This is a genomic window from Streptomyces sp. NRRL S-350 (assembly GCF_000719705.1).
Taxonomy (GTDB): Bacteria; Actinomycetota; Actinomycetes; order Streptomycetales; family Streptomycetaceae; genus Kitasatospora.
On sequence record NZ_JOHO01000035.1, the window covers coordinates 1 to 57671 of the forward strand.

General features: G+C 75.0%; 45 protein-coding genes and 1 pseudogene (1 of these 46 running past the window's edge). 29 read left to right on the forward strand and 17 right to left on the reverse strand.

Translation table 11 applies throughout. The features are described from left to right. Nucleotides 1-480 precede the first annotated feature (480 nt). From IF30_RS0126400 to IF30_RS0126410, 3 genes are all read right to left on the reverse strand, one after another. Nucleotides 481-1095 (reverse strand): TIGR03086 family metal-binding protein, encoded by a 615-nt coding sequence (locus tag IF30_RS0126400; protein ID WP_051711193.1) that lies wholly within the window; start codon nt 1093-1095, stop codon nt 481-483. Between the two features lie 208 nt (nt 1096-1303). Then, nucleotides 1304-3010, reverse strand: a complete 1707-nt coding sequence (locus IF30_RS0126405; protein ID WP_030243053.1) for a phytoene desaturase family protein — start codon at nt 3008-3010, stop codon at nt 1304-1306. 142 nt (nt 3011-3152) lie between these two features. Further along, the gene (locus IF30_RS0126410; RefSeq protein ID WP_063752778.1) at nt 3153-4487 is read right to left on the reverse strand and encodes an MFS transporter; all 1335 of its coding nucleotides are present in this window, start codon (nt 4485-4487) and stop codon (nt 3153-3155) included. 391 nt (nt 4488-4878) lie between these two features. Here IF30_RS0126410 and IF30_RS0126415 point away from each other — a divergent pair, with 391 nt between their 5' ends. Together IF30_RS0126415 and IF30_RS0126420 are read left to right on the forward strand one after the other, a co-directional pair. Continuing rightward, nucleotides 4879-7047: a DEAD/DEAH box helicase gene (locus IF30_RS0126415; protein ID WP_030243056.1), complete on the forward strand. Its 2169-nt coding sequence runs from the start codon at nt 4879-4881 to the stop codon at nt 7045-7047. 233 nt (nt 7048-7280) lie between these two features. Continuing rightward, entirely contained in the window at nt 7281-8306 is a 1026-nt protein-coding gene (locus IF30_RS0126420) for an NUDIX domain-containing protein (protein ID WP_030243058.1), read from the forward strand. Nucleotides 8307-8602: 296 nt separating this feature from the next. On the opposite strand, the gene IF30_RS0126425 is transcribed toward IF30_RS0126420, so the two are convergent. The 3 genes from IF30_RS0126425 to IF30_RS0126435 are packed head-to-tail and all read right to left on the reverse strand — an operon-like array spanning nt 8603 to nt 11426. Continuing rightward, nucleotides 8603-9355: an FAD:protein FMN transferase gene (locus tag IF30_RS0126425; protein ID WP_051711214.1), complete on the reverse strand. Its 753-nt coding sequence runs from the start codon at nt 9353-9355 to the stop codon at nt 8603-8605. Between the two features lie 30 nt (nt 9356-9385). After that, on the reverse strand, nt 9386-9940 hold the full coding sequence (locus tag IF30_RS0126430; protein WP_030243062.1) for an FMN-binding protein: 555 nt from the start codon (nt 9938-9940) through the stop codon (nt 9386-9388). A 37-nt stretch (nt 9941-9977) separates the two neighbouring features. Next, nucleotides 9978-11426, reverse strand: coding sequence for a ferric reductase-like transmembrane domain-containing protein (locus IF30_RS0126435; protein WP_078891708.1), 1449 nt, complete (start codon nt 11424-11426; stop codon nt 9978-9980). Nucleotides 11427-11654: 228 nt separating this feature from the next. On the opposite strand from IF30_RS0126435, the gene IF30_RS0126440 reads away from it, so the two are divergent. Together IF30_RS0126440 and IF30_RS0126445 are read left to right on the forward strand one after the other, a co-directional pair. Further along, nucleotides 11655-12371 (forward strand): response regulator transcription factor, encoded by a 717-nt coding sequence (locus IF30_RS0126440; protein WP_030243065.1) that lies wholly within the window; start codon nt 11655-11657, stop codon nt 12369-12371. Nucleotides 12372-12448: 77 nt separating this feature from the next. Next, entirely contained in the window at nt 12449-13903 is a 1455-nt protein-coding gene (locus tag IF30_RS0126445) for a sensor histidine kinase (RefSeq protein WP_030243068.1), read from the forward strand. A 26-nt stretch (nt 13904-13929) separates the two neighbouring features. Here the strand turns inward: IF30_RS0126445 and IF30_RS0126450 are convergent, their stop codons facing one another. Next, nucleotides 13930-15015 carry a GlxA family transcriptional regulator gene (locus tag IF30_RS0126450; RefSeq protein WP_078891709.1) on the reverse strand — a complete coding sequence of 362 codons (1086 nt, stop codon included), beginning with the start codon at nt 15013-15015 and terminating at the stop codon, nt 13930-13932. A gap of 143 nt (nt 15016-15158) precedes the next feature. Here IF30_RS0126450 and IF30_RS0126455 point away from each other — a divergent pair, with 143 nt between their 5' ends. From IF30_RS0126455 to IF30_RS0126480, 6 genes are all read left to right on the forward strand, one after another. Further along, nucleotides 15159-15749 (forward strand): cysteine hydrolase family protein, encoded by a 591-nt coding sequence (locus tag IF30_RS0126455; protein ID WP_030243072.1) that lies wholly within the window; start codon nt 15159-15161, stop codon nt 15747-15749. A gap of 261 nt (nt 15750-16010) precedes the next feature. Beyond that, a complete protein-coding gene (locus IF30_RS0126460) occupies nt 16011-17006 on the forward strand; it encodes an ArsR/SmtB family transcription factor (RefSeq protein WP_158835500.1) in 996 nt (331 codons plus the stop codon). A gap of 239 nt (nt 17007-17245) precedes the next feature. After that, entirely contained in the window at nt 17246-18976 is a 1731-nt protein-coding gene (locus IF30_RS0126465) for a histidine kinase (protein WP_030243076.1), read from the forward strand. Then, nucleotides 18973-19725 (forward strand): response regulator, encoded by a 753-nt coding sequence (locus IF30_RS0126470; RefSeq protein ID WP_030243078.1) that lies wholly within the window; start codon nt 18973-18975, stop codon nt 19723-19725. Before IF30_RS0126465 ends, IF30_RS0126470 begins: the two co-directional genes overlap by 4 nt. A gap of 188 nt (nt 19726-19913) precedes the next feature. Continuing rightward, nucleotides 19914-20759 (forward strand): ABC transporter ATP-binding protein, encoded by an 846-nt coding sequence (locus IF30_RS0126475; RefSeq protein WP_051711196.1) that lies wholly within the window; start codon nt 19914-19916, stop codon nt 20757-20759. 60 nt (nt 20760-20819) lie between these two features. Beyond that, nucleotides 20820-23393, forward strand: coding sequence for an ABC transporter permease (locus IF30_RS0126480; protein ID WP_030243081.1), 2574 nt, complete (start codon nt 20820-20822; stop codon nt 23391-23393). Between the two features lie 35 nt (nt 23394-23428). On the opposite strand, the gene IF30_RS0126485 is transcribed toward IF30_RS0126480, so the two are convergent. Further along, entirely contained in the window at nt 23429-24223 is a 795-nt protein-coding gene (locus IF30_RS0126485; protein WP_234322845.1) for an alpha/beta hydrolase, read from the reverse strand. Between the two features lie 215 nt (nt 24224-24438). Between IF30_RS0126485 and IF30_RS0126490 the strand changes: the two genes are divergently transcribed. Then, nucleotides 24439-25257, forward strand: a complete 819-nt coding sequence (locus tag IF30_RS0126490) for a mechanosensitive ion channel family protein (protein ID WP_063752782.1) — start codon at nt 24439-24441, stop codon at nt 25255-25257. Between the two features lie 56 nt (nt 25258-25313). On the opposite strand, the gene IF30_RS0126495 is transcribed toward IF30_RS0126490, so the two are convergent. Beyond that, nucleotides 25314-25667 (reverse strand): DUF6401 family natural product biosynthesis protein, encoded by a 354-nt coding sequence (locus tag IF30_RS0126495; RefSeq protein WP_051711198.1) that lies wholly within the window; start codon nt 25665-25667, stop codon nt 25314-25316. Between the two features lie 175 nt (nt 25668-25842). Here IF30_RS0126495 and IF30_RS0126500 point away from each other — a divergent pair, with 175 nt between their 5' ends. The 5 genes from IF30_RS0126500 to IF30_RS0126520 all read left to right on the forward strand — a co-directional run bounded on the left by IF30_RS0126500 (nt 25843) and on the right by IF30_RS0126520 (nt 30111). Further along, nucleotides 25843-26769 carry an LLM class F420-dependent oxidoreductase gene (locus tag IF30_RS0126500; protein WP_030243089.1) on the forward strand — a complete coding sequence of 309 codons (927 nt, stop codon included), beginning with the start codon at nt 25843-25845 and terminating at the stop codon, nt 26767-26769. Between the two features lie 80 nt (nt 26770-26849). Further along, a complete protein-coding gene (locus IF30_RS0126505; RefSeq protein ID WP_051711200.1) occupies nt 26850-27560 on the forward strand; it encodes an AAA family ATPase in 711 nt (236 codons plus the stop codon). A gap of 97 nt (nt 27561-27657) precedes the next feature. Beyond that, nucleotides 27658-28650: a zinc metalloprotease gene (locus tag IF30_RS0126510; RefSeq protein WP_078891710.1), complete on the forward strand. Its 993-nt coding sequence runs from the start codon at nt 27658-27660 to the stop codon at nt 28648-28650. A gap of 104 nt (nt 28651-28754) precedes the next feature. Beyond that, nucleotides 28755-29204, forward strand: a complete 450-nt coding sequence (locus tag IF30_RS0126515) for a universal stress protein (RefSeq protein WP_030243093.1) — start codon at nt 28755-28757, stop codon at nt 29202-29204. Nucleotides 29205-29262: 58 nt separating this feature from the next. After that, nucleotides 29263-30111, forward strand: a complete 849-nt coding sequence (locus IF30_RS0126520; RefSeq protein ID WP_051711203.1) for a DNA-formamidopyrimidine glycosylase family protein — start codon at nt 29263-29265, stop codon at nt 30109-30111. 10 nt (nt 30112-30121) lie between these two features. On the opposite strand, the gene IF30_RS0126525 is transcribed toward IF30_RS0126520, so the two are convergent. Next, a complete protein-coding gene (locus IF30_RS0126525) occupies nt 30122-30757 on the reverse strand; it encodes a uridine kinase (protein ID WP_030243096.1) in 636 nt (211 codons plus the stop codon). 450 nt (nt 30758-31207) lie between these two features. Next, entirely contained in the window at nt 31208-31540 is a 333-nt protein-coding gene (locus IF30_RS0126530) for a DUF4326 domain-containing protein (RefSeq protein ID WP_030243098.1), read from the reverse strand. A gap of 93 nt (nt 31541-31633) precedes the next feature. Between IF30_RS0126530 and IF30_RS0126535 the strand changes: the two genes are divergently transcribed. The 6 genes from IF30_RS0126535 to IF30_RS0126560 all read left to right on the forward strand — a co-directional run bounded on the left by IF30_RS0126535 (nt 31634) and on the right by IF30_RS0126560 (nt 40082). Continuing rightward, the gene (locus IF30_RS0126535; protein WP_078891711.1) at nt 31634-34162 is read left to right on the forward strand and encodes a SpoIIE family protein phosphatase; all 2529 of its coding nucleotides are present in this window, start codon (nt 31634-31636) and stop codon (nt 34160-34162) included. A gap of 117 nt (nt 34163-34279) precedes the next feature. Then, on the forward strand, nt 34280-35962 hold the full coding sequence (locus IF30_RS0126540; protein WP_234322846.1) for a sensor histidine kinase: 1683 nt from the start codon (nt 34280-34282) through the stop codon (nt 35960-35962). Between the two features lie 140 nt (nt 35963-36102). Continuing rightward, on the forward strand, nt 36103-36771 hold the full coding sequence (locus IF30_RS0126545; protein ID WP_030243102.1) for a response regulator transcription factor: 669 nt from the start codon (nt 36103-36105) through the stop codon (nt 36769-36771). Nucleotides 36772-37323: 552 nt separating this feature from the next. Then, nucleotides 37324-38073: a transglycosylase family protein gene (locus tag IF30_RS0126550; protein WP_030243105.1), complete on the forward strand. Its 750-nt coding sequence runs from the start codon at nt 37324-37326 to the stop codon at nt 38071-38073. A 452-nt stretch (nt 38074-38525) separates the two neighbouring features. Then, nucleotides 38526-39275 carry an SDR family NAD(P)-dependent oxidoreductase gene (locus tag IF30_RS0126555; RefSeq protein ID WP_107054527.1) on the forward strand — a complete coding sequence of 250 codons (750 nt, stop codon included), beginning with the start codon at nt 38526-38528 and terminating at the stop codon, nt 39273-39275. Nucleotides 39276-39476: 201 nt separating this feature from the next. Beyond that, a complete protein-coding gene (locus IF30_RS0126560) occupies nt 39477-40082 on the forward strand; it encodes a TIGR03086 family metal-binding protein (protein ID WP_030243108.1) in 606 nt (201 codons plus the stop codon). Between the two features lie 74 nt (nt 40083-40156). Here the strand turns inward: IF30_RS0126560 and IF30_RS0126565 are convergent, their stop codons facing one another. Then, nucleotides 40157-40618, reverse strand: coding sequence for a (2Fe-2S)-binding protein (locus tag IF30_RS0126565; RefSeq protein WP_030243109.1), 462 nt, complete (start codon nt 40616-40618; stop codon nt 40157-40159). 28 nt (nt 40619-40646) lie between these two features. After that, nucleotides 40647-42716 carry a xanthine dehydrogenase family protein molybdopterin-binding subunit gene (locus IF30_RS0126570; RefSeq protein WP_234322847.1) on the reverse strand — a complete coding sequence of 690 codons (2070 nt, stop codon included), beginning with the start codon at nt 42714-42716 and terminating at the stop codon, nt 40647-40649. Nucleotides 42717-43524: 808 nt separating this feature from the next. On the opposite strand from IF30_RS0126570, the gene IF30_RS0126575 reads away from it, so the two are divergent. Beyond that, entirely contained in the window at nt 43525-44727 is a 1203-nt protein-coding gene (locus tag IF30_RS0126575) for an MFS transporter (protein ID WP_324605654.1), read from the forward strand. Nucleotides 44728-44964: 237 nt separating this feature from the next. Beyond that, nucleotides 44965-45717 (forward strand): Mut7-C RNAse domain-containing protein, encoded by a 753-nt coding sequence (locus IF30_RS0126580; protein WP_030243116.1) that lies wholly within the window; start codon nt 44965-44967, stop codon nt 45715-45717. A 196-nt stretch (nt 45718-45913) separates the two neighbouring features. On the opposite strand, the gene IF30_RS0126585 is transcribed toward IF30_RS0126580, so the two are convergent. After that, nucleotides 45914-46990, reverse strand: coding sequence for a restriction endonuclease (locus IF30_RS0126585; RefSeq protein WP_051711206.1), 1077 nt, complete (start codon nt 46988-46990; stop codon nt 45914-45916). A gap of 77 nt (nt 46991-47067) precedes the next feature. Next, a complete protein-coding gene (locus IF30_RS42040; protein WP_051711208.1) occupies nt 47068-47937 on the reverse strand; it encodes a hypothetical protein in 870 nt (289 codons plus the stop codon). Between the two features lie 119 nt (nt 47938-48056). On the opposite strand from IF30_RS42040, the gene IF30_RS0126595 reads away from it, so the two are divergent. Beyond that, nucleotides 48057-48587: an inorganic diphosphatase gene (locus IF30_RS0126595; protein ID WP_037901266.1), complete on the forward strand. Its 531-nt coding sequence runs from the start codon at nt 48057-48059 to the stop codon at nt 48585-48587. 48 nt (nt 48588-48635) lie between these two features. Here the strand turns inward: IF30_RS0126595 and IF30_RS0126600 are convergent, their stop codons facing one another. Continuing rightward, a complete protein-coding gene (locus IF30_RS0126600) occupies nt 48636-49895 on the reverse strand; it encodes a hypothetical protein (protein WP_030243123.1) in 1260 nt (419 codons plus the stop codon). A 69-nt stretch (nt 49896-49964) separates the two neighbouring features. Between IF30_RS0126600 and IF30_RS0126605 the strand changes: the two genes are divergently transcribed. From IF30_RS0126605 to IF30_RS0126620, 4 genes and pseudogenes are all read left to right on the forward strand, one after another. Beyond that, complete coding sequence (locus IF30_RS0126605) at nt 49965-51158, forward strand: cytochrome P450 family protein (RefSeq protein WP_030243124.1); 1194 nt, start codon at nt 49965-49967, stop codon at nt 51156-51158. A 115-nt stretch (nt 51159-51273) separates the two neighbouring features. Further along, nucleotides 51274-51825: pseudogene (locus tag IF30_RS49650) on the forward strand (TerD family protein); the annotation flags it as partial. A 1184-nt stretch (nt 51826-53009) separates the two neighbouring features. Then, the gene (locus tag IF30_RS0126615; RefSeq protein WP_234322848.1) at nt 53010-55688 is read left to right on the forward strand and encodes an SdrD B-like domain-containing protein; all 2679 of its coding nucleotides are present in this window, start codon (nt 53010-53012) and stop codon (nt 55686-55688) included. A 208-nt stretch (nt 55689-55896) separates the two neighbouring features. After that, nucleotides 55897-56682, forward strand: a complete 786-nt coding sequence (locus tag IF30_RS0126620; protein ID WP_030243129.1) for a hypothetical protein — start codon at nt 55897-55899, stop codon at nt 56680-56682. 130 nt (nt 56683-56812) lie between these two features. Here the strand turns inward: IF30_RS0126620 and IF30_RS0126625 are convergent, their stop codons facing one another. Then, nucleotides 56813-57671 carry the end of an MDR family MFS transporter gene (locus IF30_RS0126625; protein WP_030243131.1) on the reverse strand. 1208 nt of this gene lie beyond the right edge of the window, so 859 of the gene's 2067 nt are visible here — the last part of the coding sequence; the start codon falls outside the window, past its right edge — the gene reads right to left on this strand; the stop codon is at nt 56813-56815.

Below are 57671 nucleotides of genomic sequence, written 5' to 3' on the forward strand. Positions count from 1 at the left end.
CGGAAGCTAAGCCTCATAGCGCCGATGGTACTGCAGGGGGGACCCTGTGGGAGAGTAGGACGCCGCCGAACAATTCTTCAGAAGAACCCCCATCCGGGACCCGGATGGGGGTTCTTCGCATTTCCGGGTCTCCCGTATTGGAGTTCTTCGGCATGGCGCCCGTTCCGGAGCTGGAGTGGGCTACTTCTCGGTGAAGACGAGGTCCTCGATCGGGTGCGTCATCGCACCGTGGAGCCGTTGGTGACTCGACCACGTTCTGCAGACGGGATTCGGATCCCCCGCACCCCGTTGCCGGCAGGAGCCGGAACGGGTGTGAGTGCCCGTCAGTCCGGCCCCGCTTCGAGACCCCGACCGTGCCCGGCTTCCGCCTCAGCCGCCTACCCGCCGGCCGCTGAGGCGGTCTCAGCGCCTGGGCGGTGCCCTGTGCCTGACGCGCCGGGATCCCGACCGGCCGCGTCGGAGCCGGTCAGCGCAAACCGGTCAGCGGGTGGCGTCGTAGGACCAGTTCGGGTCGCGTCCGGTGAGGGCCAGCAGCTCCTCCTGGGCGTCGGCTCCCGGCCGCGTACCGAGCGGCGGATCGAACAGGCCGGTACGGGCCAGATCGCGGTACCCCTGGAACTCGGCGAGCGCGTAACCGGCGGCGCCCGGCGGCATCCGACCGCGTTCGCCCAGCGCCCGGGCCAGGTCCCAGCCGTGCACGACGGTCTCCGCGGTCAACTCCCGGGCGTACCCGCCGACATCGCGCACCCCGTACGGCAGGTGCACCAGGCGGTCCGGGGCGCCCGGCTGGTGCAGGGCGCGCACGGCGGTGTCGGCCGCCATCACCCACACGCCGACGGGGTTGCGGCCCAGCACGTCGCCGTCGAAGCGGTGGCCGATCGACTCCGGGGTGTAGCCGGCCACGGCATGGCAGACCCAGAGGTGTTGCGCGGCGAGGTGGTTCACCAGCGTGCGGACGTCCCAGTCCCGGCACGGTGTCGGGGTCGCCCAGCCATCCTCGGGGACGGCCCGGACCAGCCGGGTCACCTCCGCTGCGGCGGCGATGTAGCGTTCACGGACCTCGATGTGGAACCCGGGTGGGTGTGGACATTCCATCGGAGGGCCTCCCTCCTACCCTGCTTACTCTCAGTAAATCGCCACCGGGAGTCACGTGCCAGACGGGCGGGACGCCGACTTCGGCCGGAGCCGGACGGCGATCGGAGGGTGGCGGTGGGTGGCCGTGGGCGGCCGGAACTCGCCCCCGGTGCTCGCGGTTTGCGGTGGGTGTCCGGCCGGTCGGCGTGGCTTCTCGGGAAGGCTGCGCTCAGGCCCCGGCGAGCTCCGCCAGGATGGCCTGCGCCGCGTTGTGCCCCGGAATGCCGCTGACGCCGCCACCGCGGACTGCCCCCGCGCCGCACAGCAGGACGTTCGGACGGGAGGTCGCCACGCCCCAGCGCGCGGCGGCGCTCTCCGCCTCCTCCTCGGCGAACGGGAAGGCGAGGTCGCGGTGGAAGATGTGGCCGCCCGGCAGGCCGATCTCCCGCTCCAGCTCCGGCGGCGTCCTGGCCTCGATACAGGGCCGGCCGTCGGCGTCCGTGGCCAGGCAGTCGGCGATCGGCTCGGCCAGCACCGCGTCCAGCTGCGCCAGGCTCGCGGCCAGCGCATGCTCCTTGACCTTTCGCTCCCGAGCCTCCCGCTCCCGGATTCCCTGCTCCCGGGCCTCGGCCTCCCGGAAGTGGGGCTCCCCGACGTGGAGGCCCCCGGCCCCGCGGCCGGCTCGCGGGTCGCCGAACAGCCGGGCCGGCAGGTGCAGGCCGAACAAGGTCAGCGTCTGCAACCCCTGCCGCACGGCCTCGGGGCCCAGGATCGACGGATCCGTCAGGGTGTGGCAGTAGATCTCCGACGGCGGCGCCGACGGCAGCCGTCCGGCCCGAGCCTCGGCGTACGCCGCCTCCAACTGCCGGTAGCCCTCGGCGATGTGGAAGGTGCCCGCGAAGGCCTCGCGCGGGTCCGCGGCGGCGTCCCGCAGGCGCGGCAGGCGGCGCAGCACCATGTTGACCTTCAGCTGGGCGCCCTCCGGCGCGGGCCCCGGGTCCTCGCCGAGCAGCCGGGCCAGGGTCGCCGGCGCGGCGTTGACCAGCACCCGGCGCGCCACGGCCGTCGCCTCACCGTCCCGGTGGCGGTACGAGACCTCGGCGTCGCCGCGGCCGCCGCCGTCGCCGGGGCCGCCGCGGTCGGTGGCGATGGCGGTGACCTCGCAGCCGGTCCGGATCTCTGCCCCGGCTGACAACGCCGCCTCGGCCAGTGCGTCCGTCACCGCGCCCATGCCGCCGACGGGGACGTCCCAGTCACCTGTGCCGTTGCCGATCACGTGGTACAGGAAACAGCGGTTCTGCCGGAGCGCGGGATCGTGGGCGTGGGTGAAGGTGCCGATCAGCGCGTCCGTGAGGACCACGCCGCGCACCAGGTCGTCCGCGAAGGTCCGTTCGATCGTCTCGCCGAGCGGCCGCTCGAACAGGGACGTCCAGGCGGCGTCGTCCGCGACCCGCCGCCGCAGCCCGGCGCGGCTGGGCAGCGGCTCGGTGAGCGTCGGGAACACCCGACGGGCGACCTGGCCGGTCATCCCGTAGAAGCTCTGCCAGGCCTGCCACTCGCGGTCGGTGCCGGTGAGCGCCCGGAACGACTCCCGGGTGCGGTCGGGGTCGCCGGCGTCCACCAGCAGACCGGTGGGCTTCCCGTCCCGGACGACGGGGGTGTACGAGGCGATCCGGCGGCGGCGGAGGTCCAACCGCAGCCCGAGGTCCCGCACCACCTTCCGCGGCAGCAGGCTGACCAGGTACGAGTAGCGCGACAGCCGGACGTCCACGCCCGGGAACACCGGGGTGGAGACCGCCGCCCCGCCCACCCTGGGCAGTCGTTCGAGGACCAGAACCCGCTGCCCGGCCCGCGCCAGGTAGGCCGCGGCCACCAGCCCGTTGTGCCCGCCTCCGACGATCACGACGTCGTACCGCGAGGACGCGTTCGTGTTCATCCGGCCACGCTACGACACTTCGCGCGGGTGCGGAACAGCCGTGCACGGGCCTCGCCGGTGCCCTCCCCGGGCACGTGTGGGGTAGCCGTCGGCAGCCACGAGAGGGGGCCGGCCTGGGCCGGAAGGGCGCGGCCGGTCGCCCTCAGCGGCGCGTCACGCCTGCGGGCCGGGGCTCGGCCCGGCCGCCGACCGCCGCTCCCGCCTCGGTCCCGGCGGTCGGCTGCTGCACGGCCTCGGTCCCGCCGTCCGGCTGCGGCATCGCCTCTGGCCCGGCCCGGTGGCCGTACGCGCCGACGGTGGCGGCGGCGAGGAGGGCGACCGCACCCCCGACCACCATGACGGCGGCGGGGGAGGAGTGGTCCACCACCAGGCCGCCCGCCAGGGAGCCGATCGAGATCGTCGCCTGGAACGACGAGGTGAACACGACCCCCGCCCCCTCCGGGGAGTGGGGTGCGGCCGTGTGGAACCAGGTCAGCGAACAGACCGGGACGGCGCCGTACGCCACTCCCCAGAGCATCAGCAGCACGCCCGCGCCCGGAGCGCCCCTCCCCAGCAGCGGCAGCAGCAGGGTCGCGGCGGCCAGCAGGACGGCGGCCCCGCCGAACACCGGACGCAGCGCCCGCGCCGCGCGCCCGCCGGCCAGGACGTTGCCGAGCAGCCCGGCGGCGCCGTAGGCGAGCAGGAGGCCGGTGATCAGCCCCGGTCCGGCATGGGCGGTGTCCGCCAGGAACGGTGTGACGTACGTGTAGCTGCCGAAGTGGGCGACGACGATCAGGAAGGTCGCCGCGAGGCCGGTACGGGTGCCCCGTCCGGTCAGCAGCCCGCGCAGCACGCCCAGACCGGTCACGGTCAGCGGGGGCAGCGGCGGCAGCGACACCAGGAGGGCCGCCAAGACCAGCGCGGTCAGCGCGGCCATCGCCAGGAACGCCGCCCGCCACCCCGCGAGGCCCCCGAGGAACACACCCGCGGGCACGCCCAGGACCGAACCGAGCGGAATCGCGGAGAAGAGCACGGTGTTGGCGCGGGCCTGCTGCCGCTCCTCGACGAGCCGCGGAGCGAGGCCCGAACCGATCGACCAGAACGCCCCGATCACCAGCCCCAGCGCCACCCGGGCCACCAGCACCGCCCAGTACACGGAAGCCGTCGCGTTGAGGAGGTCCGCCAGCGTCAGCACCAGCAGCAGGAGGCACAACATGGTCCGCCGGTCGGCCCGCCGGGTCGCGACGGTCACCACGGGCGCCGCCACCGCGGCCACGATGCCGGGCAGCGTCATCATCAGCCCGGCCGTACCCGGGGAGATCCGGAAGTCGGCGCCGATCGGGGTCAGCAGCCCGATCGGCAGGATCTCGGCGGTGACGAGGGAGAACACGCCCGTGGTCACCGCGACGACGGCGAACCAGCCCCGGGCTCGGGCCCTCGGTCCGGCCGAAGCGCCGTCGGCCGCGTGCGGGGTGGGCGGAAGAGCAGTGTCAGACATGCCGGAAGTCCTGTCCCTGAGCAGTGGATGTCACCGAAGTCCACCAAGCCGACAGGGGGTTGGGCTGGCGTGATTCCGCCTTCGACGTCCGGGCCGCGTCCCGGCCGGGCCTGCCCGCGGAGCGAGTCGAGTGGGAGTGCGGTGCTCGGAGGGGCCGGTTTCGTTGACCCCCGGACGGTTCGGTTCGGTGGGGCGGAGTCCACCGGAACCGCCGGTTCGCGCTGCGGTCCGGTCGTCAGGCGGTCCGGTCGTCGGTCGGTCCGGTCGTCGGTCGGTCCGGCGGAGAGGACCGGAGAGCTGCGGAACCGGGCCGATGGGGTGGGGAGGGGTGGAATCATGGAGCGAGCTGCCGAGCGATGCCGCGCGGCTTGGTCGAGACGGGAGTTGATCGGTGGGGGAGACTCGGCAGGCTGCCCGGAAGCCCAAGGCGGTCCTCGCCGACGCCGAGCGGCTCCAACTGGCCGCAGCCGCGGTCGCCGGTGACTACGGCGGCGCCGTCGACGAAGTGCGCCGCGCTTTCGTCGAGCTGAGGGGGCGGTTGGTCCGGGACGAGCTGGGATCCATTCCGATCGCGCGACTCAAGGACGTGACCGAAGGGCGGCTGAGGGTCGGCGCGCTGGAGGCCGCCGGACTCGCGACCGTGCGGCAGGTGGCGGAGGCCTCGCGCTACACGCTCCAACTGATCCCGGGCGTCGGCGCCCAGACGGCCGCCCAGGCCGTTGCCGCCGCCGGGCAGATCGAGAGGGCCGTCGAGCAGGCGGTGGCGGTGCGCCTGGACGTGGATCGGCAGGATCCGGTGAGTACGGCCCTGGTGGTCGCGCTGCAACGCCTGGTGGCCGCCGGGCCGGACGCAAGACGGGCCAGGGAAGCCGCGGAGCGCGTCACCGCAGAGGTCGCACCGCTGCTGGCCGCCGCGCGGCCGGCCCGCAGCGTGCTGCGCGGGTTGTTCGCCGGTCGGCAGCGCAGGTCGGAGGCGCACGCTGCGGTCGATCGGCTCGATGCGCTGCTGGCGGCATGCGAGGAGCAGGGGGCCCTCGGGCTCTTCGCCCAGGCCTCCGTCGACCTGCTGCGTCCGTCGGCCGGCGCCTTCGAGGCCTGGACGGACTTCGAACTCCGTTCGGCGGAGTTCTACGCCGTCCTCGGTGAGATCGCCGAAGCCGGCCCCGCCGAGCCGGCCGCCGCCGAGGGCTTCCTTCCCCCGGACCTGTCCGACCTGATCCGGGCCGAGCCGTTGGACGGCACCCACTGCCGGGTCTCCCTGCGCGGCTACCAGGCGTTCGGGGTGCGTTTCGCGCTGGCCAGGAAGCGGGTCATCCTCGGCGACGAGATGGGACTCGGCAAGACCGTGCAGGCGATCGCGGCGCTGGCCCACCTGCGGGCGGACGGCCGCACGCACTTCCTCGTCGTGTGCCCGGCGAGCGTCCTGATCAACTGGACCAGGGAGGTCGAATCCCGCAGCGCCCTGCGGGCCTACCGGTTCCACGGACCGGACCGGGAGGCGGCGCTCGCCGAGTGGGTCCGGGACGGCGGTGTCGTCGTGGCGACGTTCGACGGGCTGCGCCGGCTGGAAGTACCGGAGGAGGTCACGGTCGCCATGGTCGTGGTCGACGAGGCCCACTACGTCAAGAACCACGGCACGCAGCGCTCCCGGGCGGTGGCGTGGTGGACGGAGCAGGTGGAACGCGTGCTGTTCCTCACCGGAACGCCGATGGAGAACCGGGTCGAGGAGTTCCGGAACCTGGTGCAGTACCTGCAGCCCGACCTGGTGCCCCGGCTGGACGGCGGCATCGCCGCTGCCGGACCGGTGGCGTTCCGCAGGGCCGTGGCCCCGGCGTACCTGCGCCGCAACCAGAAGGACGTGCTCACCGAGCTTCCCGAGACCGTCCACGTGGACGAGTGGGAGGAGTTCACGCCCACTGATCTCGCCGCCTACCGTTCGGCCGTGGCCGCAGGGAACTTCATGGCGATGCGCCGCGCCGCCTACGCGGACCCGGCGGGGTCCGCGAAGTTGAGACGGCTGGTGGAAATCGTCCAGGAGGCGGCGGAGAACGGACTGAAGGTCGTCGTCTTCTCGTTCTTCCGCGATGTGCTGGCGGCCGTCCAAGGCGCCCTGGAACAACGGGCCTTCGGGCCGATCGACGGTGCCCTCGCATCCGTCCGGCGCCAGGACGTGGTCGACGGGTTCACCGCTTCGCCCGGCCATGCCGTCCTGCTGTGCCAGATCCAGGCGGGGGGCCTCGGGTTGAACATCCAGGCGGCTTCGGTGGTGATCCTCTGCGAGCCGCAGGTGAAGCCGACGACGGAGAGCCAGGCGATCGCCAGGTCCCACCGGATGGGCCAGGTGCGGCGGGTGCAGGTGCACCGCCTGCTGGCCACCGACAGCGTCGACCAGCGGATGCTCGACATCCTCCGGGTGAAGGGGCGGCTGTTCGACGACTACGCGCGTCGGAGTGAGGTGGCGGAGTCGACCCCGGAAGCCGTCGATGTCTCGGAGCAGTCGCTGGCGGCGTTGATCGTCGAGGAGGAACAGCTGCGGCTGGCACTGACCGGGCGCGAGTGAGGCCCGGCGGCCCGGGGCGCCTCGCCGGCCGCGCGGCGGCTGCGGCCGTACTGGCCGTCCGTACGGCGACTCCCGCTGTACGGACGAGGAATCCGGGCGCCCGCACGGCTGTCCGGTGCCTCGGGGCCGACTTTTCGATCACCCCGGCCCCGGGGCGCGCGAAGCCCCTTTCCCCGGGCGCGCCCGGGGCCCCACAATGGGGCGCGGGCGATCACGAAGGCGGGGGAACCGGGGTGGAGTGGCTGCTGGGGATCGGCGGGGCCCTGCTGATCGGGGTGCTGACCAATCTGGTGTACGACTTCGCCAAGTTCGGTGGCTCGCGCCTCGGTTCGCGGATACCGGCGTCCAGGGCCCGACGGGCGAGCCTGTCCCCGGCGGCGCGGGCGCACGACATCCGGGCGGACGGGCTCGCGCCGCTCCTCACCTGGTCGGCGGCCCGGCCGCTGACCCCGGCCTCGTTGGTGACCTCGTACGACGGGCGGATCAGCCGTCCGCACGTGCTGGACCGGGTCGGCTGGGCCGAGGAGGCGGCGCGCCAACGGGCCGCCGGGGCGGCAGGCCGGACGGCGTACGTCTCGCGGCTGACGGTCGACCACGGAGAGCACCCCGCGGCTCGGGTGTGCGAGGTGGGCATCGCCGAGAGCGACTACGCGGAGTGCATGGCCACCACCCGGCTCGGCCGGGAGGACCCGGAGGCGGGCCGGCTCCTGCGCGAGGCGCTGGACCAGGGCCTGACGGGTTTCGTGGCCGCCGCACCGCCCACGATGGTCAGCGCCTGCGTCGCGGTGCGGGACCGCGCCGGGCGGTTGCTGCTCCTGCGCCGCTCCCTGGCAGTCACGACGTTCCCGGGGCAGTGGACGGTCGGGATCAACGAGACGATGAAGTACCGGGACGAGCCGGGCGCCGCCGAGGACTTCTACGGGTTGGTCCACCGGGCGCTGGAGGAGGAGTTGGGGCTGCTGCCGGGCGACGTCGGACCGGCGGTGATCACCTGGTTCGGCTGGAGCGAACCGGCCTCCTGCTACACGCTGGTCGCCACCGTCCGGGCGCGGCTCGACGCGGCTGAGATCGACCGCCGCCGCGACGCCTGCCACAGCACCTTCGAGCACGACATGGCGGTGTGGGTGCCGTTCACCCGCCGCTCGGTGTCCGAGCTGATCGAGGGCGGCGTCTGCCCGGACGGCTCGCACGGCTGGTCGTACCTGGCCCCGCTGGTGGCGTGGGAGGCCTGGCGGGCGGCGCAGCAGGCGCGGCCGTAGTGGGAGCGGCGGTGGCGGTGGCCCGGGGGCGGTGTATGAGCTCGTCTCATGGGGCTGGTGCATGAGGTCGTCTCATGGGGGCGTCCATGAGTTTGTCGCATGACAGAGGCGCATGGGCTTTTCTCATGGGGCCGTCCATGAGCCCGTCTCATGACAGGGGTACATGAGCTTGTCTCATGGCAAGGGTGCATGAGGTCATCTCATGGGCTCGCACATGAGCGTGTCTCATGACGTCGGCGGATGAGGCGGCCTCACAGCGCCCCGGGGGGAGGTCGGTTCACGAGGCCGGGGCCCGGTCAGCGGATGGCGGCCTGCCAGTCCGCGGGTCCGCTCGCCGGGAGGTGGGCGGGCAGGCCAGGGGTCCAGCGTTTGGTGCCGTCCGGCAGGACGGCGAGTGCCTCGATGCCGGGTTGGCGGGCGGCCCAGGTGAGGGCGCGGTCCGGGCCCATGGCGAAGGCGGCGGTGGCCCAGGCGTCGGTGCGGGCGATGCCGGTGCCCGGGGCGCCGACGAGCGTGAGGGAGGCCAGGCCGGTGGCCGGGCGGCCGGTGTGCGGATCGAGGATGTGCGCGCCGCGTTCGGCGGTGCCCGAGGTGGCCACGGCGAGGCCGCTGCCGGCCAGGACGGCGGCGAGCAGGCCCGGTCGGCCGGGGTCGGCGATGCCGATCCGCCACGGTCCGCCGCTCGTCTGCACGTCCCCGCCGCCGCTGACGCAGTACTGCCGGGCGCCGGTGGAGTGCAGCAGGGCCGCCGCCTCCTCGACCGCCCACCCCTTGACCCAGCCGCTGGGGTCGAGCCGGCCGCCGGGCCGCTCGGTGAACCAGCCACCGGTCTCCTCGGCCACCCGGCGGCAGTCGGCGAGCACGGTGAGGACGTCCGGATCGCAGTCGTCCAGGGCCAGTTCCCCCCGGTCGAGGCGGCTGATGTCGCTCTCCGGCCGGTAGGGGGAGAACACCGCGTCGATGCGGTGCAGCCGCTCGGCGATCCGGTCGAGCACGGCGGTGGTGCCCGGGCGGGGGTCGCGGACGGCGATCGAGAAGACGGTGCCCATCACGGGTTCGGCGTGGCGCAGCACGGTGCCTCAGCCCTTGGCCCGGTCGAGGGCGCTCTGCAGCGAGCGGATGTAGCCGTCGCTGGTGTAGGTGGCGCCGGTGACCACGTCGATCCCGGCGTTCTGCGCGGAGATCGCCTCCTGGTTGAGGACGGGCAGGGCGGAGGTGTTGATCTCGCGGTCGCGCCGCTCGGCATTGGGGTACTTGACCACGTCGACGGCGGTGATCCGGCTGCCCGCGAGGGTGACCTGGACCTGTACCGGGCCGTAGCGCGTGTTGACGGTGTCGCCGCTGACCTTCCGGGTGGCACCGGCGGCGGCGGCCGACGACTGGCCGGCCGACCCGGGCGGAGCCGCCGACGCGGACGGCGCCGCGGAGCCGGCCGACCCGGGCGGGGCCGCCGACGCGGCGCCGGTGGGGGCGTTCGACGGCACCGAGACGTCGGAACCGGCGCCGGGGGCGGCTCCGGCACCCGCCCCGGAGCTGATCACCGGGGCCGGCCCGGCCGCGTCGTGCGGTTTGAGGGACAGCAGCAGCACCACCCCGGCGGCGGTGGCGGCGCTGGTGACAACGGCTCTGCGCATGGACGTGACACTCCTCGGGGGCAGGGGGATTTCCGTATCAGAGGGAAAAGCTCTCGTGGTGGATGCGGCCGGGCCGCACCCCGGCCGCCCGCAGCGCGCGGACGGCCTCGTCGGCGAGGGTCTGCGGGCCGCACAGGTAGACCTCGTGCTCGGCGAGGTGGGGGACGAGTCGGGCGAGGGCGGCTCCGAGGTCGCCGACCTGCTCCCGCGAGCCGAGCAGCTCGTGCACGACCGCGCCGCGCCGCCGGGCGACGTCGGCCAGCTCCGCCCGGAACAGCAGGTCCTCCGGCCGACGGGCGCGTTGGACCAGCGTCAGCTCGCCCGGCAGCGTCTCGAACAGCGCCCGCAGCGGGGTGATCCCGACACCGGCCCCGAGCAGCAGGACCCGGCGCTGCCGCAGTCGTCGCCCAGTGAACGCGCCGTACGGCCCCTCGGCCCGCACCTTGGTGCCGGGGCGGAGGGCGGCCACGGCGGCGCTGTGCCCGCCCAGGTCCTTGACGGTGAAGCGCAGGAACTGCGGGTGCGGTGGCGCGGAGAGCGAGTACGGGTTGGCGGCCCAGCGCAGGCCTGGTGCCTGGAACTGGAGGCGGAAGAACTGCCCGGGTTCGGCGCGCAGTCCGTCCAACTGCCGGCCGGTCAGGAACAGCGACACCACGCCGGGGCCCTCGGGCCGTATCTCGGCGACCTGCAGCCCGTGCCGCCGGTCGAGCAGCCACGGCCGGGCGAGCCGGTACCAGCCGAGCAGTGCCGCCGTCCCGAAGTAGAGCGCGTACCAGGCGGCGCGGCCGGGGCCGCCGCCGAGGTCGGCGCCGGTGGCGAGCTGGTGGGAGAAGGCGAGCGCCACCGCCAGGTAGGTGGCGAGGTGCAGGTAGTACCAGGCTTCGTACGGGAGCCGGCGGCGCGCGGCCCGGGCGGAGACGGCGCCGGTGCCGAGCAGTAGCAGCGTGCCGAGCGTGGCCTTGATCATCTCTGGGTAGTGGAAGACGATCTCCACGCCCTCGCCGAGCAGGCCGCGCCCGTCGGTCAGCGCGTAGCCCCAGACGATCGTCAGCACGTGCACCGAGACGGCGGCGACCATCCAGCGGCCGCCGAAGGCGTGCCAGCGCGCCAGCCGGTCCGCGCCGACCCCGCGCTCCAGCGGGGGCAGCCGGGCCATCAGCAGGAGCAGCACCGGGGCGGCGTACCCGGCGAGCAGTCCGGTGATCCGGCCGGCGCCGGTGAGCCAGCCGGCCGCGCCGACGACCGCCGGGGTGCCCGTCCACCACAGCGCGAGCACCCCGAGCGCGCCCACGGCGATCAGCCCGAGCGCGACGGCCGGGTCGAGGACGAGCGGCGGCCGCGGCGCCGCCCGGTGCCCGCGGCCTGCGGGCGCCCGCCCGGGCTGCCCTGCGCCGGGGCGCCCAGCTCCGGGCTGCCCTGCTCGGGGGCGCCCAGCTCCGGCGCGCGGTGAACCGGGCTGCGGCTTCGGTGCGGCGGCAGTGGTCATCGGTAGCCTCCTCAGCGCCAGGCGGCGAGTGCCGCCGAGGCGGACCACGATCGCACCGCAAGCTCTGAGCCACCTCTGAGCGGGCCCGGCCGCCGGACCCCCGTCGCGACCACATCCTCGCAGTTCAGAGCGGTTGTGGCGGCCTACGAACGAGTCGCAGAGGTCTCACGGGTTTCTCATCGCGGCGGTGCAGGATGAAGGCCTCGCCGTACGACCCGAGGGAGCACCATGGACGACACCGCCGACCGCCCGGAGTGGCGCGTCCTGGTCGTCGACGACGAGCCGGACCTGGTCGAGGTGGTCTGCGGCGCCGTCCGCTACGAGGGCTGGCAGGCGCGCGGCGCGACCACCGGCCTGGCCGCCGTCGAAGCCGCCGCGGCCTGGCGGCCGCACGCCGTGGTGCTCGACGTGATGCTGCCGGACCTCGACGGCCTGGAGGTGCTGCGCCGCCTCCACGCGGAGCAGCCCGAGGTGCGGGTGCTCTTCCTCACCGCCCGGGACGCCGTCGAGGAGCGGATCGCGGGCATCGCGGCCGGCGGCGACGACTACGTGACCAAGCCGTTCAGCCTGGCCGAGGTGGTCGTCCGGCTGCGCGGGCTGCTGCGCCGGGCCGCCCCTCCCGTCGCGCCGCGGCAGCCGCCCCCGCACGCGCTGGTGCTCGGCGACCTCGTCCTGGACGACCGCGCCCGCGAGGTGACCCGAGGCGGCGGAACCATCGAACTCAGCCCGACCGAGTACGCGCTGCTCGCCCACCTGATGCGCCACCCCCGCCAGGTGCTCAGCAAGGCGCAGATCCTGGACGCGGTCTGGTCGTACGACTTCGGCGGCCAGGCGCACATCGTCGAGCTGTACATCAGCTACCTGCGCAAGAAGGTGGACGCGGGCCGCAGTCCGATGATCCACACGGTGCGCGGCGCGGGGTACCTCATCAAAGCCGCGCCGTGAGCCCCCGCGACGGGAGGTCCAGCCCCCGCACCGTGAGCCCCCGCACCAGGAGCGCCCGCCCCGGAAGCCCCCGCACCCTGCGGGCCCGCGCCGCCGGGCTGGCCCCGCGCACCCTGCGGGCCCGCCTGATCGCCGGCCTGCTGGTGCTCCTCGTCGTCACCTGTGCCGCCGTCGGGTTCGCCACCACCGCCGCGCTGCGCCACTTCCTGGTCGACCGCCTCGACCAGCAGCTCGCCGAATCCGGCGGCCGCTACGCCGCGAGCCTGGAGCACACCGGCCAGGGCGCCGGCCCCGACACCCGGGCGCAGACCCCGGGCACCCTCGGCGTACGGCTGCTCGGCGGCCGGGTCACGGCGGCGGGCGTCGTCGACGGTGATGCCGACGACACGGACGGCCCCGACGACCAGGACGACCGGATCACCTTCACCCCCGCCCAGCAGCGCGTGCTCGCGGCCCTGCCGGTCGGCGGCCCGGCCGGGGCCCTCGACCTCGGCCGGGTGCAGGGCCACTACCGGGTCCGGGCGGTCGCCGGGCGGGACGGCGACGTGCTGGTCAGCGGCCTGCCGCTGCGCCCCGCCGAGGACACCGTCCGGAGGCTGGAGACCCTGGAACTGATGGTCTTCGCGATCGCCGTCGTGGCAGCCGGCGCCGCCGGGGCGCTCTGGGTCCGCTGGTCGCTGCGCCCGTTGCGGCGGGTGGTGGGCATGGCCGAGCGGGTCAGCGCGATGCCGCTCGCCAGCGGCGAGGTCCTGCTGGCCGAACGCGTGCCGGACGACGACCCGCGCACCGAGGTGGGCCGGGTCGGCGCGGCACTCAACCGGATGCTCGGCCACGTCGGGGACGCCCTGAGCCGCCGCCACGCCGTCGAGGCGCGGCTGCGCGCCTTCGCCGCCGACGCCAGTCACGAACTGCGCACCCCGGTCGCGGCGGTCCGCGGCCACGCCGAACTGGCTCTGCGCCACCCCGGGGACGTCCCGGCGCCCGTGCGGCACTCGCTGGAGCGGATCGACGCCGAGGCGCTGCGGATGGGGGCGATCGTCGAGGACCTGCTGCTGTTGGCCCGGTTGGACGCCGGCCGGCCGCTCGCGGAGGAGGAGGTGGACCTGACCCGCATCGCCCTCAACGCCGTCGCCGACGCCCGCGCCGCCGGGCCGGACCACCGCTGGCGCCTCGCACTGCCCGAGGAGCCGGTCCTGCTCCGCGGCGACGAGCACCGGCTGAGCCAGGTGGCCGCCAACCTGCTGGCCAACGCCCGCACCCACACCCCGCCCGGAACCGAGGTCCGGCTCCAACTCGAACGGGTGGGCGGACAGGTCGAGTTGAGCGTCACCGACGACGGCCCGGGGATCGCGCCGGAGCTGCTCGACCGGGTCTTCGAGCGTTTCGTCCGCGGCGATCGGGCCCGCTCGCGCGCCACCGGGTCGACCGGGTTGGGGCTGGCGATCGTCCGGGCCGTCGTTCAGGCGCACGGCGGCAGGGTGGACGCGGCCAGTCGGCCCGGCCGCACCGTGTTCACGGTCCGGCTGCCGTGATGGCTCCTTGACGGCTCCCTGATGGCTCACGGTCCGGCTGCCGTGGTGGCTCGCGGTCCGGCTGCCGTGGCTGCGGGCAGCGCTGCCGAGCGTGCCTCCGTAGTGTCCGTCGGAGCTCCGGCGGTCGTCCGGAAGCGCTGCCGGTAGTCGGTCGGCGTGGTGTCGAGCCGACGGCGGAACGCGCGGACGAGCGTGTCGGTGGTGCCGAACCCGCAGGCAGCGGCGATGCGTTCGAGTGTGGCGTCGCCGGACTCCAGCTGGTGGCGGGCGAGTTCGACCCGGGCCGACTCGATGTAGGCGCTCGGCGTGGTGCCCAGCTCGGTCTTGAAGATGCGGGTCAACTGCCGTTCGCTGACGTGGGCGTGGGCGGCGAGATCCGGGACGGTGAGCCGGCCGGAGAGGTTGCGCAGGATGTGGTGGCGCAGCTCCTCGATCCGCCGGGTGGTCGAGACCGGCTCCAACGGGACGCTGAACTGGCTCTGGCCGCTGGGGCGTTTGAGGTACATCACCAGCTGGCGGGCGACGCGCAGGGCCAGCTCCTCGCCGAAGTCGTCGGCGACCAGGGCGAGCGAGAGGTCCAGGCAGGCACTGATGCCGGCGCCGGTCCAGACGTCGCCCGCGCGGATGAAGATCGGATCGGCGTCCACCTCGATCTCCGGGTGCTCGGCGGCGAGTTGGCCGGCCGTGGACCAGTGCGTGGTGGCACGCCGACCGTCCAGCAGTCCGGCGGCGGCGAGCAGGTGGGCGCCGACGCAGACGCTCGCCACCCGGCGGGAGCGCGCGGCCAGCGTGCGGACCCGGTCGACCACCGCCGGGTCGGTGAGCGCGCGGACCCGGCGGCGGTCGTCCAGCTCGACCGAGCCGGGCACCAGCAGGGTGTCGATCCCGCCGCGCGCCGCCTCGTCGAAGGTGACGTCGGGCAGGATGCGCACGCCCGCCGCGGTGGTGACCGGGGCGAGGGTCTCGGCGGCGAGGACGACCCGGTAGCCGGCGGCGTCGTCGGTTTCCCGCCGCACCAGCGAGAACACCTCGGGCGGCCCGGTCACGTCGAGCAGGTCGACACCCTCGAACAGGACGATGACGATCAGCCGTTGCGCGGGTCCGGTTTCCATCAGCGCCCTCCCTCGATGTCGGAATCTGCAGGTTAGACGACATTGCCGACACGCGCGGGGCGCCCGTAGCGTTTCCGGAGGCAGGCCGCACCAGGCGTGACCTGCGAAAACCCCACCCCTCGTACGTGAAAGGCGGCACCGTTGTGCCCACGACGACCCTGCGCACCCTCAACGGACTCGACGACGAACCCGCATCGCTCGGTGACTCGACGCTGATCCTGGTCGACTACCAGAACACCTATGTGCGCGGCGTGATGGAGCTGACGGGCTGGCAGGAGGCGCTGGACGCCGCCGCCGACCTGCTCGGCCGGGCCCGGGCGGCCGGCGCCACCGTCATCCACGTGATCAACGACGGCGGCGAGGGCACCCCGTACGACATCCGGACCGAGATCGGCCGGATCCACCCGAGCGTGGCCCCGGCCGAGGGCGAGCGGGTGGTGGTCAAGCAGGCGCCGGACGCCTTCGTCGGCACCGACCTGGGCGGCCTGGTCGAGGCGGCCGGCCACCGGGACGTCGTCGTCGCCGGGTTCATGACCCACATGTGCGTCGCCTTCACCACGGCGGGCGCCTTCCTGCGCGGCAACCGGCCGACCGTCGTCGCCGCCGCCTGCGCCACCCGGCCGCTGCAGTCGGCGGGCAGCGAGCTGACCGCCGCCCAGGTGCACCGCGGCGCGCTGGCGACGATCGGGGACCTGTACGGGGTGGTGGTGGAATCCCCGGCGGACCTGGGCTGAGCCGAGCCGAGTCGAGCCCCGCCGGGGCCGGATCGAACCGCGCCGGCCCGCGATCGCCCCGCCACCGGTCGTCCCGACCGGGATCGCCCCGACCCGATCGCCCCGACCCGATCGCCCCGCTCCCGGGAGGGGGGAGCGGGGTGCGGGCCGGGTGCGCGGCCAGGGGGTGCGGGCCTGCCCCGCGCCCGGGCAGTCCGCCATGGATTCGGTTCTCGCCGAACAGTCTTGCGGCGACGCCGGTTCCGGGTGACGATCGCGACCGTGCTGCGAATTCTCTTCGGTACGGACGACCTGGAGCGGATCCGGGTGGCAGAGCATCCGGACATGTCGATGGAGCTGTCCCTCAGCGTGCACGCGCTGGTGAACGGACAGCGCGACCCGCGCTTCCAGGCGTGGCGGGACAGCCTGCGGGCCTCCTGGACCCCGCGCACCGCGCTGCTCTTCGACCTCTACACGGCCTCGGCGATCCCGGAGTTCCTCACCGTGCGGCGCGACCCGGGCGCCACCGAGTGCGCCACCGCCGAGGCGCCGGAGGCACCGTTGCGCGACCACCTGCGCTCGGTCGGCGGGGCACGGCAGTTGAGCGCCTTCGCGCGCGGCGTGGCGGCGGGGGACCGCCGGGCCAGGAAGCTGCTCGGCCACGTCACCGCCGAGTACCAGACCCGGGCGATCGACCCCTACCGGCGGCAGATCGAGACCATCGTCACCGTCGAGCACCGGCGTCACCGACGGATCACCGGGCCGGACCAGGTGCTCCGCTCGCTGCACCCGGCGGTGTCCTGGCGCCGCCCGGTGCTCAGCTTCCCGTTGGCCGACGGCTGCCGGCACGACCTGCGGCTGGACGGTCGCGGCCTGCTGCTCCAGCCCTGCGTCTTCGGCCCCCGCCGCCCCGTCATCGCCCGTTTCGAGAATCCGGCGCAGCAGCCCGTCCTCCTCTATCCGGCCCGGATCGGTGGACCCTTGCGCGCCGAGCCCGGACCGACTCCGGGTCGTACCCTGACCGCCCTGCTCGGCCAGACCCGGGCGGCCGCCCTGGAGACCGTCGCCGTCCACGGCCCGTGCTCCACAAAGGAGTTGGCCACCCTCCTGGGCATCTCCACCGCCTCGGCGAGCGAGCACGCGACCGTTCTCGCCGACTCCGGCCTCACCGTCAAGGACCGCACCGGCCGTACCGTCACCCACCGCACAACGCCGCTCGGGCAGGCGCTGCTCGCCGGTCGTCTCCCGGCACCGGAGGCCGTGGGCGGACCCGCCTGACGCCCCCCCGCTCCCGCCTGACACCCCGGCTCCCGCCTGACACATCCCGGCCACCCGGGTGCACCCCGGCCACCCAGGTCCACCCCGGGCACCCAGGTGCACCCCCGGCCACCCGGCGACCCCACCCGCCGGTACCCCACCCCCGGTGTGCCCGAGCTCCACGCCTCCGGCTTTCGACAGAGCAGGACTCATCCCCAGGTCGTAGCCGGAGCCGCAGCCCCGCCCCCGACAATGGGCGGATGCCTCCCACCTCCCGAAATCCGTTCACGGCCCCCGGCGAGCAGACCCGGGGTCTGTGGCGCGCGCTCGCGGAGGTGGCAGCCGGCGCCTGGCTGGTGCTTCTCAGCCAGGAGCTGCTGCGCGGCGGGGGCCCGTCCGGGGTGCTCCAACTCCTCCTGGGCGCCGTCGCCCTCGTCCTGCTCGCCGTCCGCCGCCGCTTCCCCACGACGAGCCTGCTGGGCATCGCGGCGGTGGTGGGTCTGCTGCCCGCCGCGGGGCTGCCGGCCGCCGTGACCGCGTACACGACGGCCAGGCACCTGGTGGTCCGTCGGCGCCGGAGCGTCGTGCTGCTCGCCCCGACCGTCGTGGCGACGTCGGCCTGCGCGGCCTTCGCCCCGGTGGTCGGGCTCGGCGGCCACTCGTTCGGGGTGGCGTTGGGCGCCGTGCTCGCCGCCACCACGCTGATGGTGCCGGGGCTCCTCGGTGCCTCGGGCGGGCAGGAGGAGCGGTTGCTGCGGGCGCTCCGGGAGCGGGCCGCCGCCGCGGAGGCGGCCCGCCGGCTCGCGGACAGCGAGTCCCGGATCCATGAGCGGTCCCGGATCGCCGCAGAGATGCACGATCTGGTCGGCCACCGGCTCAGCCTGGTGTCGCTGCACACGGGCGGCCTGGAGATGGCCCTGCAGAAGGAGTCGCCGGAACTGCGCGACGAGGCGGCTCTGGTGCGCCGGGCGGCCGCGGAGGCGATGCGGGAGCTGCGCGAAGTGCTGGGTGTGCTGGGCCCGTTGGGGCGGGACACCGGGACGGACGCGTTGACCGACACGACGGGCACCCGCGCCGACGTCGAGGCGCTGGCAGCGGAGTCGCGCGGCGGCGGCATACCCGTCGAGCTGTCCTGGGACGGCCCCGACCTGACCGACCGCGCGGCGCAGGTGCGGCGTGCGGTGCACCGGGTGGTGCGCGAGTCGCTGACCAACGTGCACCGGTACGCCGCCGGGGCCCGGGTCAGCGTGGCGGTCACGCACACCGACGACCGGGTGGACGTGCTCGTGCGCAACGGCCGTCCGCCCGCGGCCCCGGAGGCGGCGACCGGCCTGGGGTCGGGGCGCGGCCTGGTGGGGCTGCGGGAACGGGTGGCGCTGCTGGGCGGCACCCTGGAGGCGGGCCCGACGCCGGCCGGTGGCTTCGCGGTGACGGCGCGGATCCCCGCGCAGCCGGACCCGGGGGCGAGCCGCGCCGCGGGGGGTGTGCCGGCGCTTGAATCGCCGTCCGAGTCGCGTTCCGACGGCTCACCCGCCGGTGTCCAGCGCCGCGTCGTGACGGCCCTCAGCGGGCTCCTCGGCCTGCTGGGGGTGGGCGTGATGATGACGGGCGCCCTCGCGCTGGTCGGTCAGGCGTTCCCGGACCCCGTTCCCCGCACGCACGAGCGGCCCCGGATCGGGATGTCCCGCGCGATGGTGGAGGAGGCCGTGTACGGCGACAGCGCGGCGGTGCGCGCGGCGGCGACGGGCCGCGAGCCTCCTCATCCGGACTCCGTGACGAACTGCCTGTACTCGACGTTCCCGTTCGAGGACGAGACGGCGCCGGCCGAGGGCCCCGACCCGGCGGCCTCGACGACCGCGGGGGCAGGGGCGGGGGAGGACCCCGGTCACCTCCGGATCACCCGGTTCTGCTTCCGTGACGATACGTTGGCCACGATCGACCGCTTCACCGTTCCGGTGGTGTCGCGCACACCGCCCTGGGAGTCCCGATGACCGCGTTTGCCCCAACCGCCCCCCGCCCGATCCGTGTCCTGCTCGCCGACGACGAGGAGCTGATCCGGCACGGCGTCCGGCTGATCCTGCGCCATGCCGAGGGCATCGAGGTGGTCGGTGAGGCGGCGAACGGCGAGGAGGCCGTGCGGGTCGCGGGCGAGACCCTTCCCGACGTGGCCCTGGTCGACGTCCGGATGCCCGTGCTCGACGGGCTCGCCACGATCGAGCGGCTCCTCGCCCTCAGCCCCCGGCCGCAGGTCGTCATGCTGACCACGTTCGGCGACGAGGGGAACGTGACGCGCGCGCTGCGGTCCGGCGCCACCGGCTTCCTCCTGAAGGACGAGGGCCCGCAGGAGCTGATCAGCGCGGTACGGGCCGCCGCCGCGGGCGACGCGGTCCTCTCGCCGAAGGTCACCCGTACCGTCATCGAGCGCATGCTCGACGGCACCGGCACCGGCACCGGCACCGGCCACAGCAGTGGCAACGGCGACGGCGACAGCGGTGGTCACCGCTACGGGGACCCGGCCTCCGCGTCCGGCCCCGACCCGCGGCTGTCGGCGCTCACCGGCCGGGAGCGCGACGTCCTCGCGCTGCTGGGCCAGGGCCTCGCCAACGCGGAGATCGGCCACCGACTGGGCATCGGCGTGGGCACGGTGAAGACCCACGTCAGCGCCGTCCTGGTGAAGACGGGTACCGACAGCCGGGTCCAGGCGGCCGTCCTCGCGTACCGGGCGGGGCTGGTGTCCTGAGCCGCGGCCGGGCACCCCGGCTCTGTCGAAGGGCAGAGCCGGTCGTCCGCCCCGAGGACTACGCGCGCCTCCGGGCCCGACCTTCGACAGACGCCTCATCCACTCCCTGAGGCCGACGGTTCGGCGTTGCGGCGCGCCGAGGATGAGAGGCAGTCACCCCACCTCATCCCCGTCACCCCGGAGCTGACATGCCACCGCAGGCCGCCGCGCCCGTGCCCGCCCGTTCCTCCGCCGCCCACTCCTCGGCCGGCCCTACCAGCCCCACCAGCCCTACCGGCCCTACCGGTCCTACCAGCCCTGCCGCCGCCACGGCCACCGGGCTGTGCAAGGTCTACGGCCGGGGCGAGACCAGGACCGTCGCCCTGGACTCGGTCTCGGTGGAGTTCGGACGCGGCCAATTCACCGCGATCATGGGGCCGTCCGGCTCCGGCAAGTCGACCCTGATGCACTGCATGGCGGGTCTCGACTCGGTGTCCGCAGGCTCCGCGCGGATCGGCGACACCGAACTGTCCGCCCTGAACGACCGACAGCTCACCCGACTGCGCCGGGACAGCGTCGGGTTCGTCTTCCAGGCGTTCAACCTGCTGCCCACGCTGACGGCGTCGGAGAACATCACCCTGCCGATGGACATCGCGGGCCGCAAGCCCGACCGGCGGTGGCTGGACACGGTCGTGTCGACCGTCGGCCTCGCCGGACGGCTGGACCACCGCCCCGCCCAGTTGTCCGGCGGCCAGCAGCAGCGGGTCGCCGTGGCCCGCGCCCTCGCGTCCCGGCCGGAGATCATCTTCGCGGACGAGCCGACCGGCAACCTGGACTCCGGGGCCGGCGCCGAGATCCTGGCCTTCCTGCGGTACTCCGTCCGGGAGTTGGGCCAGACCGTCGTGATGGTCACCCACGACCCGACGGCCGCCGGGTACGCCGACCGCGTGGTCTTCCTCGCCGACGGCCGGCTCACCGACGAGCTGGACGCACCGACCCCCGAGGGCGTCCTGGACCGGATGCGGCGGTTCGACGCCAAGGCCCGCACCAGCTGACCAGACCGTCCGCCGCCCGCCCGAACCACCGCCACGCACCCCAGGAGTGGGAGCACCACCATGCTGCGTACAGCCCTGCGCAACGTCCTCGCGCACAAAGCCCGACTGGCCATGACGGCCCTCGCGATCGCGCTCGGCGTCGCCTTCGTCACCGGCACGCTCGTCTTCGGCGACACCGTCACCCAGGCCCTTCGCGGCGCCTCCGCCAGGAGCCTCAAGGACGTCGCCGTGGTCGTCCAGGCCGAGTCCCGGCGGAACTCCCGCACCGAGGCGGACGACACCCGGTCCACGGCGCTCACCGGTGAGCTCGCCGACAAGGTCCGGACCGTGCCCGGCGTCACGTCCGTCCGGGCCACCGTCAACGGCGACGCCACGCTGGCCGCCAAGGACGGCCGGCCGTTGAACGCCGACACCGGTTGGCAGAACCTGGCGACCAACTACTCACCGGACGCGCCCGGCACGGACCGGGACAGCCGCTTCCCCCTGCACGCCGGGCGCGGCCCCGCCGCCGACGGCGAGATGGCCCTGGACCGCCGGACCGCCGAGAAGGCCGGCTACGCGATCGGCGACTCCGTCCGCTTCGCCACCACGGGCCCCACCCTCACCAAGGAGCTGGTCGGCACCGTCGACACCGACGACCCCCGGGTGACGGCGGGCGGCAGCCTCGCACTCTTCGACACCGGCACCGCGCAGCGGCTCTTCCTGCAGGCGGGCCGGTTCGACGAACTGGCCGTCGGCTCCGCACCCGGCACCGACGACCAGGAGCTCGCCGGCAGGATCCGCGCGCTGCTGCCCGCCGACGGCATCACCGTCACCAGCGGAGCCCAGCTCGCGAACGAGCAGGCGGCGCAGATCGCCGAGAACACCAAGGAACTCACCCGGGTGCTGCTGGGCTTCGCCGGGGTCGCGCTGTTCGTCGGCGTGTTCATCATCGCCAACACCTTCACCATGCTGATCGCCCAGCGGAGCCGGGAGACCGCGCTGCTGCGAGCCGTGGGGGCCTCGCGCCGACAGGTCGTCCGCGCGGTCCTCGCCGAGGCCGCGCTCCTCGGGCTCGGTGCCTCCGCCGCCGGGATCGCGCTCGGAACCGGCATCGCGGCCGCCGCGCGGCCACTCCTGAACGCGGGCGGAGCGGGGCTGCCCGGCGGCCCCCTGGTCGTCTCCGCGGACGCGCTCGCCCGGTCCGTCCTGGTCGGCGTCGGCATCACCGTGCTCGCCGCCTGGCTGCCGTCCCGCAGGGCCGCGCGGGTCGCGCCGGTGGAGGCACTGACCACCGTCGACCAGTCGCCGCCCCCGCGCGGCACGGTGGTCCGCAACAGTGTCGGCGGGCTGCTCACCGGGGCCGGGGTCCTCGCGCTGCTCCACCTCTCCACGCAGCGGAGCGGATCCGACAGCAACCTCCAGACCGCCGCACTCGGCTCGGTGCTCACGCTGACCGGCATGATCGTGACCGCGCCGCTGCTGTCCCGTCCGCTGGTCCGGCTCGCGGGGGCGGTGACCACCCGGCTCTTCGGGGTCAGCGGCAAGCTCGCCAAGGAGAACGCGCTGCGCAACCCGCGCCGTACCGCCGCCACCGCCTCCGCCCTGATGATCGGGCTCACCCTGATCACCGGCCTGAGCGTGACCGGCAGTTCGACGAGCGCCGCGCTGGAGGAGGCGGCAGTGGGCGGCCTGACCGCGGACTACGTGGTGTCCAACGCCGGCCCCGGCCTCGGCATCGACCCGGCGTTCGGCGCGAGGGTGGCCGACGTCCCGGGTGTCGCGGCGGCGGCGCCCGTCGCCTCCGCGGCCCTGGGCGTGCGCGGCACGTACGCCACGCTCACCGGCGCCGACCCGCAGCGGTTCGCCGCCGTCTCCGACCTGACGTTCACCAGCGGCTCGCTCGCCGACATCGGCCCCGGCAGGATCGCGGTCTCCGACAAGCTGGCGGAGGACGCCGGACTGGCGAAGGGAGACACCTTCCACGGCACGGTGGGCCTCGGCCGCGACCAGGAACTGACCGTCGTCGGCGTCTACCGGCAGACCCGGGCCGTCGGCGGCGCGGTGGGCACCATGGCCGACGTCCTGCCCCACGCGGCCGGCGGGCAGTTCGACAGCATCCTGGTCAAGGCCGCGACCGACCGGAACACCGGCGGCCTCGACCAGGACATCCGCAACGCCCTCGGCAACAGCCCGCTCCTCCAGGTGCAGAACCGGGAGCAGGTGACGAAGGCGCAGTCCGGCCAGGTCGCCGCCGTGCTCGACATGATGTACGGCCTGCTCGGCATGACCGTCGTCATCGGAGTCTTCGGCGTCATCAACACCCTGGCCATGTCGGTGTTCGAGCGGACCCGGGAGATCGGACTGTTGCGCGCGATCGGACTCGACAGCAAGGGCGTCAAGCGGATGGTGCGACTGGAATCGGTGGTGATCTCGCTGTTCGGCACCGTCCTGGGCATCGGCACGGGGATCTTCCTGGCCTGGACGTGCGGCAGCCTCAGCCGCGCCTCGCTCCCGCACTGGGAGCTCGTGCTGCCCTGGCCGCGGCTTGCCCTGCTCCTGCTGCTCGGCCCGGCGATCGGAGTGCTGGCCGCTCTCTGGCCGGCCCGACGGGCGGCCCGCCTGAACACCCTGCGGGCGATCGGCGCGCAGTGACCCGGCTGCGGGCCGGCGCCCCCGGAGGAGGAGGTTCAGGGGCTGGTCGTGCGGGCGGCGGCGCGGCGGGGCTGGCGGGGGAGCGGCAGGGCGAGGGCTTCGGCGGAGGCAGGGGGGAGGGCGAGGGCCGCGGCGGTCTCGGCGGGCAGCGGGTGCAGGCCGAGGAGCGCGGCGGTGAGCCGGGCGGTGGCGCGATGCCAGTCGGGGACGCGCTGGAGCATGGCGTGGCCGCTGCCGGTGACGGTGTAGCCGCAGACGCGGGCGCCGGCGGCGCGGCTGCGGGCGGCGAAGGCCCGGGTGTCGGCGGGGGCGGTGACGGTGTCGCGGTCGCCGTGCAGCATCAGGACGTCCCGGCCGGCCAGGTGTTCGCACGGATCCTCGGCCGGGCACCAGGGGGCGAGGGCGATCAGTCCGGTGACGGCCGGGTGCCCGCCGGCCTGCAGGGCGGCGCGTCCGCCCATCGAGTGGCCGATCAGGACGGTCGGCACCGGCCCCAGCAGCGAGGCCAGTTCGTCCAGTGCGGTGACCGCGTCCTGCGCGGCGTCGGCGCGCGGACCGTTCCAGCCGCGGTGCCGGTAGCGGACGGTGCCGACGGCCACCCCGGCGTCGGCGGTGGCCCTGGTGAGGACGCGCAGGAAGCCGTTCATCCGCAGCAGGGGAAGGTTGAGGCGCGCGGGCCGGCCGAGGTTGTGCTCCTCGCCGCCGTGCAGCACCAGGACGGCGGCCCGTGCGCCGTCCGGGCGGGTCCGCCAGTGCAGCGCCCGGTGCCCCACCGCGCCGTCCGCCGTCGCACCGCTCACTGCCGCCCCGCTCACTGCCGGCCTGCTCACTGCCGCACCGTCCCGTCCGCCCTGCCCGCGCCCTCGGGGTCCGTCCGTCCGGCCTCGGGACCGCCACTGTAACGCCGGGCGGGCCCGGGCGGTTCACCCGAGGGGGCCAGCCCGGGCACCGGCTGCGCGCGGCCCGGACGGAGGGCTGCTATCCACGAAGGGTGGGGGGCCGCTTGCGCCCGCTCGTGGCGCCGTGTCACCGAGTGGAGGACTCCGTGGCTCAGCAGCTCGCACTGACCGTCGATTTCGGGTCGGGTTTCACCGAGGCCTGGTCCAAGATCGCGAAGGTCATTCCGCAGTTCATCGCCTTCCTGGTGATCCTGGTCATCGGCTGGTTCGTGGCGAAGGCGATCGCCGGGATCCTCGACCGGGTGCTGCGCCGGATCGGCTCGGAACGGGTCTCGGAGCGGTCCGGCATGGCCGCGCGCCTGCACGGCTCGAAGTACGACATGACCGGCATCATCTGCAAGGTCGTCTACTACGTGGTCCTGCTGATGGCGCTGCAGCTGGCGTTCGGCGTCTTCGGCCCGAACCCGATCAGCGTGATGATCCACAGCATCGTCGCGTGGCTGCCCAGGGCCATCGTCGCCGTCGTGATCGTGGTGGTCGCCATGGCCATCGCCAACGGCGTGCGCGACATCGTGGCGAACTCGCTGGCCGGCGCGTCGTACGGCCGCACCGTCGCCACCATGGTGTGGGGCTTCATCGTCGGGCTCGGTGTGATCGCCGCGCTGGGCCAGGTCGGGATCGCCACCGCGGTCACCGGGCCGGTGCTGATCGCCGCGCTCGCCACGATCGCCGGGGTGCTGGTGGTCGGCGTCGGCGGCGGCCTGGTCATGCCGATGCGTCGGCGCTGGGAGCGGTGGCTGGACAGCGCCGAGCAGGAGACCGCCCGGCTGCGCGGCAGCTCGTACCAGGCCGGCCGCTCCGACGCCCTCGCCAACCAGCCCGCCCGCCCGACCACCCAGACCGGCCCGGCCACCCCGCCGGCCCCGGGCATCGACCCCGGCGGCCCGGGCGACCGGCCGATGTAGCCGGGCAGTGCCGGTACGAGTGCGTCGGCGTCGGCGTCGACGGCGGTGTGCGGGGCTCAGACCTCGAGCAGGTCCTGCTCGCGCACCAGCCAGCAGATGGCGGTCAGCCGGAGCACGGCGTAGTCGTAGCCGACCGGCTCCCGCCAGCCGATCTCGGCGAGCGCGTCGAGGAAGCCCAGCGCGTAGTCCGACAGTTCCTCACGGTCCAGGGGCCGGGGCGCGAGCTCCGGCCCCTGCGCGTACAGCAGCTCGCGCAGCATCGCCGCGTGCTGGTCGACCGCCGCGACGAAACCGGGCTCGAAGGCGAACTCGGCCAGCCGGGGCGTGAACGCCGCCACGATGCCGGGCAGCGGGCAGCCGGCCGGCTCGTCGGGGGAGCGCCGGAAGGAATCGTCGGAGGTCGCGAACATCCGTCCACCGTAGGCGAGCCCGGGCGCGGGTTCGGGCCGCCGTGACGGTTCCGTGCTGAGACCTTTGCCACCCCCGGCCGCGGGCCCCCGGCGCCGGTCGCAGCGGCCGGTACGGTCCGTGATCCGGCCGGTTCCCTGCGCTCACGACCGGGTGGTCTGCACCACAATGGTCCGCATGGATCTCCGCATCTTCACCGAACCCCAGCAGGGCGCGAGCTACGACACCCTGCTCAAGGTCGCCCGCACCGCCGAGGAGCTCGGCGCCTTCAGCGCCTTCTTCCGCTCCGACCACTACCTGAAGATGGGTGACGTCGACGGCCTGCCCGGCCCCACCGACGCCTGGATCACCCTGGCCGGACTCGCCCGCGACACCAGCACCATCCGCCTCGGCACGCTGATGACCGCCGCCACCTTCCGGCTGCCGGGCGTCACCGCCATCCAGGTCGCCCAGGTCGACGCGATGAGCGGCGGCCGGGTCGAGTTCGGCCTCGGCGCAGGCTGGTACGAGGCCGAGCACGCCGCCTACGGCATCCCCTTCCCCAAGGAGAAGTTCGGGCGGCTGGAGGAGCAGCTGGCGATCATCACCGGGCTGTGGAACACCAAGCTCGGGGACACCTTCGACTTCGCCGGCCGGTACTACACGCTGACCGACTCGCCCGCGCTGCCCAAGCCCGTCCAGGACCGCATCCCGGTGCTCGTCGGCGGCCTCGGCCCGAAGCGCACCCCGGCCCTCGCCGCCCGCTTCGCCGACGAGTTCAACCTGCCGTTCGCCTCGGCGGACGACTCCGCCGCCCAGTTCGGCCGGGTCCGCGCCGCCGTCGAGCAGGCCGGGCGCCCGGCCGACGCCCTGGTCCTCTCCAACGCCCTGGTCGCCTGCGTCGGCCGGGACGACGCCGAGGTGGCCCGCCGGGCCGCCGCCATCGGCCGCGAGGTCGACGAGCTGAAGGCCAACGGCCTGGCCGGCACCCCGGACGAGGTGGTCGAGCGGATCGGCCGGTACCAGGCCGTCGGCAGCGAGCGGGTCTACCTGCAGATCCTCGACCTGGACGACCTCGACCACCTGGAGCTGATCGCCTCGCGGGTCGCCCCGCAGCTCGACTGACGGCCGGGCCCGGCCCGCCGCGGCCGGGCCGCCGTTCGGCCGGGCCCGCTCCGACCTCCGCGCTTTACTCGTTCTTGGGAATGCGCCATGCTCCAGACCAGGTAACGGCGGGGGGAGATCCGGTGAGCGGGACGGGAACGGCACGGGCGGCGGCGGGGCCACGGGTGCCGCCGCCGCGCACCGCCGGGGAGCGCGTCGTCCTCCCGCCCGCCCACGACCCGCCCGTCCTGCACGAGCTGCGCGGCCCGGGCCCGGCGGCCCTGCGCTACCCCGCCGGAGACCTGCTGGTCGTCTCCGGCCTGCCCGGGAGCGGCAAGAGCACCCTGATGCGCCGCTGCGTGCGAGCCCCGCTGATCGACTCCCAGCTGGTGCGCGAGGAGTACGCGGCGCGCCTGCCCGACCGCCTCCCGTACGCGCTCTACCGGCCGCTCGCCAGGCTCTCGCACTACCGGCGGCTGCGCCGCGCGGTGCTGGACGGCGGGCCGCTCGCGGTGCACGACTGCGGCACCCTGCCGTGGGTGCGGGCCTGGCTCGCCCGGGCCGCCGCCCGGCAGGGGCGCCGGGTGCACCTGCTGCTGCTCGACGTCGACCCGGCCGAGGCGCTGGCCGGGCAGCGGCGGCGCGGGCGCGGCGTCTCCCGCTACGCCTTCGCCCGGCACCGGGCCGTCGTCGCCCGGCTGCGCCGGGGGATCCTCGGCGCCGGGCGGCTGCCGGCCGACTGTGCGTCGGCCGTGGTACTCGACCGGGCCGCCGCGCGCGCCCTGCGGGAGATCGACTTCACGGCGTCGTAGTCTCGGCGGGTCCGCGCCGGGCAGCGCGCCGGCGGGTCCGGCCGGAGCGTGCCGGGCGCGGCCGAGACTCCGCCGACTCCCCCCGTCAGGAGCGCAGATGCGCCGTACTGTCCGGGTGCGCTCGCGTGCCCCCCGCCTGTTCCCCTGCGCCGCCGCGCTGGTGGCCGCCGCCGCGCTGAGCCAGTTCGCGGCACCGGCCCCGCAGCGGGCCGCCGCCACCGCCCCGACGACGGTGTGCGAGGGCGGTGCGGCCGGTGCCGGGGCCGACGCCTCCGGGGTCGCCGCCCGGAAGCCGGCCGACAGCCGGGCCGGGAAGGACCCGAATGACGTCAGTGCCGCCCGGGCCCGGGCGATGCAGGCCGACCTCGACGACCGGCTCGCCGCACTCCGCGCCGCCAAGGCCCGGATCGGCGCCCCGACCACCGTCCCGGTCTACGTCCACGTCATCCACGCCGGGGACTCCGGGAACCTGGACGACGGCGCGGTCGCCGCCCAGATCGACCACCTCAACGCCACCTACGGCGGCCAGGGCGAGGGCAACGCCCCCACCCAGTTCCACTTCGAGCTGGCCGGCACCGACCGGACCGACAACGCCTCCTGGTACACCGGCATGACCCCCGGCTCGGCGGCCGAGCAGGCGATGAAGAGCACCCTGCGCAAGGGCGGCCAGAGCGCCCTCAACCTCTACACCGCCCGGCTCGGGCAGTCCCTGCTCGGCTGGTCGACCTTCCCGGACGCGTACCGGTCGAACCCGACCGACGACGGCGTGGTCGTGCTCGACGCCTCGCTGCCCGGCGGCTCCGCGACCCACTACGACCAGGGCAACACCGCCACCCACGAGATCGGCCACTGGCTCGGCCTCCTCCACACCTTCCAGGGCGGCTGCCTGTCCCCGGGCGACTACGTGGACGACACCCCGGCCGAGCGCAGCCCCTCCTACGGCTGCTCCGAGGGCCGCGACACCTGCCCCGGTGCGGGGCTCGACCCGATCCACAACTTCATGGACTACAGCTACGACTCCTGCATGAGCCAGTTCACCCCGGGCCAGGTCCAGCGGATGGCGAACTCGTGGGCCGTGTACCGCAGTTGAGTGCAGCGCTCGCCCGCCCGGACGTCCGCCCCCGTCATCCGTCCCACCGTCCGCCCCCCATCCAGCCGCACCCTCCGGCAGGAGCAACCGAAGGAGCAAGGGCATTGAGTGCCAATCCCCGGATCGTCGTCGGCGTGGACGGCTCGCCCGCCTCTGAGCAGGCGCTGCGCTGGGCCGTCGGCTACGCCAAGGCCGTCGGCGGCACGATCAGCGCGATCGCCGCCTGGGAGTACCCCGCCTTCTACGGCTGGGCGGGGCAGGGCGTGCCGACCGTCGAGACCCTCAACCCCGAGGAACTCGCCGGCCGGACCCTCGCCGAGACCGTCACCAGGGTGGTCGGCTCCGACCCGGCCGTGCCGATCACCGAGGGCGTGATGCCCGGCCACGCCGCCACGGCCCTCCTGGAGGCCGCCAAGGGCGCGGCCCTGCTCGTCGTCGGCAGCCGCGGCCTCGGCGGGTTCTCCGGCGTCCTGCTCGGCTCCGTCAGCCGTCACCTCACCGAGCACGCGCCGTGCCCCGTGGTCGTCGTCCGCGAGGGCCAGGCCCCGGCGTGACCCGCCGTCGCGACCCGTCACCGGGCCGCCGCGCGGGGGACCGGGAGAGGATGGAGCCATGCCAGAAGGTGACTCCGTCTACCGCGCGGCGGCCCGGCTGCACGACACCCTCGCCGGGCAGCTGCTGACCAGCGCCGACCTGCGCGTGCCCGCACACGCGACCGCCGACCTCTCCGGCCGCCGGGTGCTGGAGGTCGCCCCGCGCGGCAAGCACCTGCTCACCCGCCTCGAAGGCGGCCTCACCCTGCACACCCACCTGAGGATGGACGGCCGCTGGGAGGTCTACCGCCCCGGCGAGCGGTGGGCCGGCGGGCCGGCCTGGCAGATCCGCGCCGTCCTCGGCACCGACCGCGGCACCGCCGTCGGCTACCGGCTCCCCGTCGTCGAACTGCTGCGCACCGCCGACGAACAGCGCGCCGTCGGCCACCTCGGGCCCGACCTGCTCGGCCCCGACTGGGATCCGGCCGAAGCCGTCCGCCGACTGCTCTCCCACCCCGCCCGCCCCCTCGCCGAAGCCCTGCTCGACCAGCGCAACCTCGCCGGCATCGGCAACGTGTACGCCAACGAGCTCTGCTACCTGGCCGGCGTCACCCCGTGGACCGAGGTCGGTGAACTCCCGCGCCCCGACCGCTTGGTGGACCGCGCCCGACACCTGTTGGACGCCAACAAACTGCGCTCCGGCCACATCACCACCGGCGACACCCGGCGCGGCCACCAGCACTGGGTCTACGGCCGGGCGGGGCGCCCCTGCGCCCGCTGCGGCACCCTCGTCCTGACCGCCCGCCAGGGCACGCCCCCGCAGGACCGGGTGGCCTACTGGTGCCCGTACTGCCAGCGCGGCCCGGCCCCGGCGGGCGCCACCCTCCGTCCGTCCCGGGGCGGCGGAGGACGCCCGCCGGGGCGGTGAGGCGGCCCGGTCAGAGCTGTTCGACCAGGGCGGGGTGGCGGGGGTCGTCCACGCGGACGGTGAGGTCGGCGAGTTCACCGGGAGTGGTCTCCGCCTCGTAGCGGGCGTAGGCGGGGAGGGTCCACTGCTCCTCGGCGGGGGTGCGGCGGGCGAGCGCGGCCGGGGTGAGGGCGAGGTGGACGGTCAGGTCGAGGGGCAGCCAGCGGCCGAGGAGGAGCTGGCCGTCCAGCAGCAGGACGCCGCCGGGCGGGAGCTCGGTGTACGGGGCGCGGGTCGAACGGTCGGTCGCCGGGTCGCGCAGGGACGGCAGGACGCGGCCGGTGCCGCCCGGCTCCAGCGGGTCGAGGACCTCGCGCAGCAGGGCGCCGTCGTCCAGCCAGAGGTCGTGGAAGGCGTCCGCGTCGTGGCGGCCGTACTCCAGCCGGACCGAGGCGGGGCGCAGGAAGTCCGCCGCCGACACCCGCAGCGTCGGGCGGCCGCGCAGCCGCAGCGGCTCCACCAGGGCGTCGGCGAGCGCGTCGGGACGGGCGGCCGCGGCGCCGTCCACAGCCACCCGCAGGCGGCGCCCGTCGGAGCCGGGCAGGGCGGTGACGCGGTCGGCGAGCAGTTCGGCCAGGTTGTCGGGGGAGATCGGGCGAATCCGCATCGGCCCATCCTGCCGTGGGCGGTCGGGGTCGGCGCACGGGAGGGCGGGGGTCGGGACGGCGGGCGGGCGTGCGAGACGGTGGATGCGGCCCGCGTGGAGGCGGGTCGCATCGGCGGCGAGGCTCCGGAGGTCCCGGCCGGGGACCGGTCGCGCAGGGCTCCGGTGCGGCTCGCCGGTCGTGGCCTTCGATCGGCTGACGCCGCCGGCCGCCGGCCCGGGGACGAACAGCGCGGCTCCGCTGACCAAAGGGGCGGCCGCGGCGGTCCGGCAGGTGTACCCGGACGGCCGAACGCCCGCACGGCCCCGCCCGCCGGGGGCGCCCCGGCCCCGAGCGGCAGCCGGCCGGCGCCGGTTTCGGCCGCGGGCCGTCCCGCCGTCCCCGAGCGCGTCCCCGAGCGCGCCCCCGAGCGCGTCCTCGGGCGCCCCGCCACGGCCGACCGCCCCCGGGTGTCAGCGCTTCGCCGGCGGGTGGTCCGCGAGGTCGGCGAGGACGTCGGCGTGGCAGGGGAGAGGGGCGCACCAGCAGCCGAGGCGGCGCCCCCGCAGGGGCGGCACGAGAGCGAGGAGGTCGGGGCGGGCGAGGAGGTACGCGCGGTACTCGGTGACCATCTCCTCCCGGCTCAGATCGGGCCCCGGACGGAACGGGCAGTGCAGGGGCGATTCGGCGAGGTGCCAGCCGCCGCGGTGCATGGCACGCCCGACGTAGACGACGTCGTCGTAGTCGGGGTCGTCGCGGTGCCCCTTGAGGTTGACCACGGTGGTGCGGCGCGATGTGCTCTGCATGCCGTCCATGCTGGTGCAAGCGGGGCGGCCCGGCAGGCCGGGGCGGGGCGGCCCCGCCTTGACACGGTTCCGGGCCCGGCGTAGCAAAAGAGCATGCGCCATCCGCATGCGACCGGTGGGGCCCCCGGGGCGCGGTCCGGGCCGGACCGGCCGCGGGAGGCCGGCTCCGACGCGGCGGGCCCGGCGGCCACCCCGGCCACGGGCGAGCCGGCCCGGCCGGACCACCGCCTGGACGAGCTGCTCGCCGAGGCCGTGCGCCGGGCGCTCGAGTCCACCGGGGCGTACGGCGCGATGGTGTACCTGCGGTCCCCGGACCGCAGGTCGCTGGTGCTGCGGACGATCGCCGGGGTGCCGCTGTCGGTGCTGAGCCCGTTCCGGCGGATCGCGGCGGCCGGACCGCTGCCGGTCGCGGTCTGCTTCCGCAGCGGGCACCGCATCCTGCTCGCCGACACCGAGGACACCATGCGGCGCTTCCCGCGGCTCGCGGTCGGCCTGCCGTACGACTTCGCCTCCGCCTGCCTGCCGGTGGCCCACGGCCACGAGCGGTTCGGGGTGCTGAGCGCGCTGTGGCCCGCCTCGGACGAGGGCGTGCCGGGGCCCGCGGGCCCGCAGCTCGCCGCCGTCGCGGACGAACTGGGCGCCGGGCTGGCCGCGCTGGAGGCGGCCGGGCAGTCGGTGGACCCGGTCGGGGACACCACCGTGGTCGAACTGCCGCCGCCGTCGGTGCCGACCACCCGGGTCGGGCTGTTCGACTGGAACACGGCCACCGGGGCGCTCTCCGCCGACGCCCGGTTCCGGGAGATCTTCGGCTTCGGGCCGGGCGAGTTCGACGGCACGGTGGCCGCCCTGAACCGCCGGATCGCCCCCGGTGACCTGCCGGCCTTCCGGGCCGCCGCCCGCACCGCCCTGGCACACGGCGAGGTGCTGGCCGCCCGCGTCCGGGTGCTCGGACCGGACGGCCTGCCGCACCCGGTGGAGCTGTGGGCACGGGTGCCCGCCGCGATCTCCGACGGCCGGACCCACCTGGTAGGCGCGGTGCTCGACATCCGGAGCCTGACCGCCGCCGCGGCCGCCGTCGAGCGGCTGCGCGAGGGCGTGTTCTCGCTCGACCCGGACGGCCGGATCAACTACGCCAACCGCGCCACCGAGCCGCTGCTCCGGGCCCGCCGCGAGGACCTGGTCGGCCACCACCCCTGGGACGTGCTGCCCTGGCTCGCCGACCCCTTCTACGAGCACCGCTACCGTGCCGCCCTGCTCTCCCAGCAGCCCACCGTCTTCCTCGCCGCCCGCCCGCCCGACGGCTGGCTCGCCTTCTCGCTGTACCCCGACGCCCACGGCGTCACCGGCCGGGTGGTCGCCGCCGAGTCACCGCCCGGCGACGCCGCCCCGCCGGCCGCCCCGCCGCCCGCACCCGCCGCCCGCACCGACGTCGGCGGCACCCACCACCTGCTCCAGCTCGCCAGCGCGCTCACCGAGGCGGTCACCGTGCGCGACGTCTGCCGGGCGGTGGCCGACGAGATCCTGCCGGCCTTCGGCGGCCAGGAACTCGCCATCTACGCCGTGCGCGACCAGCACCTGCACCTGCTCTCGCAGGCCGGCTACCCGGACGGCTTCCTGGACGGCTTCGAAGGCACCCCGATCGGCGCCCGCCTCCCCGGCGCGGAGGCGCTCAGCACCGGCACCCCGATCTTCTTCGAGTCGGTGCGCGACCTCGCCGCCGCCTACCCCGGCCTGGCCCTCGACGAGATGGGCGCCTGGGCATTCCTGCCGCTGATCGCCTCCGGCCGCCCGATCGGCAGCTGCATCCTCGGCTTCGACCGCCCGCGCCCGTTCACCGTCGAGGAACGCGGCCTGCTGACCGCCCTCGGCGGCTTCATCGCCCAGGCCGTGGAACGCGCCCGGCTGTACGACGCCGAGTTCGCGCTGGCCCGCGGCCTGCAGCAGGGGCTGCTGCCGCACCGCCTCCCCGAGGTGCCCGGCATCCGGATCACCGCCCGCTACCTGCCCGGAACCCAGGGGATGGAGATCGGCGGCGACTGGTACGACGCGATCGTCACCGACGGGGACGTCACCCTGGTGATCGGCGACGTCGAGGGCCACAGCGTGGCCGCCGCCGCCGCGATGGGCCAGCTGCGCAGCGCCGTCCGTGCCTTCGCGACCGGCGGCGAGCCGCCCGACATCGTGCTCGCCCGCACCAACCGGCTGCTGCTCGACCTCGACCTCGGACTGCTGGCCAGCTGCTGCCTGGTCCGGCTCACCCCCGCCGACGGCACCGTCCGGATCGCCCGCGCCGGGCACCTGCCGCCGGTGCTGCGCCACCCGGGCGGCCCGGCCGAGGTACTGGAGGTGGCCGGCGGCCCGCTGCTCGGCGTGGACGAGCGGGCCGCCTACCCCGTCAGCGAGCTGCGGCTGCGGCCGGGCGCGCTGCTCGCCCTCTACACGGACGGGCTGGTCGAGGATCCCGCGGTCGCGATCGACCAGGGCGTGGACCGGCTGCGGGCCGCCATGGCCCGCGGCGCGGCGGGGGAGGACCTGGACGAGGCGGCCGAACGGCTGCTGCACGAGGTCGGCTCGACCCACCGGGTGGACGACGTGGCGCTGCTGCTGACGGCCTTCGGGTGAGCCGGCCGGCCCCGTGCACACGGCCGCCGGAGGCCTGGCGGGCGGGCGACTTTCGTCGCCGCGGGCGGCGACGAAGGTGGACGGCGCGGGCGTCGGGCGGCCGGTTAGCCTCGACGGGTGGATGCGATCGCGCGGGCCTGGAAGAAGGCGGTTCGGACGGCACTGCCCGGGCCCTGGCGGCCCCGACGGGTGGTGGGCGAGGCCGCGCTCGCCCTGCTGATGGGCGGGCTCGCCGCCCTGGGGGAGTTCGCCGCCGGCACCGGCCTGGCGGTGCCGTTCGGTCTGGGCGTCGCGGTGCTGTGGGTGCTGCGCCGCGGGCTCCCGGCCACCGTGCTGCTGGCCGCCGCGGCTGCCACGGGCTGGTCGGCGGGGCCGGTGCTGCTGCTGATCTGCGCGGGCTGGGCGGCCGGGGCGCGGATCCGCCGGGTCTGGACGCTGGTCGCCATCTTCGCGGCGGGCTGGGCGCTGTTCACCGTGACGAGCGTGGTGAAGGAGGCCGCCTCGTTCTCGCCCAAGCTACTGCTCGGCCTGTCCCTCGGCGGGTTCCTGGTGCTCGCCGTGCTGCCCGCGCTCTACGGCCGCTACCGCGCGCAGCGGCGCGCCCTGCTGGACGCGCTGCGCGAGCGCAACGACCAACTGCTGCGCGAGCGGGTCATGGTCGTGCACCAGGCGCGGCTGCGCGAGCGGCACCGGATCGCCCAGGACATGCACGACAGTCTGGGCCACCAGCTGGCGCTGATCTCCGTGCACTCGGGCGCGCTGGAGGTGGACCGTACGCTCACCGACCGGCAGCGGGAGGCGGTCGGGGTGCTGCGGCAGGCGGCGGTCGCGGCGATGCGCGAGCTGCGCGAGGTGGTCGGGGTGCTGCACGACGAGTCGACGGCGGTGCCGCCCGCTCCGGGGGCCTCGTCCGCGGGTGCCGCCCGGGGCGGCGCGGACGGGGTCGGGGAGCTGGTGGAGTCCTCCCGCGCGGCCGGGGCGCAGATCGAGCTCACCCGGGAGGGCGAGCGGCGCCCGTTGCCGGCCGCGGTCGACCATGCGGCGTACCGGATCGTGCAGGAGGCGCTCACCAACGCGCACAAGCACGCCCCCGGCGCGCCCATCGGGGTCGCGCTCCGGTACGAGCCCGACGCGCTGGTGGTGGAGGTCACCAACGCACGCGCGCCGGAGCTCGTGGGCGTGCGCGCCGGCGCGGGGGCGGCCGTCAGCGGCGGCCAGGGGCTGACCGGGCTGCGGGAGCGCGCCCGGTTGGTCGGCGGGATGGTGCACGCCGGGGTGACGCCGGACCAGGGCTTCCGGCTGGCCGCCGTGCTGCCGTACGAGGGGGCGGAGAGCACCGGGGAGGGCGCCGCGGCCGCCGCCGGCGTCGACGCCGGGGACGACGGCTGGGTGTTCGACGGCCTGCCGCCGGCCGACGGGGCGGACGGTGGGCGGCGCAGCCCGGTGCTCGGCTGCGCGGTCGGGGTGGTGGCGGTCGGGCTGACCCTGCTGGGGCTGCTGGTCTGGGGCATCGTGGCGTTCGTCGACGGCAACCGCGACGCGACGGTGCGCAAACCGCTGTACGACCGGATCCAGGTCGGCACGGCCGAGGCCGAGGTGCTGCACGAGCTGCCGCCGGGCAACAGCTTCTTCACCGAGGGGTACGAGCGCACCGGGCCGACCCCGCCGGAGGGCGCGCAGTGCCGCTGGTACTCCCTGGTGGGCACGCACGCGGACGGCTGGAACGAGGACCACGCGGCCCGGTTCTGCTTCCGGGACGGGGTGTTGGTGGAGAAGCAGCAGTACGTCGCCACGGGCTGACCGGTGGCGCCGGGGGCGCCGGGGGGCCCGGGGATGCCCGGGCGGGGGCCGCGGGTACCGCCGAGGCCCGGGGGCGGGGCGGCCCGGTGCGGATGTGAGGATGGTGCCGCAGCCGACGCCTGTTCGAGGGGAATGCCAGCGTGATCCGAGTCCTCGTCGCCGATGACGAGCCGCTGATCCGGGCCGGGATCAGGATGATCCTCGGCTCCGCCGACGACATCGAGGTGGTCGCGGAGGCCGCCGACGGCCGGGAGGCGCTGGAGCTGGCGCGCTCGCACCGGGTCGACGTGGTGCTGCTGGACATTCAGATGCCGGTGATGGACGGGCTGACGGCGCTCGGGGAGCTGGCGAGGGTCGCCCCCGGCGCACGGGCGCTGATCCTCACCACCTTCGGGGAGCGTGAGAACGTCCTGCGCGCCGTGACCGAGGGCGGCGCCGGCTTCCTGCTCAAGGACACCGCGCCGAACGAGCTGATCCAGGCCGTCCGCGCGGCGGCCGGCGGGAACGCCTTCCTCTCCCCGGCCGCCACCCGGCACATCGTGGACTCGCTGGCCACCGGGCGCGGCGGTTCGCTGGCCGCCCGCAGGGCCGCGGCCCTGCGCCGACTGGAGGTGCTCACCGGGCGCGAGTCGGAGGTGCTCGCGCTCCTCGGGGAGGGGCTGTCCAACGCCGACGCGGGGGCGCGGATCCACATGAGCGAGGCCACGGTGAAGACCTATGTGAGCCGGATCCTGGCCAAGTTGGGCTGCGAGAACCGGGTCCAGGCGGCGCTGCTGGCGCGGGACGCGGAACTGGATGCGCGGAGCTGAGCGTGTTCGACCGGTGACGTACGGTGTCGGGTGTGGTGGATGCCACTCGACGGCCGTGCGGAGTCGGGAACTCCGGGTTCGTCGGTGACGGTCGGTCAGGTGTCGGTCGCAGTGTGTCGATGGTGTGCCGCGCCTCACGGATGGACAGATGTGAGTGCGGGCACGGAAGTTGACTGTTCGATCTTGGAAATTCGGTCAAACCCGGTCAAAGCGGGCGTCCTTTCTTGATCGATACCGCCGGTAACAGTCAACTGACCTGCGACGTCGAAGAATTGCTTGCCGCGCCCAGGGGATGCCCCTAGCTTCATTGGCGGCGCAACGAGCGCCACCCGGGTTCACCCCGACGCACCGCCCGCCGACTGACCCACGGCGCGAGGGTGGTGCCCGCCGACGAGGCCCGCTCGAACAGGGCGGTCGGCGAGCGGAGGTGACCGGGGCGGCACGACACGTCCGACGCGTGTCCGGCCGCCCGACGAGTGCGGTGAGTGGAGAAGGGCCCATGTCCCGGGCCTGGTTCCGCCTGCCCGCCCGGGGCTTGTCGAGAGGACCTGTATGAATTCCCGTCACGAGACCGCCGCTGCCACCACCTCCACCACCGCCACCAAGCGCAACCGCGTCCGGCTGGCCGTGGTGGCGGGCGCCGCCATCGCGGCCCTGCCGGTGGCCGGCCTCGTCACGGCCACCTCGGCCTCCGCCGCCACCGGCTCGACCTGGGACTCCGTCGCCCAGTGCGAGAGCGGCGGAAACTGGAGCATCAGCACCGGCAACGGCTTCCACGGCGGACTGCAGTTCACCCCCAGCACCTGGAAGGCGTACGGCGGCACCGCCTACGCCCCCCAGGCCAACCAGGCGACCAAGGCGCAGCAGATCACGGTCGCCGAGAAGGTCCTCGCCTCCCAGGGCCCCGGGGCCTGGCCGGTCTGCTCGCAGAAGGCGGGCCTGAGCAAGGGCGGCGCCCCGGCCGCCGTCGACACCTCGGCGGACTCGGACGCCCCGGCGGCCAAGCCCGCGGCCAAGCCGGCCAAGCCCGCCGCCAAGCCGGCCACGAAGGCGGCGAAGCCCGTCGTCAAGCCGCAGGGTGCCGAGGCGGCGCAGGGCCGGCCGTCGGCCAAGCCCGCGCTGTCCGCGCCGGTCGCACCGAAGAACACCGCCGTCGGCAGCTACACCGTCAAGAGCGGTGACACCCTGAGCGGGATCGCGGCCAAGTTCGGCACCGACGTCGACAGCCTGTACGGCAAGAACGCCCGCACCATCGGCGGCAACCCGGACCTGATCTTCCCGGGTCAGACCCTGGCGGTCTGACGCCCGGTCCCGGGGCGGTCCGCCGGGCTGACGGGCCCGGTGGATGTGACGGTCCGCCGGGCTGACGGGCCCGGTGGATGTGATGGCCCGCCGGGCCTGACGGACCCGGCGGATCCGACCGCCTCAGGGACCTCGACCGTTCGACGGCCCGCAACCGTCTGACGGAGTGTGCGACCGAGACTCCGGCGAAGTGCCCGACCCGGCTTCCGCCGGAGCTTCGCGACCCTGCCCGAGCGGCTGCCCTCAGCGGGGGCAGTCGCTCGGTGTGCGTTCCAGGGCAAGGCGGCGTGCACGCCAGGGTGAGACCCCGGCGCACACGCCGGGGTGGGGGGCGCGCCGAGGTGTGGTTGAAGATTGAACGCGATGTCCGAATGTCGCCGGAGGTTTGAAGCGCTCCCGGCCAGGATCGAGTCATGTCCGAGATCGGAACGAGGAGTTCTGGAGATATGACGATGAGCGGTACGGCAGTGCTCGACGGCAAGGTGGCTCTGGTGACCGGCGGCAGCCGGGGGATCGGGGCGGCGGTCGCGCTGCGGCTCGCCGAGGACGGGGCCCATGTGGTCCTGACCTACCAGGGCGGCGCGGAACAGGCGGAGGAGGTCGCCGCGAAGATCACCGCGACCGGGCGGAGCGGCTGGGCCGTCCGGGCCGACAGCGCCGACCCGCAGGCCGTGCGGGCCGTGGTGGCGGCGGTCGCCGAGCGGTTCGGGCGGCTGGACGTCCTGGTGAACAACGCGGGCGTCGGCGCGCTCGGCCCGATCGGCGGGCTGGCGGAGGCCGACGTCGACCGGGTGCTGGAGGTGAACGTCCGGGCTCCCTTCCTGTACGCCCAGGCGGCCTCCGCGCACCTGGCCGACGGCGGCCGGATCGTCACCATCGGCAGCTGCATCGCCCAGCGGGTCGCCTTCCCCGGCGCCACCCTGTACGCGACCAGCAAGGCCGCGCTGATCGGGCTGACCAAGGCGCTGGCCCGGGAACTCGGCCCGCGCGGGATCACCGCGAACCTGGTCCACCCCGGTCCGATCGACACCGACATGAACCCGGCGGACGGCGAGTCCGCGGAGTACCAGAGCGGGCTCACCGCGCTCGGCCGCTTCGGCACCGGCGCGGAGGTCGCGGGCGCCGTCGCCTACCTGGTGGGCGAGGACGGCCGGTACGTCACGGGCGCGGAGCTGGCGGTGGACGGGGGCTTCGCGGCCTGACGCCGGGGCGGAGCCGGAGCCGGTGCGGTGTCGTGCCGGGCGGTCGTCGGCGTGCGCGCTTACGATCACCCGGCACGACCCGTGCTCCCGATCGTGCTCCCGGACCGGATTCCCGACCGGTTCTCCGACCGGTTCCCTCCGGTTCTCCGACCGGTTCTCCGTCCCGGCTCCACGATCGGGCTCCCGACCGAGAGGTGTGCCATGACCGCAGCGGAAGACCCGATCGAGTTGCTGGCCCGGGCGCTGGCGCAGACCGCCGGGCTGATCGACGGCACCGGCGTCGAACTGGCCGGCCACCCGACGCCCTGCCGGTCCTGGGACGTCGGCGACCTGATCAGCCATCTGCTGCACGACCTGCGGCAGTTCACGGTGCGGGCGAAGGGCGGGCAGCCGGACTGGTCGCAGCCCTTCGAACGGGTGGAGGAGGACTGGCTGCACGCCTTCGAGGCCGGGGCCGAGGAACTGGCCGATGCCTGGCGTGCGGCCGGCGACCTCACCGGGACGCTGGAACTCCCGGGCGTCGGCACCCTGCCGGCCCGCTTCCCCGTGGACCAGCAGATCGCCGAATTCGCGGTCCACGGATGGGACTTGGCCCGGGCCACCGGCCAGTCCACCGACGGCCTCGACCACGAGGTGGCCCTCACCGCCCTGGCCTGGGCCCAGGGCGCGCTCAAGCCCGAGTACCGCGGCGCCGAGGAGGACCACCACGCCTTCGGCCCGGCCGTCGCCGCGCCCGAGGACGCCCCGCCGTACGATCGGCTCGCCGCGTACTTCGGACGCGACCCGGCGGCGCCGATCGTCCCGTAGCGGAGCGACGGCCGCCCGGGGCCGGACCGCCCGGCGGCCCGAAGCCGTCCGTCGGCAGCCGGTACACCGCCGGGTCAGCGCGCCCGCCGGGCCGCCGCCTGCTTGATCGCCTCGCGGATACGCGGGTAGGTGCCGCAGCGGCAGACGTTCACGATCTCGTCGATGTCCGAGTCCGTCGGGTTCGGCGTGCGGCGCAGCAGAGCGACCGCCGCCATGATCTGGCCCGGCTGGCAGAAGCCGCACTGGGCGACGTCGCAGGCCAGCCAGGCCTCCTGGACGGGGTGCAGGACGTCCCCGTCGGCGAGGCCCTCGATGGTGGTGACGGCGTGGCCCGCGCAGGCCTTGACGGACCGGGTGCAGGGCTGGAACTCGCTGCCGTCGAGGTGGCTGGTGCAGGCGCGGCAGACGCCCACCCCGCAGCCGTACTTGGGGCCGGTGACGCCGAGCTTGTCGCGCAGCACCCAGAGCAGCGGCATGTCGTCCGGGGCCTCGACGCTGACGGGCTGCCCGTTGAGGACGAAGGTGTGGGTGGGCATGGGGGGCGGGATCCTCGGCTCTGGAAGGTCAGAAGGTGATGGGGAAGGAGCGCGGGCCGGTGCCGGTCGCGCGGGCGTAGGCGTTGGCGACGGCGGCGGAGGCGGCGGGGACGCCCAGCTCTCCCGCGCCGCCGGGCGGCCCGCTCGGCGGCATCAGGTGGATCTCGACCACGGGCGGGGTGTGGCGTTGCCGGGCGTAGTGGAAGTCGCTGTAACTGCTCTCCCGGAAGGCGCCGTCGTCGAGGTGGTTGCCGGCCTGGAGGATCACCGAGATGCCGTCGACCAGGGCGCCGGTCAGCTGCGCCTCCAGGCCCCGGGGGTTGATCACCCGGCCGACGTCGGCGGCGATCACGGCCTTGGTGACCCGGGGGGCGGCCGGGTCGGTGGCGTCCAGTTCGACCAGGTAGGCGACGGTGCCGCCGTTCTCGTCGTGGTAGCCGATGCCTTGGGCCCGGCCGGGGGGCATCGGACGCCCCCAGTTCCCCTTCGCGGCCACGGTGTCCAGCACGGCCCGGCCGGCGGCGCTGCGCAGCCGGGCACGGCGGAAGGCGACTTCGTCCTGGCCCATCCGGCGGGCGAGTTCGTCCATGACGATCTCGTCGGAGACCCGGACGGTGCCCGAGAAGACCGAGCGCCAGCTGCCGGTGTGCAGGTCGAGCGGCAGTTCCGTGAGCAGTTGGACGGGGACGCCGACGTTGTACGGGATCTTCTCGGTGAGCAGGAAGAACAGCTCGGCGGCGGTGAGCCCGGCGATCGGGAGGTCGTAGCCGGCGGCGGTGAACGCGTCGCCGAGGCCGTGCCCGAGGTCGGTCCGGACGGCGGCGACCCGGTGCTCCCAGCCGAGCACGCGGTCGAGGCCGTAGGTGGCCCGGATCCGGTGGTGGCTGGCCGGGCGCATCCGGCCGTGGCGCATGTCGTCGTCGCGCGTCCACATGAGCTTGACCGGGCGGCCGGCGGCCTTGGAGACCTGGGCGGCCTCCAGCGCGGCGTCGAAGAACAGCCGGCGGCCGAAGGAGCCGCCGCCGCGTACCACGTGGACGGTGACGGCGTTCTGCGGCAGGCCGAGTTCGGTGGCGACGGCCTGCTGGGCGACGATCGGGCTCTGCGAGGCGAACCACAGTTCGGCCCGGTTCGGCCGGACGTCGGCGACGGCGGTGAGCACCTCCATCGGGGCGTGGTTGACGAAGGCGAAGTCGAACTCCGCGTCCAGGTGCTGGATGAACAGGGGCGCGGGGGGGAACGGCGCGTGCGCGGCGCGGAGTCGGGCGCGGACGTCGTCGGTGGACACCCCCGCCGCCGGGCCGGGGTTCCAGACGGTGCGCAGCGCGTCGCGGGCCTTGAGCGCCTGGTCGAAGGTCTCGGCGAGGACGGCGACGCCGCTGGGGATCCGCACCACGCCAAGCACCCCGGGCATGGCGCGGGCGGCGGAGGCGTCCAGGGACTCGAGGGTGCCGTTGACGGTGGCGGGGCGGGCGACCACGGTGGGCACGGCGCCGGGGATCCGGAGGTCCCCGGCGTAGGTGGCGCGGCCGGTGACGAGGTCGCGGGCGTCGATCCGGCCGGTCGGCTTGCCCACCAGGCGCTGCTGGTCGGCCGCCTTGGGGAGGGCGGGGACGGCGGGGGCGGCGATCGCGGCCGCGGCGGCGGCGAGTTCGCCGTAGCCGAGCCGGCGGCCGTCGGGGGCGAGGACGGCGGAGTCGGCGGTGCGCAGGGTGGTCGCGGGAACGTTCCAGTGCTCGGCGGCGGCGGTCACCAGCCGGGCGCGGGCGGCGGCGGCCGCGCCGCGCACCGGGTCGTACAGCGCCCGGATGGAGTTGGAGCCGCCGGTCAGCTGGTTGAAGAGCAGTTCGGGGCGGCCGTCGGAGAGCGGGACGTCCACGTCGGTGAGCCGGGCGTCGAGTTCCTCGGCGACCAGCATGGCGATCGCGGTGGTGAGGCCCTGGCCGACCTCCAGCCGGGGCAGGTGCAGCACGGCGCGCCCGGCCGGGGTGAGTTCGAGGACCAGCAGGTGGGAGGTCGGCAGCCCGGCGAGGATCATCGCGTCGCCGAGGTCGACGATGTCGGGGATGCCGGGCAGGCCGAGCAGTTGCGGGGGCATGGAGCCCCGGGTGGCCGAGGCCGCCCGGACGAGGGCCTGCGCGGTGGCCGGTCCGGTGCCGGGGGCGCCCTGGGGGACGGCCTGCGCGGTGGCGGTGGCGGTGGCGGCGGCGTCGAGGCCGAGACGGGCGGCGACGGTGAGCGTGGGCGCGGCGAGCAGGTAGGTGAGGAACCGTCGGCGGCCGGTGGAGTCCGAGGGGGCGGGGGAGGTGCTGATGGGAGGAGCCCTTCGAGCCGGAGAGGGCGACGGATCGGGTGGGCGCGGGCGGCCCCGGCCCCGGTGCCGGATCGCGAACGCCGTTGAGCATAGGAGGGGGCTACAGACGGGTCAACACGGTCAAAATTGGCCCCTGGACTGGGTGGTAGGGCTCTTGCAACGTTCTGCGGCCGCGGATTCGGAACGGGTACGGACGGCGCTTCGGGCGTGCGGGCGAGGGCCCGGCGGGAGGTGCCCCGCGCGCCCTTCGAGCCCAACGAGCCGACGTCGTACGGGGGTTCACCGCTCGCTCGGCGGTGCGGCGGTGAGCGGAAGTGGCCCAAGACATTCCTTGATCACTGGACCTGTCGGATGGGCCGGTTTCTGCCTAGGGTGGTGGCGAACCGTCGCCGACGGTTGTGAACCCCCGGCTCGCGCGCCGCCCGTCCGTGCGTCGTCGCTGTCGCTCGTCCGTGGGTGGGGGCCGGGGGACAACGGGGGACCGGTGACGTTCCGTCACCACAGAAGGAGAGACGTGCCGACCGACCGAGCCGCCCGGACGGGCCGCTTCATACCACCCACCGGGCCCCAGCGGACCCTGGCCGCAGCCCAGTTGGCGAGCGCCGTGGGTGACGGCGCGTACTACACCTGCTCCGCGCTCTACTTCACCCGTGTCGTCGGCATGTCACCGACCGCGCTCGGCCTCGGCCTCGCCGTCGCCTGGGCGCTCGGCTCCGTCGCCGGAGTGCCGCTCGGCCACCTCGCCGACCGGCGCGGACCGCGCCGCACGGCGGTGGCGCTCGCGCTCGCCGCCGCGGCCGTGGTCGCCGCCTTCCTGGTGATCCGCTCCTACCCGCCGTTCCTGCTCGCGGTCTGCCTCTACGCCACCGCGCAGTCCGGGCTGACCGCCGCCCGCCAGGCGCTGGTCGCCGGACTGGTGCCGGCCGGGGAACGCACCGGCCTGCTCGCCCACCTGCAGTCAACGCTCAACGGCGGCCTGGCGCTCGGCGCCGCCGTCGGCGGCATCGCGCTGAGCGTCGGCACCCGGACCGCCTACCTGGCCGCCTTCGTCGTCACCACGATCGGCCTCCTGGCCGGCGCGCTGGTCCTCCGTCGGCTGCCCGAAGTCCCGCCCGCCCCGCAGGAGTCGGGCACCGGGCCGCGGCTGGCCGTCCTGCGCGACCGGCGGTACGCAGCCGTCGCCGCGGTCAACGCCGTCCTGCTGCTGCGGATGCCCCTCCTCAGCCTGATCATCCCGCTCTGGATCGCCCAGCGCGCCCCCGGGATCGGCTGGCTCGGCTCGGCGCTGTTCGTGCTCAACACCGTGGCGGTGCTGGCCTTCCAGGTCCGGGCCGCCCGCGACGTCACGGGGCTGGACTCGGCCGCCCGGGCGGTCCGCTCGGCCGGAGCGCTGCTGCTCGGCTCCTGCGCGGTCTTCGGTCTGTCCGCGCTGGACGTGCCGGTGTGGGCGGTCGCAGCGCTGCTGGTCGCCGCGTCCGTGCTGCAGGTGGCCGGCGAGATGCGGCAGTCGGCCGGCTCCTGGCAACTCGGCTTCGACCTCGCGCCGCCGGAGCGGATCGGCCAGTACCAGGGCTTCTTCGGCACCGGCGTCGCCGTCGCCCGCACCCTGGGGCCGCTGCTGCTCACCGCGCTGCTGCTGGACGGGGGTCTGGCGGGCTGGCTGGTCCTGGGCGGGGTGTTCCTGGCGGCGGGCTTCGCGATGGGGCCGGTCGCCCGCTGGGCGGCCGAGAACCGCGAACAACCGGCGGTACCGCCGTCGCCGGTGGCGGCGGCCGCCGCTCCGCCCGGATCGTGACCGTCGCAGGCGCGGCGCGGCACGCGGGGGCGTGGGAGGGGAAGGGAGAACCCGCCGGCGGGGACCGTGCGGGAAGGGAAGTCCCCTGAAGGGAAGCCCCCGGCAACGGAAACCCCGGGAGGGAAACCCCGGAAGGGGAAGTCCCCGGGAGGGTGAACCTGCGGGAGGGGGAACCGGAAAGGGCGGAAGCCCGCAAACCGGTGGCCCCCGCCCGCCGCCCGCTGGCATGCTGGCCCCGTGGACCGACCCCAGATCTGGCTCGACTTCGCCCCCGAGCTGCACCTCTTCGTCTCCGCGCCCCGGCGGGCCGGCCGGACTTCGCTGCACACCGACGGCACCTCCACGCTCGGCCACGTCGTCGAGTCCCTGGGCGTCCCGCTCACCGAGGTCGGCGCCCTGCTGGTGGACGGCCGGGCCGTCCCCGAAGCGCACGTCCCGGCCGACGGCGAGCACGTCGCCGTCCGGGCCGTGACCAGGCCGCAGCCCTCGCCCGCCCCGCCGCGCTTCCTGCTGGACGTCCACCTCGGCACCCTCACCCGCCGGCTGCGCCTGCTCGGCGTGGACGCCGCGTACGAGAACCCCGACATCGGCGATGCCGCGCTGGCCGCCCGCTCCGCCGCGGAGCAGCGCGTCATGCTGTCGCGCGACCGCGGCCTGCTGCGCCGCCGCGAACTGTGGGCCGGCGCCTACGTCTACAGCCACCGTCCCGCCGAGCAGCTGCGCGACGTGCTCTCCCGCTTCGCGCCCCCGCTCGTCCCCTGGAGCCGCTGCACCACCTGCAACGGCACCCTGCACCCCGTCACCAAGACCTCGGTGCGCGAACAGCTGCGGGACGGCACCGAGCGGGCCTACGACGCCTTCGCCCAGTGCGCCGCCTGCGGACAGGCCTACTGGCGCGGTGCCCACCACGCCCGGCTGGAGGCGATCGTCACCGAGGCGGTGCGCGAGTTCGGGGGCGGCCAGAGCCGTCTCGGGGCCGTCCCGGGGTAGCCGCGCCGTCCGGTGCCGCAGCACCGCCGTCCCCATGCCGCCCCGGCCGGGCGCGAACGGCGGCCCGTCCGGTGAGGGGGCTCCGCAGGGTGGCCGTCCGATGAGGTGAGGCGGGCCCCGGAGCGGGCCGCGGGCCGCGGGCCGGCGCACAGGGCGCGGTCGCGGAGGTCGGGTTCCCGGCCGGGCGCCCGGACCGCTACGCGTCCTCGACCTCCAGGCCGTACGCGACCACGGCCTGGCGCAGCCCGCCCGGGTAGCCCGCGAGGGCCGGAGTGAATTCCCAGTCGCCGCCGGAGTCGCGGTCGAAGCGGCCGAGCCGCATGGCCGTGTTGGTCTCCGCGCCGTCCGCCAGGTGCATCACGGCGGCGTCCTGGTCAGGGCCGGCCTCCAGGATCAGTGCCGGTCCGGCGAAGCCGGCCATGGTGGCGTCCGGGTGGTTCTCGGTGTCGGCGGCGGCGATGACGACGAGCCGGTCGACGTCGGCGGGGAGGGCGTCGAAGTCGACCATCAGGCAGGCGTTCGCGTCCTCGTAGCCGGTCACCAGTCGCACCGAACCGTCCGGTGTGGAGCCGTTGTTGTAGAACACCAGGTGGTCGTCCGACACCGCGACGTTCCCCCGGCAGACCAGGGCGGCGATGTCGTACTCCTGCTCCCCGGTCCAGTGCAGGAGCAGCCGGGCGGGCTCCGCGGCGACCTCGATCGCGGGTAGTCCGTCCAGGCCGGCCGCCTCGGCGGAGGCGTCCTCCTGGGCGGCGGCGAACACCTCGTGGAAGCCGTGGTGCTTGAGCAGTCCGACCAGCTCGGACCCGTTGATCAGGGTGACCGCCTTGCCGGTCACGAACTGGTGCGAACTCGGGCCGAACTTGCTGGTCGTGACGAGGACGGCCTTCGTCGCGGCCTCGTCGTGCCGCAGCGTCCCGTAGAGGTCCCGCACCGCCGAGGGCGGCACCGTGTCGCGGTGCCGCTTCACCTGCACGATCACGTTCCCGCCGCGGAACGGGTCGGTGTCGATGCCGCGGACGTCCACCCCGCCGTCCCGCGAGCGGGCGGTGAGCTCGACCTTGAGGCCCATCGCCTCCATCAGCCGGGCCACGAGCTGCTCGAAGTCGACCGGGTCCATCGCCATGAGGAGCTGGAGTTCGCGCACGCGCCTGGCCATCCGGCCGCGGTTGGCGTTGGTGTCGTCGCGGAGGTGGCGGAACAGCACGCGCTGGGCGCGGCGCTCGTCGGCGTCGGGGTTGCTGAGGCGGTGGAGTTTCCGGCTCCGGGACATGGAGTGCCCCCTCTTGCAGGTGACGATCGTTGCAGGCGTCACCGTAGGGGAATCGTGGGCGAAGCACTGTCGGCCCGTCAGTTCCGCTGCGGAATCGAGACCTGCGGCGACGGGCCGGTGCTTCCGGCCTGGTCGGGCCGGTGCAGGGCGAGCGCCCAGGCGTGGGTGGTGTAGGCGCCCATGCGGGTCGGGTGGCGTTCGACCAGGGTCACGTCGAGGCGGTCGGCGGTGCGGTGCAGCGCGCCGGTGAAGCGGTGCCGGCGGTCGGCCGGGAGCGGGTGCAGCTCGGCCAGGACGGTGTCGTCCAGGTCACGGCCGACGGCGCGCAGCACGCCCGCGTCCAGCACCAGGAGGGTGCCGTCGTCGAGCACCAGCGGCTCCGGGGCCTGCGGGTCGGTGAGCAGCGGGCCGCGTTCGACCAGCCCGCCGGGCAGCAGCCGCGCCACCCGGCTCGCGGTCGGGTGGCGACGGTCCGTCTCGACCACCCGCAGGCCGCTGCCGACGACGTAGTGGCCGAAGCTGCGCCAGGTGTCGACGAGGGTGCCGTCCCGGTCGTGCGCCCAGGTGTGGAAGGTGCCGTGACCCTCCAGGCCGAGGACGAACCGTCCGCCGCCGAGGGCCGCCGCGCGCTCCCCGCGCAGTGCGGCGACCTGGGTGCCGTCGACGAGGTCCAGCAGGAGCGCCGGGCCGGGGTGGCCCCAGGCGGTGTGGTCGAAGGAGTCGGTGGTGACCAGCACCCGGCCGGAGGAGACGTGCGCCGCGTTCGGCCGCCCCGCGCAGGGCCTGCGCCACCGGACCAGGCCGGTGGCGTCGACGCAGCTGATCTCGCCGGGGCGGCCGTGCACCTCCAGCCCGTCCCGCCGGGCCAGCGGGCCCGCCGGGCGGCCCTGCGGCCGTCCGCCGCTCCTGCGATGGTGGTCGATGACCGTGACCCGCCAGCTCCCCATGGCCCGGATGCTAGTGGACTCCGCCGAACGGCGGAGGCGGTTTCGGGGGGTGTCCGAACGGCCGACAATCACTGCGGGAGTCCGGGAGCTCTCCCCAGGAGCACGAGGAGGAGGCGGCGGTGGAGTTCGAGGTGATGATCGAGGTCCCGCAGGGGTCGCGGAACAAGTACGTGATGGACTTCGCGGCGGGCCGCATCCGCCTCGACCGCACCCTGTTCACGGCCACCCGCTACCCCACCGACTACGGGTACGTGGAGGGCACCCTCGGCGGTGACGGCGAGCCGCTGGACGCCCTGGTGCTCGGCGGCGAACCCGCCGTCCCCGGCTGCGTGCTGACCTGCCGGGCGGTGGGCGTGTGGGTGATGCGCGACGAACGCGGACCCGACCAGAAGGTCCTCTGCGTGCCGGCCCGCGACCCGCGCTACTCGGCCCTGCGGGACATCGGCGACCTGCCCGAGTTCGACCTGCTGGAGATCACCCACTTCTTCGGGGTCTACAAGGACCTGGAACGCGGCAAGGCGGTCGAGGGCTCGCACTGGGCGGGGCGCGAGGCCGCCTACGCCGAGATCGCCGCCTCGCGTGCCCGGGCCGCGGGGACGCGCTTCGCCGACCCGGCGGGACCGGGTGTGACCCGGTGCGACCCGGCGTGACCCGGCGGTGAGGCGGTGGGGCGCGCCCCACTGATCGGGGCGCGCCGCTCAGAGCCTCGCGCTGCTCAGGACGGCGCGGACCTGGTCGGCGATCGCGGCCTCGTTCTGCTCGAACCCAGGTGCGGTGAGGCGGTCCTGTTCCTCGGGCAGGCCGGTGAGCACCGGGGTGTGGAGGTGGCCGCCGGGCACGGCCGGGGCGAGGTCGAGGCGGAGGCGGTTGGAGCGGTAGGCGACCTCGTTGGAGAGGTAGCCGCCGCCGCCTCCGGCGACCGCGCGCGAGCCGGGGGTGGGGCCGTCGGGGCGGAAGACCGGCTCGGTGGAGCCCGCGGGGATCTCGGTGACGGGGGTGTTGAGCAGGACGGGGTAGGGCTGCTGGACGGCCGTCATGGCGTCGGTGGGCAGGGTGGTGCGGATGAACTCGGGCCCGGCGGCCAGGCCGGGCGCGTCGACCGGGTCCGTGACGGTTCCGCCGGAGAGCGCGTCGACGTTGTCGGTGGCCGGGTCGGCCGAGCGGGCGCGCCCGGCCCAGGCCTCCAGGGTGAACTTCCCGGGGTAGCCCTGGCTGATGCTGGTGATCAGGTCGGCGGTCTGCGGGCCGGGCCGCAGGTGCGGGCCGAAGGCGCGCTCCACGATGCCCTTGTCGAAGTCTCCGTAGCGCACCGGCAGGACGACGGCCCGCACCTGCGCCGTACTGCCGTCGGCGAGGGTGATCCGCTGCCCGTCCAGCCGCAGGACGGCCGCGCCGGAGGGGTTGGCGCGGCGCGGTTCGGTGTCCAGGCCGTACGGGTCGAAGCCGCTGACGAAGATCCGGCGGAGGCCGGCCGCGGTGCTGAAGCGGCCGCCCAGGCCGCGCGAGGCGTCCTCGAAGCGGGCCCGGAGCGCGGCGTGGTCGGCCTCGAACCCGGGCTGCCAGCGAGCGAGCCGGACGGTCATGGCGAGCCTGGTCCAGTACAGCGGCCGGTCGTCGAGCGCGGGCAGTTCGCCGCTCGGGCGCCGGCCCTGGGCGCGGTCCACACCGGCCTGCCACAGGGCCTGGCCCCAGGCGTCGACCACCCATTCGGCCTCGTGGGCGTCGCGGGCGGCGCACAGGGCGGCGGGGAATCCGCGGAGCAGGTCGGCCAGGCCGGAGCGCTCGGTGAAGGCGGTCGTCCGGGTGTCCTGGAGGCGGGCCTGCTCGGCGTCCGCCACGGCCGTGTCGGCGGTGCGGCAACCGGCCGGGGCGGCCTGGGCGGCTGCCGGGGCCAGCAGTGCGGCGAGTGTTCCGGTGAGCGCGGCTGCCAGGCCGGCGGTCCGGCGAAGAAGTGTCATGTCACCTGACAATAGGTCGGGGTCTGACGCCCCGCCAGAGTGCCGCCCGCACGCCCTTAGGCTGGGCGGGTGACAGCGCCCGACCCCGCCCTGAAGTCCCTGATCGCCGACCCGTACGCCGGCTACGCCCGACTGCGCGCCGACGCGCCCGTCCACCGGATCACCGGCCCCGACGGCCTGCCCGTCTGGCTGGTGAGCCGCTACCCGGACGTGCGCCAGGCCCTCGCCGACCCGCGGCTCGCCCTCGACAAGGCGCACGCCGCGCCCGGCAACTACCGGGGCTTCGCACTGCCGCCCGCGCTGGACGCCAACCTGCTCAACATGGACCCGCCGGACCACACCCGGATCCGCCGCCTCGTCGTCCAGGCCTTCACCACGCGCCGGATCGCCGCCCTGCGCGCCCCGATCGAGAAGGTCGCCGAGCAACTGCTCGACGCCATGGCCCCCGCCGGCCGCGCCGACCTGCTCACCGCGTACGCCACGCCGCTGCCGATCACCGTCATCTGCGACCTGCTCGGCGTCCCCCAAGGCGGCCGGCACGACTTCCGGGCCTGGACCGACACCCTCATCACCCCCGACCCGAACCGCCCCGAAGCCGCCCGTGCCGCCGTCAAGGCGATGCTCGGCTTCTTCACCGGCCTCATCGAACACAAGCGCACCGAACCCGGCGACGACCTGCTCTCCGACCTGATCGCCGTCCGCGACGAACAGGAAGGAGGCGACCGGCTCGCCGAGGACGAGCTGACCTCGCTCGCCTTCCTCATCCTCTTCGCCGGCTACGAGAACACCGTCCACCTCATCGCCAACGCCGTCCTCGCCCTGCTCGGCCACCCCGACCAGCTCACCGCCCTGCGCGCCGAACCGGAGCTGATCGACGGCGCCGTCGAGGAGTTCGCCCGCTTCGACGGCCCGGCCCCACTGGCCATCCGCCGCTTCCCGCGCGAGGACGTCACCATCGGCGGTGTCACCGTCCCGGCGGGGGAGACGGTGCTGCTCGCCCTCGGCTCCGCCAACCGCGACCCCGAACGGTTCACCGACCCCGACCGGCTCGACCTGCGCCGCCGCGAGAACGGCCACCTCGCCCTCGGCCACGGCATCCACTACTGCCTCGGCGCGCCGCTGGCCCGGATGGAGACCGCGATCGCCCTGACCGCCCTGCTGCGCCGCTTCCCCCGTCTCGCGCTCGACGTGCCGGTCGAGCAGCTGCGCCACCGGCCCACCCTGCGCGCCCGTGGCCTGCTGGAACTCCCCGTCCGGTACTGATCGGGGGCCGGCCCGGCCCGGGCGCGGCCCTCTCGCGAGGCCGGGAACCGGCGCGACCCTCTACAGCGTTGTCGTGGTCGGACAGCGGTACTCGTACGGTCGTGGAGGAAGTCCCATGAGTGTGGCCCTGACGAAGGGCGGCAACGTCTCCCTGGGCAGGCAGGCCCCCGGGCTGCAGGTGCTCCGGATCGGCCTCGGCTGGACGGCCGGGGCCGGGTACGACCTGGACGCCAGCGCGCTGCTGTGCGGGGCGGACGGCAAGGTCGGCTCGGACCAGAACTTCGTCTTCTTCAACAACCTGCGGAGCCCGGACGGCTCCGTCCGCCACCAGGGCGCCTCCGGCGGCGGCCCCGACCGCGAACGGATCGAGGTCCGGCTCGCGGAGGTCTCCGTCGGCGTGGAGAAGATCGTCTTCGCGGTGGCGATCTACGACGCGGCACAGCGGCGCCAGAGCTTCGGCCAGGTGCGCGGCGCGTACATCCGGATCACCGACCCGGACGGCGGCGCCGAGCTGGTGCGCTACGACGTGACGCCCGAGGCCGGCAGCGAGACGGCGATGGTGTTCGCCGAGCTGTACCGGCACGGCGCGGACTGGAAGTTCCGGGCGGTCGGGCAGGGGTACGCGTCGGGGCTCGCAGGCATCGCCACGGACTTCGGCGTGGACGTGCTGCAGCCCGCTCCGGCGGCCCCGCCCGCTCCCGCACCGGTCAAGCCCGCCGTGCCGCCCGCGCCGCCCGCGCCCGCCGTCGTGCCCGCCGTTCCGCAGAACCAGCCAGGAGCAGGGAGTTCCCCCGTGACGTGTTTCTTCGACCCCTCGCACGGTGCCGGCACGACCGCGGTGCTGTGGTCGCCGCAGTGGGGCGTGCCGCGCCAGATCGAGACCTGCGTCGCCTGCGCCCAGCGGGTGCAGACCACCGCCCCGCCGTTCTACACCCCGCAGCAGGGCTACCCGCAGCCCGTCCCCCAGCAGGGCTACCCGCAGGCCCCCGGCCAGCAGGGGCAGGGCGGCGGCCGCCGCTTCGGCACCGGCGCGCTGATCGGCGCGGGCGCGGCGGGCCTGGTCGGCGGCGCGCTGCTCAACGAGGCGTTCGACGACGACGGTCCCGAGGTGGTCGTCAACAACTACTACGAGGACGACGGCTTCTTCTAAGCCTTCACCGGCCCGCGCCCCGGCCGCCGGCCGCGGACCGCATCACCGGCCACGAGCCACCCCACCGGCCGCCCGACGCACCCGCGTCGGGCGGCCGGTGGCGCTTTCAACCCCTCCGGCGCCGGCCCGGCCCGGGCGACTTCCGGTGTGGCCCGGGCGACTTCCGGCGGGGTCCGGCCGGCAGGATCCGCCACACCGGTGTCTTCATCCGCATCCGGCCATCCTGCCCGAGCCGGTTCCGGCCGGACCGGACGGCGGGGCCCGCGACGGAAGGTGAAGGTGGGGTGGGTGGGGCGGGACGCGGTGTGCGCGGTTCCGGCAGGAAGTGTGTTCGACAGTTGACGGGTGCATAATGGCGCCCGCAGGTGAAGCCGACCCCGCAGGCGCCTTCGTACTGGTCAACTGCCCGGCGGACCGGGGCAGAAGAGGGGCTGTGACGGCTCCGCAACGTCTGATGTGGCGTCAAGGTTCCTTGTTCTGCTGCGAACTTGTCCGAATCCGCTTTAAGCTCCCGTTAACAATGGCGGCTTTCCGCCACTCGCGGACTCCCTTGCGAGGCCGGGCGGCGGACCAGCCGGACGATGCCCAACTGGACGATGAGAGCAGGGATGACGACGACAAGTGAACGAGCAGCCGACGCCGGGCGCGGCTCGGCTCGGCGACGACCGGGTGGGCCCGGCGGTCGCAGACTGGGCGGCGCGGTGGCCCTGGCCGTCGCGATCGGCGCCTGCTCGCTGGCGGCGGCCCCGTCGGCGTTTCCACAGACCGGCGACGGCACGGTGACGGTCCGGGTGATCCGGGCCGTGGACACCAGCGGGGTGTGGACGCCCGCGCTGGAGCCGGGCATGGCGGGCGTCAAGGTGACGCTCACGGACGACGCCGGTGCCGGCATCGAGGGCACCACGGCGGCTGACGGAACGGTGACGCTGGCACCGGCGGCCGGCAAGGTGACCGGGGGCAAGTACCGCGTCCAGGTGGTGAATCCGAAGCCGGGCGCGCTGTTCCCGGCCTTCGCGTCGCGCCAGGGCCTGGCCGGTGCGCCGAACCAGTTGAGCAGCAACGAGGAGTTCGTCGACCTCTCCGGCGGCAAGAAGGCGGAACTCACCACGGGGCTGTGGAGCCCGGGCGACTACTGCCAGAAGAACGCGCCGCTGGTGTCGACCTGTCAACCCGCGCCCAGGGAAGGCGTGACGGCGCACACGCTGGTCTCCTTCCCGTACAGCGCCCGGGGTGTGGCCGGCACCGACGCGACCGTGACCGACCTGGCCACGGCCGAGCAGACCGGCAACGTCTACGGCGTCGCGTGGAGCCGGACCGACAAGCGGCTCTTCTCCGCCGCCTCGGCCAAGCGCACCACGGCGTACGGCCCCGGCGGCGCGGGCGCGATCTACGTGACCGACCCGGCGAAGAAGACGACCACCCTCTTCGCGACCGTCCCGGACGCCGGCACCACGCCGCACGGCCCGGGCAACGACGACGCCTTCCTGCCCGCGGTGGGCAAGGAGAGCCTCGGCGCCGTCAAGATCACCGACGACGGCAAGGACCTGTTCGTCGTCAACCTCCACGACCGCAAGCTCTACCGCTACGACGCCACCGCGCCGACCGCCGCGGAGCCGGAGGCCGCCTACGCCATCCCGGACCCGGGCTGCCCGGCGGCCGGTGACTGGCGGCCGTACGGCCTCGGGCTGCAGGACGGCACCGGCTACCTCGGCGGCGTCTGCTCCGGCGAGTCGACCGGCAAGGCCTCGGACCTGCGGGCCGTGGTGCTGCCCTTCGACCTGGCCACCGGCGCGTTCAAGAAGCCCGTGCTGGACCAGCCGCTCGACTACCCGCGCGGCAGCACGGTCGGCGGTCCCTGCCCCGGCGCCGCCTGGTTCCCGTGGCAGGACACCTACCCGGCCACGCAGAACGGCCAGGCCTGCACCGGCTACATGGCCAACCCCGAACCGGCGGTGGCCGAGATCGCCTTCGAGACCGACGGCTCGATGCTGATCGCCTTCCGCGACCGCTTCGGTGACCAGTCGGCGGCCGGTCCGACGGCCGGCACGACGGCCACCGTCCTTCCCGGCGGTGACCTGAACAAGGCCTGCCTGGTCAACGGCACGTACGTGCTGGACACCGACAACGGCTGCGGAGCCACGACCCGAGGCACCCGGTTCTTCGACAACAACCGCATCGGCCACAACAACGCCCTGAACGCCGGGATGGCGTTCTCCAAGGTCGAGGCCTCCATCGCGACCTCGGGCTACGACCCCAACGGCATGGCCTTCGGCTACGGCCCGGGCTTCGAGAAGCGCGACGGCAAGGCCGACGGTGGCCTGCGCCTCAACCCCGTCGGTGAGGTCCCGCCGTTCGGCAAGGGCGCCGCGATGGGCGACCTCGAAGTGCTCTGCGACCAGGCGCCGCTGCAGATCGGCAACCGGGTCTGGTACGACCCCGAGCGCAGCGGCCTCCAACTGCCGGGCCAGCGCCCGGTGCCGGGGGCCACCGTCCACCTGTACGACGAGTCGGGGAAGCTGGTCGGTACGACGAAGACGACGGCGCGCGGCGAGTACTACTTCGACGACAGCAACGTCGACGGCGGCCTCAAGCCCAGGACCAAGTACACGATCAAGCTGGACGATCCGGCCGACTACGCCAAGGACGGTCCGCTGTTCCAGTGGGTGCCGACCGCCCACGACGTCGGTGACAACCGCTTCGTCGACTCCGACGGCGTCGTCCCGGCGGGCGGGAAGTACCCGGAACGGGCACTGACCACCGGCGGGCCGGGGCAGAACGACCACACCTTCGACTTCGGTTTCCGCCAACAGGAGGGCGCGCTGCGCCTGGTCAAGCACGACCAGGACGGCAAGCCGCTGGCCGGCGCGAAGTTCCAGCTGTGGCACGAGACCAACGGCACGGACGGGCTGCAGCCGACCGGCACCAAGCCCGACACCAAGGTCGGTGAACCGTGCACGACCGCGGCCGACGGACTCTGCGGCGGCAGCGGTGTGCCCGGGACGTACTACTGGCAGGAGCTGAGCCCGCCGGAGGGCTACTCGGCGCCCGAGGTCACGGTGTTCGGGCCGCTGGTGCTCACCTCCGCCAACCTGGACGCCGGAGTCTCGGTGACGGCCGTCAACCGGCTGATCCCCACCCCGACCCCGACGCCCACCCCGACGGCGACACCGACCGAGACGCCGGCGCCCACGCCGCCGCCGACGACGACGACCCCGGTGCCGGCGCCCCCGGCCCCGCCGGGCCCCGCACCCGGGCACCTGCCCGACACCGGTGCGGGCTCCGGGATGCCGATGGCCATGACCGGTGCGGCGGCGCTGATCGCCCTCGGTACGGCGCTGGTGGTGCTGGTCCGCAGGCGCCGGGCCGCTCAGCACCGGTAGCACGACGCCCCACCCGGGGTGACCGGCCCCGGTAGACCCCTGCCGGACCGGATCGGGCGGGTTCGCGGACCGACGGTCCCCGGACCCGCCCGACTGCTGTGACCGCTCGGTCACGGCGGCCCGGCGACAACCGCCCGGCGACTGCCGTCCCGCGGGCGACCGCCGCACGGTGGCCCGACCCGACCGACCGACGAGAGAAGGAAGCCGCATGGCCCGCAAGCCGACGACCGACACCCGCAGGCCGCGCCGGAGCCGCTGGCTCCGGGTCCTGGCCGCGATCGTGGTGTGCGGCACCGTGGCGGTCGGCCTGGTCGTCTACCGAGCGGGCTCCGAGGCGGCCGCGGAACGGCCGGTGACCACGGACGAGGCGTCCCGGCTGGCCCTGTCCCGGCTCAACCTGTACCAGGCCAGTCCGGTGGCGGTGACGCTCACGGCGGCTGAGGGCGGGGGCGTCACCATCCGGGTCGACGGCGTCGTGGACTACCGCAGCCACCGGGGCGTGGGCCGCTACCGGACCACCGGGGCGAGCGGCCCGCTGGACCACGGCCTGATCGTCTGGGACACCGGCGGCCTCGGGCTGGCCCCGGAACCGGCCGGCGTCGACGGCCCGGCGTGGCAGCAGGCCGAGCACGTGCCGCGCGCCGGCTGGTCGCCGCGCTCGTACACCGCGGACCCGCTGGACGCCGGGCTCAGCCTGCTGGTCCAACTCGGCGCCGACCGCCCCGACAACCCGCTGCTGCTGGCCCAGTCCGGTGCGCGCTGGCTGGGCCGGGACCGCATCGACGGCCGGAGCTACGACCGGTTCGCGGGCCCGCGCGCCCAGGGCGCCGCCCCCGACGGCGGGCGCTCGCCGCTGACGTACTGGGTGGACGGCGACGGTGCGCTGCGGCGGGTGACCATGCGGATGACCGGCCTGGGCACGCCGACGGAGGTCGAGTTCTCCGGCCACGACGACGCGGCGAAGCTCCCGGAGGCCCCCTGGGTGACGGGCTGACGGGCTGAAGAGGTGACGGGCTGACGGCTTGACGGCTTGACGGCCTGGACGAGCTGGCCGGCGGGCTTCGAGTCCGGGCCGGCGTGCCCGCCGCGGCCCGCCGCCCTCGGCCCGCCACCCGCCGCCCGGCCTAGAGGCGGGCGCCCACCTTCTCCCGAACGTGTGCCGGCAGCCCGTTGGCCAGGTCCTCGACCAGCAGCCGCCAGGCGATGGCGTCCGCTGCGGTGCGCAGTTGCGGACTGCGCGGGCGGCCGGCGTCGGCGTCGAGGCGGGCGTTGAGCCAGTCGGACCACGCGCGGGCCAGGGACCGGACCTCCCGGGTGCCGGCCTCGGTGGGGGTGAGGCGGTCGCCGTCGCGGAGCAGGTAGCCTTCGGCGGCCATCCGGTCGAAGACCGGCTCCAGCACCTCGGGCGGCACCCGTTTGCGGGCGGCGATCAGGTCGAGCGAGGCGTGCCCGACGGCCTTGGTGTGGCCGGCCACCTCCATCAGGGCCCAGGCCCCGGCCAGGTCGAGCCGGGTGTCCGCGCCGGAGACGATCGTCCGGACGGTGCCGAGGTCCACGCCGCGCACGATCGTGCAGACCGCGTACTCCAGGTGCGGGTCGGAGTCGCCGGTGGTGGGTTGGGCGAAGCCCTCGCCCATGTCGGTGGAGCCCGCCCGGGCGGTGTCGCGCAGTTGCACCTGCTTGAGGAAGAGGGACACCACGAAGCCGACGAGGGCCACCGGGATCGTCCACAGGTACACGGTGTGCAGGGCGTCCGAGTAGGACTGGACGATCGGCGCGGCCTGGTCGGCGGGCAGCTGGTGCAGTCCGCGCGGGCTCTCGGCGGCACCGGCGAGCACGGCCGGGTCGGCGCCGGTGAGCCGGGCCGCGGTACCGACGCCCTTGCCGAGTTCGGACTTGAGGCTGTTGGCGTAGATCGTGCCGAACACGGCCGTGCCGAAGGAACTGCCGATGGTGCGGAAGAAGGTGACCCCGGAGGTGGCC

What these genes read in the sequence shown, in the direction of transcription:
- IF30_RS0126400 (WP_051711193.1), bottom strand. Translation starts at nt 1,095, where the DNA reads ATGGAATGTCCACACCCACCCGGGTTCCACATCGAGGTCCGTGAACGC.
- IF30_RS0126405 (WP_030243053.1), bottom strand. Translation starts at nt 3,010, where the DNA reads ATGAACACGAACGCGTCCTCGCGGTACGACGTCGTGATCGTCGGAGGC.
- IF30_RS0126410 (WP_063752778.1), bottom strand. Translation starts at nt 4,487, where the DNA reads ATGTCTGACACTGCTCTTCCGCCCACCCCGCACGCGGCCGACGGCGCT.
- IF30_RS0126425 (WP_051711214.1), bottom strand. Translation starts at nt 9,355, where the DNA reads ATGGGCACCGTCTTCTCGATCGCCGTCCGCGACCCCCGCCCGGGCACC.
- IF30_RS0126430 (WP_030243062.1), bottom strand. Translation starts at nt 9,940, where the DNA reads ATGCGCAGAGCCGTTGTCACCAGCGCCGCCACCGCCGCCGGGGTGGTG.
- IF30_RS0126435 (WP_078891708.1), bottom strand. Translation starts at nt 11,426, where the DNA reads ATGACCACTGCCGCCGCACCGAAGCCGCAGCCCGGTTCACCGCGCGCC.
- IF30_RS0126440 (WP_030243065.1), top strand. Translation starts at nt 11,655, where the DNA reads ATGGACGACACCGCCGACCGCCCGGAGTGGCGCGTCCTGGTCGTCGAC.
- IF30_RS0126450 (WP_078891709.1), bottom strand. Translation starts at nt 15,015, where the DNA reads ATGGAAACCGGACCCGCGCAACGGCTGATCGTCATCGTCCTGTTCGAG.
- IF30_RS0126465 (WP_030243076.1), top strand. Translation starts at nt 17,246, where the DNA reads ATGCCTCCCACCTCCCGAAATCCGTTCACGGCCCCCGGCGAGCAGACC.
- IF30_RS0126470 (WP_030243078.1), top strand. Translation starts at nt 18,973, where the DNA reads ATGACCGCGTTTGCCCCAACCGCCCCCCGCCCGATCCGTGTCCTGCTC.
- IF30_RS0126475 (WP_051711196.1), top strand. Translation starts at nt 19,914, where the DNA reads ATGCCACCGCAGGCCGCCGCGCCCGTGCCCGCCCGTTCCTCCGCCGCC.
- IF30_RS0126480 (WP_030243081.1), top strand. Translation starts at nt 20,820, where the DNA reads ATGCTGCGTACAGCCCTGCGCAACGTCCTCGCGCACAAAGCCCGACTG.
- IF30_RS0126495 (WP_051711198.1), bottom strand. Translation starts at nt 25,667, where the DNA reads ATGTTCGCGACCTCCGACGATTCCTTCCGGCGCTCCCCCGACGAGCCG.
- IF30_RS0126500 (WP_030243089.1), top strand. Translation starts at nt 25,843, where the DNA reads ATGGATCTCCGCATCTTCACCGAACCCCAGCAGGGCGCGAGCTACGAC.
- IF30_RS0126505 (WP_051711200.1), top strand. Translation starts at nt 26,850, where the DNA reads ATGCGCCATGCTCCAGACCAGGTAACGGCGGGGGGAGATCCGGTGAGC.
- IF30_RS0126510 (WP_078891710.1), top strand. Translation starts at nt 27,658, where the DNA reads ATGCGCCGTACTGTCCGGGTGCGCTCGCGTGCCCCCCGCCTGTTCCCC.
- IF30_RS0126520 (WP_051711203.1), top strand. Translation starts at nt 29,263, where the DNA reads ATGCCAGAAGGTGACTCCGTCTACCGCGCGGCGGCCCGGCTGCACGAC.
- IF30_RS0126525 (WP_030243096.1), bottom strand. Translation starts at nt 30,757, where the DNA reads ATGCGGATTCGCCCGATCTCCCCCGACAACCTGGCCGAACTGCTCGCC.
- IF30_RS0126530 (WP_030243098.1), bottom strand. Translation starts at nt 31,540, where the DNA reads ATGCAGAGCACATCGCGCCGCACCACCGTGGTCAACCTCAAGGGGCAC.
- IF30_RS0126535 (WP_078891711.1), top strand. Translation starts at nt 31,634, where the DNA reads ATGCGCCATCCGCATGCGACCGGTGGGGCCCCCGGGGCGCGGTCCGGG.
- IF30_RS0126550 (WP_030243105.1), top strand. Translation starts at nt 37,324, where the DNA reads ATGAATTCCCGTCACGAGACCGCCGCTGCCACCACCTCCACCACCGCC.
- IF30_RS0126555 (WP_107054527.1), top strand. Translation starts at nt 38,526, where the DNA reads ATGAGCGGTACGGCAGTGCTCGACGGCAAGGTGGCTCTGGTGACCGGC.
- IF30_RS0126560 (WP_030243108.1), top strand. Translation starts at nt 39,477, where the DNA reads ATGACCGCAGCGGAAGACCCGATCGAGTTGCTGGCCCGGGCGCTGGCG.
- IF30_RS0126565 (WP_030243109.1), bottom strand. Translation starts at nt 40,618, where the DNA reads ATGCCCACCCACACCTTCGTCCTCAACGGGCAGCCCGTCAGCGTCGAG.
- IF30_RS0126570 (WP_234322847.1), bottom strand. Translation starts at nt 42,716, where the DNA reads ATGCCCCCGCAACTGCTCGGCCTGCCCGGCATCCCCGACATCGTCGAC.
- IF30_RS0126585 (WP_051711206.1), bottom strand. Translation starts at nt 46,990, where the DNA reads ATGTCCCGGAGCCGGAAACTCCACCGCCTCAGCAACCCCGACGCCGAC.
- IF30_RS42040 (WP_051711208.1), bottom strand. Translation starts at nt 47,937, where the DNA reads ATGGGGAGCTGGCGGGTCACGGTCATCGACCACCATCGCAGGAGCGGC.
- IF30_RS0126600 (WP_030243123.1), bottom strand. Translation starts at nt 49,895, where the DNA reads ATGACACTTCTTCGCCGGACCGCCGGCCTGGCAGCCGCGCTCACCGGA.
- IF30_RS0126620 (WP_030243129.1), top strand. Translation starts at nt 55,897, where the DNA reads ATGGCCCGCAAGCCGACGACCGACACCCGCAGGCCGCGCCGGAGCCGC.